Source organism: Desulfovibrio sp. 6_1_46AFAA (genome assembly GCF_000224635.1).
Lineage (GTDB): Bacteria > Desulfobacterota > Desulfovibrionia > Desulfovibrionales > Desulfovibrionaceae > Desulfovibrio > Desulfovibrio fairfieldensis.
On the sequence record NZ_JH114302.1, the window covers coordinates 322,967 to 380,328 of the forward strand.

At 63.8% G+C, this 57,362-nt stretch carries 43 protein-coding genes and 2 pseudogenes (1 of these 45 cut by a window edge); 20 read left to right on the forward strand and 25 right to left on the reverse strand.

Features of this window, described 5'->3' with window-relative positions; all coding sequences use genetic code 11:
• Positions 1-504, forward strand: a pseudogene (locus HMPREF1022_RS08145) (IS5 family transposase); the annotation flags it as partial.
• A 42-nt stretch (positions 505-546) separates the two neighbouring features.
• Here HMPREF1022_RS08145 and HMPREF1022_RS08150 read toward each other — a convergent pair.
• Together HMPREF1022_RS08150 and HMPREF1022_RS08155 are read right to left on the reverse strand one after the other, a co-directional pair.
• A complete protein-coding gene (locus tag HMPREF1022_RS08150; RefSeq protein ID WP_008683390.1) occupies positions 547-1,110 on the reverse strand; it encodes a hypothetical protein in 564 nt (187 codons plus the stop codon).
• A gap of 97 nt (positions 1,111-1,207) precedes the next feature.
• A complete protein-coding gene (locus HMPREF1022_RS08155; RefSeq protein WP_008683391.1) occupies positions 1,208-1,666 on the reverse strand; it encodes a helix-turn-helix domain-containing protein in 459 nt (152 codons plus the stop codon).
• 309 nt (positions 1,667-1,975) lie between these two features.
• Here HMPREF1022_RS08155 and HMPREF1022_RS18900 point away from each other — a divergent pair.
• Both HMPREF1022_RS18900 and HMPREF1022_RS18905 read left to right on the forward strand, forming a co-directional pair.
• Positions 1,976-2,779, forward strand: a pseudogene (locus HMPREF1022_RS18900) (MinD/ParA family protein); the annotation flags it as partial.
• A 96-nt stretch (positions 2,780-2,875) separates the two neighbouring features.
• Positions 2,876-3,643 carry a FliA/WhiG family RNA polymerase sigma factor gene (locus tag HMPREF1022_RS18905; protein WP_232221588.1) on the forward strand — a complete coding sequence of 256 codons (768 nt, stop codon included), beginning with the start codon at positions 2,876-2,878 and terminating at the stop codon, positions 3,641-3,643.
• Between the two features lie 174 nt (positions 3,644-3,817).
• Here the strand turns inward: HMPREF1022_RS18905 and HMPREF1022_RS08165 are convergent, their stop codons facing one another.
• The 3 genes from HMPREF1022_RS08165 to flhB form a co-directional block, all read right to left on the reverse strand.
• Positions 3,818-4,534: a tellurite resistance TerB family protein gene (locus HMPREF1022_RS08165; RefSeq protein ID WP_009302727.1), complete on the reverse strand. Its 717-nt coding sequence runs from the start codon at positions 4,532-4,534 to the stop codon at positions 3,818-3,820.
• A 133-nt stretch (positions 4,535-4,667) separates the two neighbouring features.
• Complete coding sequence (gene flhA / locus HMPREF1022_RS08170; RefSeq protein ID WP_009302728.1) at positions 4,668-6,776, reverse strand: flagellar biosynthesis protein FlhA; 2,109 nt, start codon at positions 6,774-6,776, stop codon at positions 4,668-4,670.
• Between the two features lie 50 nt (positions 6,777-6,826).
• Positions 6,827-7,906, reverse strand: a complete 1,080-nt coding sequence (gene flhB, locus HMPREF1022_RS08175; protein WP_008683395.1) for a flagellar biosynthesis protein FlhB — start codon at positions 7,904-7,906, stop codon at positions 6,827-6,829.
• Positions 7,907-8,052: 146 nt separating this feature from the next.
• On the opposite strand from flhB, the gene HMPREF1022_RS08180 reads away from it, so the two are divergent.
• From HMPREF1022_RS08180 to HMPREF1022_RS08205, 6 genes are all read left to right on the forward strand, one after another.
• A complete protein-coding gene (locus HMPREF1022_RS08180) occupies positions 8,053-9,990 on the forward strand; it encodes a sigma-54-dependent Fis family transcriptional regulator (RefSeq protein WP_009302729.1) in 1,938 nt (645 codons plus the stop codon).
• A 197-nt stretch (positions 9,991-10,187) separates the two neighbouring features.
• The gene (locus HMPREF1022_RS08185; protein WP_008683397.1) at positions 10,188-11,186 is read left to right on the forward strand and encodes a Bug family tripartite tricarboxylate transporter substrate binding protein; all 999 of its coding nucleotides are present in this window, start codon (positions 10,188-10,190) and stop codon (positions 11,184-11,186) included.
• Between the two features lie 102 nt (positions 11,187-11,288).
• Positions 11,289-11,762 carry a tripartite tricarboxylate transporter TctB family protein gene (locus HMPREF1022_RS08190; protein WP_009302730.1) on the forward strand — a complete coding sequence of 158 codons (474 nt, stop codon included), beginning with the start codon at positions 11,289-11,291 and terminating at the stop codon, positions 11,760-11,762.
• Between the two features lie 10 nt (positions 11,763-11,772).
• Positions 11,773-13,257, forward strand: coding sequence for a tripartite tricarboxylate transporter permease (locus HMPREF1022_RS08195; protein ID WP_008683399.1), 1,485 nt, complete (start codon positions 11,773-11,775; stop codon positions 13,255-13,257).
• A gap of 35 nt (positions 13,258-13,292) precedes the next feature.
• Positions 13,293-14,936: an amidohydrolase gene (locus HMPREF1022_RS08200; RefSeq protein WP_009302731.1), complete on the forward strand. Its 1,644-nt coding sequence runs from the start codon at positions 13,293-13,295 to the stop codon at positions 14,934-14,936.
• A 48-nt stretch (positions 14,937-14,984) separates the two neighbouring features.
• The gene (locus HMPREF1022_RS08205; protein ID WP_008683403.1) at positions 14,985-16,232 is read left to right on the forward strand and encodes an MFS transporter; all 1,248 of its coding nucleotides are present in this window, start codon (positions 14,985-14,987) and stop codon (positions 16,230-16,232) included.
• Here HMPREF1022_RS08205 and HMPREF1022_RS08210 read toward each other — a convergent pair.
• Both HMPREF1022_RS08210 and HMPREF1022_RS08215 read right to left on the reverse strand, forming a co-directional pair.
• Positions 16,225-17,676 (reverse strand): sensor domain-containing diguanylate cyclase, encoded by a 1,452-nt coding sequence (locus tag HMPREF1022_RS08210; RefSeq protein ID WP_009302733.1) that lies wholly within the window; start codon positions 17,674-17,676, stop codon positions 16,225-16,227. The two genes, HMPREF1022_RS08205 and HMPREF1022_RS08210, sit on opposite strands and share 8 nt — an antisense overlap.
• Positions 17,677-17,945: 269 nt before the next feature.
• Positions 17,946-18,824: a LysR family transcriptional regulator gene (locus HMPREF1022_RS08215; RefSeq protein ID WP_009302734.1), complete on the reverse strand. Its 879-nt coding sequence runs from the start codon at positions 18,822-18,824 to the stop codon at positions 17,946-17,948.
• A 200-nt stretch (positions 18,825-19,024) separates the two neighbouring features.
• On the opposite strand from HMPREF1022_RS08215, the gene HMPREF1022_RS08220 reads away from it, so the two are divergent.
• Complete coding sequence (locus tag HMPREF1022_RS08220) at positions 19,025-20,011, forward strand: aldo/keto reductase (RefSeq protein ID WP_009302735.1); 987 nt, start codon at positions 19,025-19,027, stop codon at positions 20,009-20,011.
• Positions 20,012-20,128: 117 nt separating this feature from the next.
• Here the strand turns inward: HMPREF1022_RS08220 and HMPREF1022_RS08225 are convergent, their stop codons facing one another.
• Genes HMPREF1022_RS08225 through HMPREF1022_RS08245 form a run of 5 tightly spaced genes read right to left on the reverse strand, consistent with a single transcriptional unit; the run spans position 20,129 to position 25,378 of the window.
• The gene (locus HMPREF1022_RS08225; RefSeq protein WP_009302736.1) at positions 20,129-20,920 is read right to left on the reverse strand and encodes a prephenate dehydrogenase/arogenate dehydrogenase family protein; all 792 of its coding nucleotides are present in this window, start codon (positions 20,918-20,920) and stop codon (positions 20,129-20,131) included.
• Positions 20,917-22,362, reverse strand: a complete 1,446-nt coding sequence (locus HMPREF1022_RS08230) for a 3-phosphoshikimate 1-carboxyvinyltransferase (protein ID WP_009302737.1) — start codon at positions 22,360-22,362, stop codon at positions 20,917-20,919. The genes HMPREF1022_RS08225 and HMPREF1022_RS08230 overlap by 4 nt, the downstream gene beginning before the upstream one ends.
• Before the next feature lie 4 nt (positions 22,363-22,366).
• Complete coding sequence (pheA, locus tag HMPREF1022_RS08235) at positions 22,367-23,587, reverse strand: prephenate dehydratase (protein WP_009302738.1); 1,221 nt, start codon at positions 23,585-23,587, stop codon at positions 22,367-22,369.
• Between the two features lie 4 nt (positions 23,588-23,591).
• Complete coding sequence (locus tag HMPREF1022_RS08240) at positions 23,592-24,575, reverse strand: 3-dehydroquinate synthase II family protein (RefSeq protein WP_008683412.1); 984 nt, start codon at positions 24,573-24,575, stop codon at positions 23,592-23,594.
• A gap of 5 nt (positions 24,576-24,580) precedes the next feature.
• Entirely contained in the window at positions 24,581-25,378 is a 798-nt protein-coding gene (locus HMPREF1022_RS08245) for a 2-amino-3,7-dideoxy-D-threo-hept-6-ulosonate synthase (protein WP_008683413.1), read from the reverse strand.
• 834 nt (positions 25,379-26,212) lie between these two features.
• Here HMPREF1022_RS08245 and HMPREF1022_RS08250 point away from each other — a divergent pair.
• The 3 genes from HMPREF1022_RS08250 to HMPREF1022_RS08260 all read left to right on the forward strand — a co-directional run bounded on the left by HMPREF1022_RS08250 (position 26,213) and on the right by HMPREF1022_RS08260 (position 29,543).
• Complete coding sequence (locus HMPREF1022_RS08250) at positions 26,213-27,220, forward strand: D-cysteine desulfhydrase (protein ID WP_009302740.1); 1,008 nt, start codon at positions 26,213-26,215, stop codon at positions 27,218-27,220.
• A 99-nt stretch (positions 27,221-27,319) separates the two neighbouring features.
• Positions 27,320-28,720, forward strand: a complete 1,401-nt coding sequence (locus tag HMPREF1022_RS08255; protein ID WP_009302741.1) for a Na+/H+ antiporter NhaC family protein — start codon at positions 27,320-27,322, stop codon at positions 28,718-28,720.
• Positions 28,721-28,883: 163 nt separating this feature from the next.
• Positions 28,884-29,543: a GntR family transcriptional regulator gene (locus HMPREF1022_RS08260; protein WP_009302742.1), complete on the forward strand. Its 660-nt coding sequence runs from the start codon at positions 28,884-28,886 to the stop codon at positions 29,541-29,543.
• A 13-nt stretch (positions 29,544-29,556) separates the two neighbouring features.
• Here the strand turns inward: HMPREF1022_RS08260 and HMPREF1022_RS08265 are convergent, their stop codons facing one another.
• The 5 genes from HMPREF1022_RS08265 to HMPREF1022_RS08285 form a co-directional block, all read right to left on the reverse strand.
• Positions 29,557-30,312 (reverse strand): class I SAM-dependent methyltransferase, encoded by a 756-nt coding sequence (locus HMPREF1022_RS08265; RefSeq protein WP_009302743.1) that lies wholly within the window; start codon positions 30,310-30,312, stop codon positions 29,557-29,559.
• A 14-nt stretch (positions 30,313-30,326) separates the two neighbouring features.
• Positions 30,327-31,415 (reverse strand): DHH family phosphoesterase, encoded by a 1,089-nt coding sequence (locus HMPREF1022_RS08270; RefSeq protein ID WP_009302744.1) that lies wholly within the window; start codon positions 31,413-31,415, stop codon positions 30,327-30,329.
• Between the two features lie 288 nt (positions 31,416-31,703).
• Entirely contained in the window at positions 31,704-32,540 is an 837-nt protein-coding gene (cbiR, locus tag HMPREF1022_RS08275; RefSeq protein WP_009302745.1) for a cobamide remodeling phosphodiesterase CbiR, read from the reverse strand.
• Positions 32,537-33,415, reverse strand: a complete 879-nt coding sequence (locus HMPREF1022_RS08280) for a sulfotransferase family protein (RefSeq protein ID WP_009302746.1) — start codon at positions 33,413-33,415, stop codon at positions 32,537-32,539. Before HMPREF1022_RS08280 ends, cbiR begins: the two co-directional genes overlap by 4 nt.
• Before the next feature lie 2 nt (positions 33,416-33,417).
• A complete protein-coding gene (locus HMPREF1022_RS08285) occupies positions 33,418-36,330 on the reverse strand; it encodes an insulinase family protein (RefSeq protein WP_009302747.1) in 2,913 nt (970 codons plus the stop codon).
• A 501-nt stretch (positions 36,331-36,831) separates the two neighbouring features.
• Between HMPREF1022_RS08285 and HMPREF1022_RS08290 the strand changes: the two genes are divergently transcribed.
• From HMPREF1022_RS08290 to HMPREF1022_RS08300, 3 genes are all read left to right on the forward strand, one after another.
• Complete coding sequence (locus HMPREF1022_RS08290) at positions 36,832-37,398, forward strand: (2Fe-2S)-binding protein (RefSeq protein WP_008683426.1); 567 nt, start codon at positions 36,832-36,834, stop codon at positions 37,396-37,398.
• A gap of 9 nt (positions 37,399-37,407) precedes the next feature.
• On the forward strand, positions 37,408-38,715 hold the full coding sequence (locus tag HMPREF1022_RS08295; RefSeq protein WP_009302748.1) for a cytochrome c: 1,308 nt from the start codon (positions 37,408-37,410) through the stop codon (positions 38,713-38,715).
• Positions 38,716-38,810: 95 nt separating this feature from the next.
• Complete coding sequence (locus tag HMPREF1022_RS08300; protein WP_009302749.1) at positions 38,811-41,744, forward strand: xanthine dehydrogenase family protein molybdopterin-binding subunit; 2,934 nt, start codon at positions 38,811-38,813, stop codon at positions 41,742-41,744.
• A gap of 164 nt (positions 41,745-41,908) precedes the next feature.
• Here HMPREF1022_RS08300 and HMPREF1022_RS08305 read toward each other — a convergent pair whose 3' ends face one another.
• The 6 genes from HMPREF1022_RS08305 to HMPREF1022_RS18120 all read right to left on the reverse strand — a co-directional run bounded on the left by HMPREF1022_RS08305 (position 41,909) and on the right by HMPREF1022_RS18120 (position 50,132).
• Positions 41,909-42,961 (reverse strand): tellurite resistance/C4-dicarboxylate transporter family protein, encoded by a 1,053-nt coding sequence (locus HMPREF1022_RS08305; RefSeq protein WP_009302750.1) that lies wholly within the window; start codon positions 42,959-42,961, stop codon positions 41,909-41,911.
• Positions 42,961-43,644, reverse strand: a complete 684-nt coding sequence (gene narI / locus HMPREF1022_RS08310; protein ID WP_009302751.1) for a respiratory nitrate reductase subunit gamma — start codon at positions 43,642-43,644, stop codon at positions 42,961-42,963. The genes HMPREF1022_RS08305 and narI overlap by 1 nt, the downstream gene beginning before the upstream one ends.
• On the reverse strand, positions 43,641-44,225 hold the full coding sequence (gene narJ / locus HMPREF1022_RS08315) for a nitrate reductase molybdenum cofactor assembly chaperone (protein WP_009302752.1): 585 nt from the start codon (positions 44,223-44,225) through the stop codon (positions 43,641-43,643). The genes narI and narJ overlap by 4 nt, the downstream gene beginning before the upstream one ends.
• On the reverse strand, positions 44,222-45,682 hold the full coding sequence (gene narH, locus HMPREF1022_RS08320) for a nitrate reductase subunit beta (RefSeq protein ID WP_009302753.1): 1,461 nt from the start codon (positions 45,680-45,682) through the stop codon (positions 44,222-44,224). The genes narJ and narH overlap by 4 nt, the downstream gene beginning before the upstream one ends.
• Entirely contained in the window at positions 45,672-49,376 is a 3,705-nt protein-coding gene (locus HMPREF1022_RS08325) for a nitrate reductase subunit alpha (RefSeq protein ID WP_009302754.1), read from the reverse strand. The genes narH and HMPREF1022_RS08325 overlap by 11 nt, the downstream gene beginning before the upstream one ends.
• Positions 49,377-49,988: 612 nt before the next feature.
• Positions 49,989-50,132 (reverse strand): hypothetical protein, encoded by a 144-nt coding sequence (locus HMPREF1022_RS18120; RefSeq protein WP_156802906.1) that lies wholly within the window; start codon positions 50,130-50,132, stop codon positions 49,989-49,991.
• A 243-nt stretch (positions 50,133-50,375) separates the two neighbouring features.
• Here HMPREF1022_RS18120 and rpsB point away from each other — a divergent pair, with 243 nt between their 5' ends.
• From rpsB to HMPREF1022_RS08340, 3 genes are all read left to right on the forward strand, one after another.
• Complete coding sequence (gene rpsB, locus HMPREF1022_RS08330) at positions 50,376-51,167, forward strand: 30S ribosomal protein S2 (RefSeq protein WP_008682097.1); 792 nt, start codon at positions 50,376-50,378, stop codon at positions 51,165-51,167.
• 238 nt (positions 51,168-51,405) lie between these two features.
• Positions 51,406-52,263, forward strand: coding sequence for a translation elongation factor Ts (gene tsf, locus HMPREF1022_RS08335; protein WP_008682096.1), 858 nt, complete (start codon positions 51,406-51,408; stop codon positions 52,261-52,263).
• 137 nt (positions 52,264-52,400) lie between these two features.
• On the forward strand, positions 52,401-53,972 hold the full coding sequence (locus HMPREF1022_RS08340) for a TerC family protein (RefSeq protein ID WP_009302755.1): 1,572 nt from the start codon (positions 52,401-52,403) through the stop codon (positions 53,970-53,972).
• Between the two features lie 106 nt (positions 53,973-54,078).
• On the opposite strand, the gene HMPREF1022_RS08345 is transcribed toward HMPREF1022_RS08340, so the two are convergent.
• Positions 54,079-55,299, reverse strand: coding sequence for a bifunctional nucleoside/nucleotide kinase/histidine phosphatase family protein (locus tag HMPREF1022_RS08345; RefSeq protein WP_008682094.1), 1,221 nt, complete (start codon positions 55,297-55,299; stop codon positions 54,079-54,081).
• 59 nt (positions 55,300-55,358) lie between these two features.
• On the opposite strand from HMPREF1022_RS08345, the gene HMPREF1022_RS08350 reads away from it, so the two are divergent.
• The gene (locus tag HMPREF1022_RS08350) at positions 55,359-56,051 is read left to right on the forward strand and encodes an aspartate/glutamate racemase family protein (RefSeq protein WP_008682093.1); all 693 of its coding nucleotides are present in this window, start codon (positions 55,359-55,361) and stop codon (positions 56,049-56,051) included.
• A gap of 27 nt (positions 56,052-56,078) precedes the next feature.
• Here HMPREF1022_RS08350 and HMPREF1022_RS08355 read toward each other — a convergent pair whose 3' ends face one another.
• Positions 56,079-57,362 carry the 3' portion of a hypothetical protein gene (locus HMPREF1022_RS08355; RefSeq protein WP_009302756.1) on the reverse strand. Its footprint extends 486 nt past the window's final position, so only the last 1,284 of its 1,770 coding nucleotides appear in the window; the start codon falls outside the window, past its right edge; its stop codon occupies positions 56,079-56,081.

A 57,362-nucleotide genomic window follows, 5' to 3' on the forward strand; every position in this document is an offset into this window, starting at 1 on the left:
AAATAGAAGCAGTTTCTCTCGACAGTACTATTGTTAAGGTTCATCCCGATGGAACAGGGGCCTTAAAAAACAGGTCCGCAGTCCATCGGAAAGTCCAGAGGCGGCTGGACGACCAAGCTTCATATGGTTGCCGCGAATGCTGAATGCGCGTTGAATTTCAGCCTCACTCCCGGCAACGCCGGCGATGCCCCCGAGGGGCGCAGGCTGCTTGTCCAGTTGGGGCCGATGCCAGCGCCGTGCAGCTTGCTTATGGATGGCGCATATGAGGGTAATGAAACGACTCGCTTGGGACGTGAGTTGGGCTTCACTCCGGTGGTGCCGCCCAATCCCAACCGACTGAAACCGTGGGAGTATGACAAAGAGCTATACAAAAGACGTAATGAGGTAGAACGGCTTTTCAGGAGGCTCAAAGGCTTCCGCCGTGTTTTTACTCGGTTCGATAAGCTCGATGTCATGTTCCTGGCCTTTGTCGTCTTTGCGTTAATTGTTATAGCTCTGAAATAGTGTTAACAGGCCCTAGAGGCCCCGGACCCGCCGGCGTCGTATTCATTCCTTGGCGATCGTCTTTGACGCGTCTGCGGTTGCATGCGGGCGTGGGGCTTCGGCGGCCCAGGGAGTTTTTCCCCAGGGCTTGAAGACCGACAGCGCCAGCACACCGGCGAAGAGCAGGGCGGTACCCAGATTCTGGACCAGGTGCCAGATGTTCGTCCCGATGCTTTCAGGCGCCAGGGGGAACTCCATGGGCAGGGCGCGCGCGGCGGTGACGGCCGACTCCAACGAGGGCACAAACCAGAGCAGGCCGAAAAGGATGAAGCCCACATTGGCGCACCATTTGGCCACGATCCAGTTGTATTTGAAAAAACCCCAGGGCGTGCAGCGGGCGTAAAGAAAACCGGTTATGAAGCAGCCTCCGGCCCCCGGTCCGACAATAAGAAAATCAATATAAAAAAGGATGCTGCTGTATACAAGCAGTTCATGCGCCGTTTGCGGGTGGAAGAGGCAGACGATCAGCACCATGCTTGTGGCTCCGCCTCCCCAGAGAGAGGCGAACAGCAAGTGGGCCAGGCGCAGATATTTTCTCTGCCCGGCACTTAACTGACGAGGCAGCATGGTGCCCTCCTTCCTTTTTTGCCGGAGACCATGCGCGGCATCCGGATGAAGGCGCGCGCAGCTTCGCCCCGCCGGAACCGTGAACGCGCCGGGGCCCTTACGCGGCGGAACAATCCCGCGCAACAGTTTCCGCAGGCTCAGTTTTTTTCTGCTGTTCTTCCAGACGCGCCACGCGCGCGTTCAGGTCGCTGTTTTCTTTCCAGAGATGGCGGTTTTCCGTATTCAGTTCCCGCCGTTCCTCTTCCAGCTTTTCCAGCTTTTCTTCCAGCTTCAGGCAGCGCGCGCAGTACGGCGCGGCCTTTTTCGCTTCCGACGGCGGCCCGGATTCGTGCGGGCAGGGCGCGGCGTCGGCGCGCAGGGGGCCGCGTCCGGAGAGCAGCCATTCGACTGAAAATCCGGTCTGCTGGCAGATTTTCAGAGCCACGTCCGTATTGGGCAGATTTTCATCCCGCTCGTAGCCGCCCAGCGAGCCCTTGCTGACGCCGATCAAGGCCGCGAAAGCCCCCTGCGAGGTTTTGCCGCGCGCCAGGCGGATTCGTGCTCCCAGCGTGTCCATAGAATAAATTTCCGTCGCCCGAAAATTTATCCTATCTAGTCGAAATTCTGGATTAAGTACAGATTTTCTGAATAATAAATAGGGTAAATTCTACTTTCTGATCAATATTTCAGTTGAATTGACTGATTTTTTGTTCTAATCAGAGATTGCGGGCGGTAAGAGGTTCCTGTTTCGCAAGCTGACTTTACCCGCCCCTCAACCGGAAAGCAATGTCCGGTCTGCGATGCGTCACGGGCGGGAAATCCGTGACGCATCGTTCAGGCATAGCCAAAGCCTCCCGGCGTCGCCCGGGCACTGCGGAGCAGACAGATGCGCGGCACATTCCCCCTGGCATTTTCCGTCACTTCCGGCAAGGGCGGCGTCGGCAAGACCAATCTTTCGGTCAACCTGGCGCTCTGCCTGGCCCAGCTCAACAAGCGCGTGGCGCTGATCGACGCGGACCTGGGCCTTGCCAATGTGGACATGCTGCTGGGCCTGAAGCCGGGGAAAAGTCTTTTCCACCTCTTTCACGAAGGCGCGTCGCTACGGGAAATTCTCTTTCCCACGCCTTACGGCTTTTTCATCCTGCCTGCCTCCTCGAGTGTGAGCGAAATGCTCACCCTGTCCACCGGCCAGAAGCTGGAACTGCTGGAAGCCGTGGGCGAGCTGGAGGACGGGCTGGATTATCTTATTGTGGATACCGGCGCGGGCATCAGCGACAATGTGCTCTATTTCAACCTGGCCGCCCAGGAACGACTGGTGGTGCTCACCCCCGAACCCACGTCGCTGACCGACGCCTACGCCCTGATCAAGATGCTCAAGCTGACCCACGGGGTGGAGCATTTCAAGGTCTGCGTCAACATGGCCCCGGCTCTCGGGACCGTCAGGGCTGTCCTGGCGCGCTTGTATCAGGCCTGCGACAGTCTTCCCGGCGGCGTTTCCCTGGATCTGGCGGGAGTGATTCCACAGGATGAGGCTGTGCGGGAGGCCGCCGCGCGACAACTGCCTTTTTATGTCAGGGACCCCCGAAGTCCGGCGTCCAGAGCCGTGTTGCGTTTGGCGGAAAATATTCTGGCCTGGGACGTCCCGGAAAATCCAGACGGCAATATTAAGTTTTTCTGGAAGCCGTTGCTGTGTGGCGCGGGACGGCGAGGAGAGGAAAAACCGACTCCTCGAATGCGCAAAGAAAACACAGGGGCACCGCCCTTGGGCACGGCTGACGTCCGGCGGATGTGGCCGAACGCCCGGAAAGCCTTTGAGAGCGGCTTTACGGCCTGGGAAGATTTTTCCCCGGCCGAGCGGGAGGTGGTGGCGCGGCATTACGCGCCCCGCATCCGTCCGTTGGCGTTGCGGCTCAAGGCCAGGCTACCATTTCATGTGGAACTGGATGAACTGTTGGGCGCTGGGGCGCTGGGGCTTGTGGAGGCTTTGTGCAACTTCCGTCCAGAACGGGGCGTGTGTTTTGAGCGATATGCGGAAAACCGCATCCGCGGGGCCATGCTGGACGAATTGCGCCGCCAGGACTGGCTCCCGCGTTCGCTACGGCGAGCCATGCGCAGGCTGGACGAGGCCAGACGCATGGTGGAGCGCGGGCGGGGCCGCCAGGCCACGGAAGAAGAGTTGCTGAGCATGACCGGGCTGGAGCCGCGCACGTTGCGCTACGCCATGGAGGCGCTTGAGGCCAGGCAGTTTTTTTCGCTGGATGCAATTCAGGACAGCTTGGCCGCCGACGGACCAGGAGGCGCGGATGAGCCCTGTCATACCGCTGTCATGCGGGAGCTCGCGGAACACATGGAACGCTTGCTTGCGCGCCTGACGCCCAGGGAAAAAATGGTGCTCTCGCTCTATTACACGGATGGGCTGACCATGCGCGAAGCAGCGGAAGTCATGAGCATCACCGAATGCCGCGTTTCACAGTTGCACGCGCAGGCTTTGGCCCGTCTGCGCACCTATTTGGGCAGCCTGTATGAAAATGCGACGCCCATTGCGGCGGGATAGCGGCCCGGACCGTCCGCAGACTGCCGCGCGCAAGCCCGCGTTGTTACACGCGGGCTTGCGCGCATTTTTGTCTCCACCATTTAGGAGGGATTACCTTTAAGAATTAATATTCTCAAAGTTGGTGCTGCCCACGCAACCGCCAGAGCAAATTTACTTTGAAAAAGTGAACTTGCTCTAAACGGCGTTTTGAACAGCGGCTTCCGTCTCTTTTTCCAGCCGGGCCTGTTCGTCCGCCCCGATGTTCAGGGCCCGGGCCAGGCCGTCCAGGTAGCTGCGCTCCATGAAATTGTCCACATTCACCACCGCGCGGGAAAGGCGGTAAAGATCGCGCCCTTCCTCGGGGTCGCGCACCCTGGCCGCCAGGGCCGCCGGGTCGATGGGCCTGTTCATGAGCCCGTCCAGCAGCTCGGTCATGCTCTGATCGGGAAAGAGTGAGGCCGCCGTGTCCTGGATGCGGGATTTTTCCTCTTCGTCAATATGGCCGTCAGCCCGCGCCGCAAAGACCATGGCCTCCAGCAGAAGCAGGGCCGTGTTCTCGGCCGGGGGCAGGGCGCCCTGAGTCCGGGGCGCGGGGATTTCCGCCGCCGGAGCCGCGTCCGCGCCGCCGGCCTGGCCAGCCTGGGCCCATTTTTTGTAGAAGTTCCAGGCCAGCGCGCCCGCCGCGGCCGTGCCTCCGACCATAAGCGCGCCCTTGGCGAATTTTTTGGCGCTTTTGCCCGTGAACAGAGCGCCCAGCAGGCCGCCCAGAGCCGCCGAGCCCAGCAGGCCGCCGATGCCGCCCGGGCTGCCCGCGCCGACATTTTGCAACGTGTTTTTGAGCGTGTCGCCCACGTTTCCGAGTCCGGCTTTCAGGCCGCCGTTGCCGTTCAGTGCGTCAAGAATGTTTTTCATAAGGTCCTCGTAAGGGGATTTACCCTAAGATATAGGCAGCGCGGTCGCTTTGACAAGCGGTCGCATGGTGCCGATCGGCAAAGGCCCGCCCGCGTGTGCGGGCGGGCCTTATATCTGTCGCGGCGTCGCGGGTTTATTCTGCGCTGACCGTGCCCACGGCCTGCAGGCGGATGTCCGAGGGAATTTCCGCCTGGGAAATCACGGGCACCGTGGGCAGGAAGCGGGTAATCAATTGGGCCAGGTGCGGCCGGACCATGGGACTTGCCAGAATCACGGGCTGGCCGTCGGTATTCACGGCGTTCTCCACAGCGGAGTTGATGTTCTGCACCAGACGCTGGGCCGCCGCCGGATTGAGCGAAAGAAAGGTGGCCCCGTTGTCGGTCTGGCGGATGCCTTCCTGCACCATGCGTTCGGCGTTGCCGTTGAGGGTCAGCACGGGCAGCACGCCCTGGCTGTCCAGATAGGGCCGCACAATGGAGCGGGAGAGTTTTTCGCGCACGTATTCGGCCAGCATGTCCGGATTTTTGACGCCGCCGCCGAAGTCGCCCAAGGTCTCCACAATGGTCAGCATGTCGCGGATGCTGACGTTTTCCCGCACCAGCAGTTGCAGCACCTTCTGCACGCCGCCCAGGGAAATGGTGCCGGGCACCAGATCCTCCACGGCCTTGGGCGAATGCTTGGCCACGGTGTCCAGCAGGCCCTGGACGGCCTGGCGGTCCAGAAAGTCGGCCAAGTGGCGCTTGAACACTTCCGTCAGATGGGTGGCGATGACCGTGGCCGGGTCCACCACCGTATACCCCGCCAGCATGGCCTCTTCGCGCTGGCTGTCCGGAATCCAGAGGGCGGGCAGGTTGAAAGCGGGCTCGCGGGTTTCGATGCCATTGATCTTGGTGGTCACGTTGCCGGGGTCCATGGCCAGGAAGTGGTCCACCAGGATTTCCGCCGAAGCCACCTGATTGCCCTTGATCAACAGGGCGTACTGGCCGGGCTTCAGTTGCAGATTGTCGCGCAGGTGCAGGGAGGGGATGACCACGCCCATATCCAGAGCGAACTGCCGCCGGATGGAGCGGATGCGCGCCAGCAGGTTGCCGCTCTGTTCCTCGTCCACCAGGGGAATCAGGCCGTAGCCCACTTCCAGCTCCAGGGTGTCCAGGGGCAGCAGGGCCTGCACTTCCTCGGGGGTGTCCGCCGTGGCCGGGGACTTGCCGCCGCTCTTGCCCTTGGCTCCCTTCTTGTCGGCCTTGGCGTCCTCCTCTTCATCCTTGGCAGTCAGGCGCGCCACCATGAAGAGCAGGATGGAGAGCACCAGGAAAGGAATGGTGGGCAGGCCCGGCACCAGGGCGAAGACCAACAGCACGCCGGAAACCATTTTCAGGGCCTGGCTGTTGAAGGTAAGCTGGGCCAGAAATTCCTCGCCCATCTTGGCTTCCGAGGCGGCGCGCGAAACCAGCAGGCCCGTGCCCGTGGAAACGATGATGGACGGGATGGTGGAAACCAGGCCGTCGCCGATGGTCAGCAGGGAGTAGGTGGTCAGGGCCGTGTTCCAGTCCATGTCTTTCTGGACCACGCCGATGATGATGCCGCCGATCAGGTTGACCATGGTGATCATCATGCCCGCGTTCACGTCGCCGGAAACGAATTTGCACGCGCCGTCCATGGCGCCGTAGAAGTCGGCCTCCTTGCGCAGGGCGTGGCGGCGGTTGTTGGCCTCTTCCTCGTCAATGAGCCCGGCGTTGAGGTCGGCCTCGATGGCCATCTGTTTGCCGGGCATGGCGTCCAGGGTGAAGCGCGCGGCCACTTCGGCTATGCGCGTGGTGCCCGCGGTGATGACGCTCTTGTTCAGGATGAACATGATCATAAAGATGACGCCGCCCACCACGTAGCTGCCGCCCACCACGAATTCGCCGAAGGAGCGGATCACGCTGCCCGCGGCTTCGGCGCCCATATCGCCGTTGAGCAGGATCAGGCGGGTGGAGGCCACGTTGAGGGCCAGGCGCAGCAGGGTGGTCACCAGCAGCAGGGAGGGAAAGATGGTGAACTCCAGGGGCGAGGTCATGAACATGGTGGTGACCAGCACCAGCAGCGAGATGGAAATGCTCACGCAGAGCATGATGTCCAGAAAAAAGGTGGGCAGCGGCACCAGCATGACGAACAGGATAATCACCACGCCCGCCGCCAGCATAAGTTCGCCGTGCTTGGAGAAGCGGCTGTAATCAATTTGCGGAAGTCCGGTCGTCGCCATTTTTCTGACACCTCGTCATGTTCTGTGGGCGGGGAGCCCCGCAAATAAATTTAATTCTGCCGCATGGTTGGCTTGAGCTTCCAGATGCTGGCCAGCACAGTGGCCACGGCCTTGTACAGCTCTTCGGGGACCATGTCGCCCACTTCCACAGCCTTATACAAAGCGCGTGCCAAGGGCACGTTTTCGCGGATGGGCACGTTGTGCTCGCGGGCCACGGCTTTGATTTTTTCGGCCAGGTGATCCGCGCCCTTGGCAAGCACCACCGGGGCCGGGGCCTCCTGCGCGTTGTAGCGCAGGGCCACGGCGATATGGGTGGGGTTGGTCACCACCACGTCGGCCTTGGGCACGTCCTGCATCATGCGCTTCATGACCACTTCCATCATCTTGCGGCGCTGCTGCCCCTTGATGACCGGGTCGCCTTCGGCCTGCTTGCGCTCGTCCTTCACTTCGTCCTTGGTCATCTTCATGCCTTCCTTGTAGGCAAAGCGCGACTGCCAGACGTCAAAAGCCGCGATGGCCAGGATGGGCAGCAGGGCATAGTAGGCCAGCTTGAGGCCCATCTGGAGCATGTAGGCGGCCACGCCTTCGGGCGTGGCGTAGTACATGGGCAGGAAGTTCTGGTATTCCTGATAAATGAGATAGCCGGGAATCAGGGCAAGGATGATGGAAAACAGCAGGCTTTTAATGGTGCGCAGGGCGGTCTGGGGCGAAAACATCATCTGTTTCAGACCCTTGATGATGTTGAAGCGCTGCCACTTGAACTTGAAAACTTTGGTGGTCCAGAGCTTGCCCACCTGGAGGCGCTGGGCCAGAAAAGCCAGAAAACCCAGAAAAAGCAGGATCGGCAGGATGATCTTGCACAGCTCCACTGTCAGATCAATGCTCAGGGTGTAGACGTTCTGGGGATTGGGATCGAATTCCCAGGCGTGGCCCAGAAAGCGCCGGAACAGCGTCTTGATCTCCTCGGTCATGGGGCCGAGCCAGAGATGGAGGGCGATGAGGCCGCCCGTAAGGCTCACGGCTTTGCCCAGCTCCTGGGATTTGGGAACATTGCCCTCCTGGCGCTGTTTGTTTCTGCGTTTCGGAGTGGCTTCTTCCGTTCTGCTGGGGTCTTGCTGCTTGCCGAACATATGACGTTCCCGCTGTTGCGTTTTTGGCGATCAGCGGGAAGATAGCAAGAAGCATGCCCCGGCCGGAGACGGTCTGATCATTGCCTGGCGGGCGGGTTGCGACTATTCTGCACGGGAGCGGCACCAATAGCCGAGGGGGCTGGACCATGCCAAGGAGCACGGCGGGCGAAGGGGGCACAGACAAGGGCTTTCACTGCATTCTGATCGCGCCGTATCCGGAAATGGGCGCGGTATTCACGCCCATTGCCCGGCGCATGGGCTGCCGCCTGCGCGTGGTCGTGGGACAGGAGGACGCGGCTGTGGCCGTGGCGCGGGCCACGCCGCCCGACGACTGCGACGTCTTTCTGAGCCGCAGCATCAATGTTGCCTTTTTGAAGCGGCATACGGCCGTGCCCGTGGTAGCCATTGAAATGACGGCCATGGATCTCTTGCGCCTGCTGTTGCCCGATGTTGGAAAGGTTCGGCGGGTGGCCTGGTTCCGTTACGCCGGGCCCCTGCGGGATGTGGATTGCGTGGCCGGGGTTCTGGGCATGGAGATTCGCGAGTGCCTTTTCCGTTCCCGCGCGGAGGCGCGCGATATGGCCGCAGAGCTTGAACCGGGTTCCGTGGACTTGGTGGTGGGCGGCACCTATGTGCGGGATTTTGTGGCTCCCCTGGGCTTTCCCACCCGCCAGTTCAGAGTTGACGAAGAAACCGCCGCGCGCTGTCTGCGCGAGGCCGCCGCCATCGCGGAAGCCCGGCGGCTCGAGCGGCGGCGCGCGGCGCGCATCCACGCCGTCTTCAATGCCGTGAGCGAGGGCCTGCTGGTGCTGGACGAAAAGGGCGCGGTAAGTCATGTGAACACCTCCGCCGCCCGACTGCTCAAGAGAACGCCCGAAGACCTGCTGGATAAGGACATCCGCGCGGCCGTTCCCGGCGGCTTTCTGAGCGGCGAAGGGCTGCCGGACAGGGCCGAGCGGGGGCGGGTCCGGGACATCGGCGGCGTGACCCTGGTCGTCAACCGGGTGCCCGTGGCGGTTCAGGGCAAAAGCGCGGGCCTGGTCTTTTCCTTTTCCGACGCCGGAAGCATCCGGCGGGCGGAAGGCCGTCTGCGCAGCAGCCTCAAGGCGTGCGGTTTTACCGCGCGTTACACCTTTGATGATATCGAAGCCCGCTCGCCCGTCATGCGGCAAGTAAAGGAACTGGCGGCGCTCTATGCCTCCACGGACGCCAATCTGCTGATCTGCGGCGAATCGGGCACGGGCAAGGAAATTTTCGCCCAGAGCATTCACGCGGGCAGCCGTCGCGCGGAAAGCCCCTTTGTGGCGGTCAACTGCGCGGCCATTCCCGAAGGTCTGCTGGAAAGCGAGCTGTTCGGCTATGAGGAGGGCGCGTTCACGGGCGCGCGCCGCCAAGGCAAAGCCGGGATGTTTGAACTGGCCCATACCGGCACGCTTTTTCTGGACGAGGTGGGTGATCTGCCGCTGTTGTTGCAGGGGCGCCTGTTGCGCGTTCTGCAGGAGAGGGAGATCGTCCGGGTGGGGGGCACCCAGGTCATCCCCCTGGACGTGCGGGTGATCTGCGCCACCAACCGGGATCTGGAGGATCTTGTCCGGCGCAGGCTCTTTCGCACGGATCTGTACTACCGTCTCAATGTGCTCAATCTGACCCTGCCTCCGTTGCGGGAACGGCCCGAAGACATTGTGGCCATGGCTGTTTCCCGGTTGCGCAAAGATCTGCGGCCGACGCCTCCGGCGGATGTGCTGGAGCGGGCCCTGGGCCCGCTGCTGACGCGCCGGGCTTGGCCCGGCAATTTGCGCGAGCTGTTCAGCGTGCTGGAGCGCCTAGCGCTGATCGCCAACCATACGGGTGCGGCAGGCGGACGGGATTGGGCGCAGCTTTTGGCGTGCGTCTGGCAGGGCCAGGAGCCTGCTTTGGAGAACCCGCCGGACGAAGCCTGCGCCGCTGACCTGCGGACGCAGATGCGGACTCTGGAACGGAAGATCATTGAAACGGCTCTGGCCGCGACGGGCCAGGATCTGGGCGCGGCGGCGCGCCGCCTGGGCATCAGCCGGATGACGCTCTGGCGCAAGCTGCAGCCTTGAAGCGCGGGCCTGCCGCGCCGCAGACTGTAGCACTTTTGTTACATATTTGCATAAGAACTGTTACAAAAATCGCCGTAAGAACTGTCCTGAACAGCCTTGGTCCCGCCCGCGGCCCGCTGCTGCGCCTTTTTTCACGAACGGCGCATTCCTGGCATGGATCTTGATGAAACTGCTTCAACCTCAACGCTGGAGTAGTTATGAGAAAACTCATCCTTGCCGTCTGTCTCGCGCTCGGCGTCTGCCTGTCGGGCCTTGCGTCCGAGGCCCGCGCCGACTACCCCCAAGACCGGCCCCTGAACATCATCGTGCCCTTCGGTCCCGGCGGCGCGGTGGACATCGCCAGCCGCATCCTGGCGGAGTATTTCCAGAAAGAATTCAAGATCACCATCAATGTGATCAACAAACCCGGCGGTGCGCAGGCCATCGGCCTCAACGACATGCTGCGCGCCCGGCCCGACGGCTATACGCTGTGTTTTCCCGCATTCGGCGGGCTGTGCACCACGCCCAAGCTGACCAATGTGGGCTTTACGGAAAAAGACTTCAAGCCCGTGGCCCAGATCACGGTCATGGAGCTGACTTTTTCCGTCAACAAGGCCTCGGGCCTGAAAGATTTTCCGGCCTTTATCGAGGCCGCGCAAAAGAATCCCGCCGATATAGTCTACGGCAGCACCGGGGCCATCACCACCCAGCGCCTCTACCTGACCAAGCTTCTGCAACGCTTCCACAACGGCCTGAAAGTCCGGCACGCGGCCTACGGCAGCGGACATGAGGTCTCCACGGCCCTGCTCGGCAAACACATCACGGCCGGATTCCAGGTGCCCACCAATGTGCTGCCCTATGTGGAATCGGGCGACTTCGCCACCATTGCCGTCACCCGGAAGACCCGTCATCCGTCGCTGCCGGACACGCCGACCTTCCGCGAGATTTACGCCGACAGGCTGAGTCCGGAAGACGAGCAATGGATCGATATGGGTTCGTGGCACGGCCTGGTGGCCTCCGGAAAGGTGCCGGACGAACGCATCGCCGCTTTGCAGCCCTTGTTGCAAAAGGCCCTGGCCGATCCCGACGTCATCGCCAGGTTCAAGAAGATCGGCCTGTCCGTGGACTATCTGCCGCCCAAGGAATTCGGCGAGGTCATCGCGGCCGGTTCCGCCCTGGTGGACGACGTGCTGGCCGGGCGCAAATCGCTGGACTGATCCTTCGCGCCGGGCGCGCCCCGCGCGAAGAACGGGACGCGGCAAGGAAGACCCGCGTCCCGCCGTTCCCGCCCAGGTATGCCGCCGGATACGGGAGGCCCCATGAAAAACAAAACGGATTTTTTCATCGCCTTGGCTCTTCTGGTGATCTGCGCCGTGGCCTGGCAACAGATCCGCCTTTTGCCGGAATCCGCGTCGGCCGAGTTTTTCAGACCGGCCTCCTTTCCCACGGGCGTCACCGTACTGCTGGCTGTTCTGGCCTGCATCCTGCTGGTCCGCAGTTTTCTGGTCCGGGGCCGGGCCTCGTGGCCGGAGCGCCCGGTGCTGCTGAAAGTGCTGCTGATGATTTTGCTGGTGCTCGGCTATGTGGCGGGCTTTGTCGGGCTTGGCGAATACGCCTATGACGCGCTCTGGCCGGGCGGCACGGGCTTCTGTTCCGCCACCCTGGTTTTTCTGGTGCTGGCCCAGGTGCTCACAGGCTATCGCAGCCCCTGGCGCATCCTGCTGATCGCGGGCCTGATGACCGCTTTTCTGTACTTGGTCTTCGCCCTTTTGTTTAACGTCCCGCTTCCCTGAGGCTGAGCCTATGGATACTTTCCTTTCGGCACTGGCCGCGGCGTGCGGCTTTGAGGCGCTGCTGGCGAATCTTCTGGGCGTGGCGCTGGGCATCGTGTTCGGAGCCCTGCCGGGGCTCACGGCCGTCATGGGCGTGGCCCTGCTCATCCCCCTGACCTTCGGGCTGCCCCCGGTGGTGGCCTTTTCCTCCCTGCTCGGTATGTACTGCGGGGCCATTTACGCCGGTTCCATCACGGCCATTCTGGTCAGCACGCCGGGCACAGCGGCGGCCGCGGCCACCATGCTTGAAGGCCCACGGCTGACCGCCAGGGGGGAATCGCTGCGCGCCCTGGAAATGACCACCGTGGCTTCCTTTATCGGCGGCGTGTTTTCCTGCTTCATCCTGGCCGGGGTGGCCCCGCAGCTCGCGCGCTTCGCCCTGAATTTCAGCGCGCCGGAGTATTTCGCCCTGGGCATTTTCGGCCTGACCATCGTGGCGACCCTGTCCGAGGGCGCGCTGCTCAAGGGCTGCATCGCGGCCTGCCTCGGCCTGCTCATCGCCATGGTGGGCATGGATCCGCTCACCGGCAATCTGCGCCTGACCTTTGATTCCGCCAACCTGATCAACGGCGTGTCGCTGATCCCGGCTCTGGTGGGCTTGTACGCGCTTTCGCAGGTTTTTCTCACCTGCGAGGACGTCTTTCGCGGCAAGCGTCTTTCGGCTGTGAACATTTCCAGAAAGGGCATCTCCCTTGCGGAAATCTGGGCCAACAGAAGCGCGCTGTTGCGCGGCTCGCTGATCGGCACCTTTATCGGCATTGTGCCCGCCACGGGCTCGGGAACGGCCTCGTTCGCGGCCTACAGTGAGGCCAAGCGCAATTCCAGGCATCCGGAAGCCTTCGGCAACGGGGCCATAGAGGGGCTCGCGGCCACGGAGTCGGCCAACAACGCCGTGACCGGCGGGGCGCTCATTCCCCTACTGACCCTGGGCATTCCCGGCGACGTGGTCACCGCCGTCATTCTGGGCGCGCTGATGATCCAGGGCATGACGCCCGGTCCGCTGCTTTTTCAGGAGCAGGGTGCCCTGGTCTACAGCATCTTCATTTCCCTGCTCCTGGCCAATGTCTTCATGCTGGTTCTGGGCATGGCTTCGGTACGGGTGTTTTCAAAAATCGTGAGCATCCCCGGCGGCATCCTCATGCCGCTGGTCACCACGCTCTGTGTGGTGGGCGGCTACGCCCTGAATAATTCCAATTTCGATCTGGGGGTGATGGCGGTCTTCGGCATCCTGGGCTGGATCATGACCAAGGCTTCCATTCCGCTGGCCCCGCTGCTGCTGGCCATGATCCTCTCAGGCATCATTGAAACCAATTTTCGCCGCGCCCTGAGTATTTCCGACAATGACTACACGGTCTTTCTCACCCGGCCGGTGTGCGCCGTTTTTCTGTGCATCAGCCTGTTCATCCTGTTCAATCTGCTGCGCAAGGAATGGAAAAAAGCTGCGGCCCGGAGCTGAGGCCGCCACTACCCTAAAAAACAGAAGGACGCGCTATGCCTGCCGCCACCCATATCTATCATAACGGAACCATCCTGACCATGGACTCGCGCGCTTCCACGGCCTCCTGCCTGGCCGTGCGCGGCGACAGAATCGCGGCGGTGGGCGGACCGGATGACGTGGCTCCCCTGCGCGGCCCGGACACGCGGCTCGTGGACCTCAAGGGACGGACCATGCTGCCCGGCTTTTACGACTGCCACAGCCATTATATGCGCGCGGGCATGTATAACGCCCTGTATCTGGACGCCTTTGCCGCGCCCATCGGCAGTCTGAAGACCCTGGCGGAACTGGCCGGGCGCATCAGGGCCGGAGCCGTGGAAACGCCCAAGGGCGAATGGCTGCTCTGCGCGGGGTACGATGATACGGGCCTGGCTGAAAAGCGCCACTTCAGCCTGGCGGAGCTGGACGCCCTTGTGCCGGAGCATCCGTTGTTTCTGCGGCACATTTCCGGGCATTCGGCCTTGTGCAACAGTCTGGCCCTGGCCGCGGCGGGCATCGGCCCGGACACGCCGGACCCGGCGGGCGGGCTGTTCCGGCGGGGGCCGGACCGGGCCCTGACCGGCCTTGTGGAGGAGCCCGCGGCCATGGACAGGGTGCTGGAGGCGGCTCCGGCCATGACCGGCGAACTGTGGCTGATTTCAGCCCGCCGGGCCTGCGAGGACTACTTGGCCAAGGGCGTGACCACAGCCCATGACGGCGGCGTGACCACGGCCATGTGGCACAATTATTTCAAGGCGCATGCGGCGGGCATCATCAGAAACCGGGTACAGCTTCTGCCCAAGCACGGCCTGTTCGACTTCAGTCTGGCCCCGCGCGACCCGGCGCCGGGCGGTTGGCTGACCGGCGACGGCAAACTCAGCCTGGGCGCGGTCAAGCTCTTTCAGGACGGCAGCATCCAGGGCTACACGGGCTATCTAAGCAATCCCTACCATAAGCTTCTCGACGCCGGGCTTCCCGGCCAGTGGCGCGGCTATGCCATCCATACGCGCGCGGCCCTGGCGGAGCTGATCACGGGCTACCACAAAAAGGGCTGGCAGGTCGCCGTGCATGCCAACGGCGACGCGGCCATCGACGACGTGCTGGAGGCCTATGAGCAGGCCCAGAAAGCCCTGCCCGACGTGAACAGGCGTCATATCATCATTCACTGCCAGACCGCGCGCGAGGACCAGTTGGACCGCATCAGGCGGCTGGGCGTGGTGCCCTCCTTCTTTGTGGTGCATACCTATTACTGGGGGGACAGGCATCACGAGATTTTTCTCGGCCCGGACAGGGCCGGGCGCATCAACCCCCTGCGCAGCGCCCTTGAACGGCGGATTCCCTTTACCAATCACAACGACTCCGCCGTGACGCCCATGGACCCGCTGCTTTCGGTCTGGTCGGCCGTCAACCGGCGCACCGCTTCGGGCCGCGTGCTGGGAGAAGAGCAAACAATTCCGGTTCTGGAGGCCCTGCGCAGCGTGACCACCTGGGGGGCTTGGCAGTTTCACGAGGAGCGGATCAAGGGCAGCCTTGAGCCTGGCAAGCTGGCGGATATGACCATTCTGGCCGAAAACCCGCTGGCCGTGGCCCCCCGGCGTCTGCGCGACATCAGCGTCGTCGGCGTGCTGGTGGGCAATGAGCTCGTGTTCGGGGAATGCTGAAACGGCGCGCGGCGAGCTCGCAACACGGCTGCGGCACGGGGGAGAAGCGTGTTTTACGGATGGAAGATCAGCCTGCTTTCCATGGGCGGTAACTTTATGCTGCAGGGCAGCGTGCTTTACTGCATGAACGCCTTCATGGAACCCTTGTGCGAGGTTCATGGCTGGACACGGGCGGGACTCAATCTCAGTATGGGCTTTGCCGCGCTTATGGGGCAACTGGCCATGCCTCTGGCCGCCGCGGTTTCCGCCCGCTGCTCCCTGCGGCGGCTCATGGCCTTGGGGGCGCTGGCGGGCGGCGCTGCCACGGCGGTCATGGGCCTTACCGGGAACATCCTGCTCTATACCCTGCTGTTCACCATCGCCTGGGTCTGCACCCAGTTCTGCGGCGGGGTGGTGGGCAACGCCCTTATGAACAACTGGTTTCATCATTACCGGGGCCGGGCCTTCGGCCTGGCCAACGCGGGGACGTCCCTTTCCGGTGTGGCGCTGCCGTTTCTGAGCCTGGTGCTGATCCGGCATTTTGACGCGGGCACGGCCTATCTGGTTCTGGGCCTGCTGACCTGCGCTCTGGCTCCTCTGACTTGGTTTCTGGTGCGCGACACGCCCCGGGCCATGCATCTGTATCCCGACGGCAGGCGGCGCGAGCCCCGGCGTCCCAGGCGGCCTCCCGCGGAGGTTTCGTTTTCCGGCATGCTGCACGAGCCGCGAGCATGGTTTCTAGGCCTGGCCTTCGGCATGGCCCTTATGGCCGGTTCGTCGATCATGAGCCAGATGAAGCCGCGTTTCGCGGATCTGGGGCTGGAGGCGTACACGGCCATGCTGCTGGCCTGTGCCGCGGCGCTGTTTGCGGCCCTGGCCAAATACGCCTGGGGCTGGGTCTGCGACCGGTTCACCCCGCTTTTCGCCGCGCGTCTGGTCATGCTATGCAGTGCGGCGAGCCTGGGCCTCTGCTTTCTGCCGCCCGGCATCTGGAGCATGACGGCTTTCAGCCTGAGCTTCGGCGGCTGCATCGGCGGCCTGTGGACCATTCTGCCCGCCGTGGTTTCCTATTTTTTCGGCAACGGCAATTTTCTGCCGTCCTACAAGTTTATTTCCATCTTCATCATTCTGCGCAGCGCGGGATTTCCCGTCATGGGACTTTCCCATGACCTCACCGGCAGCTACGCCGCCTCGGACGTCATTTTTGGCGTGAGCCTGCTGGCCTCGCTGGGCCTGACGCTGCTGCTGCGCGAAAGCGAGGCCGTGGAAAGCGCCGCGCGCAGGCATGCGGCGGCAACGCCGAAAAGGATCAGATAAAGGAGAGACGGTCCCGGCCGTCTTTTTTGGAGCGGTACAGGGCCTCGTCCGCGCGCGAGACCAGACTGTCCATATCGTCCGTCTCCTTAATGCGAGTGACGCCGATGCTCAGGGAGACGCCCCATTTTCTGAGTTCCGGGTGCTCGCGCATGGCGGCCAGCAGCCGCTCCAGCAGGGCGCGGCTTTCCTCCGCGTCGGCATGGAGCAGGCCGAAGAACTCATCGCCGCCCCAGCGCGCCACCATGCCGTCTTCGCCCGCATTTTCGCGGGCCAGCCGGGCCGCCAGCACCAGCACGCGGTCACCGGCCAGGTGCCCGTGCCGGTCGTTGATCTGCTTGAAGAAATCCACATCGAACAGAAAGGCGTGGCAGGTCCGCTTCCAGTCGCGGGCGGCCTCCACCTCCCGGCTGATGATGTCGCCCAGCGCGCCCCGGTTGGGCAGGGAGGTCAGTTTGTCCGTGACCGCGAGTTTTTCCAGCATCTTGCCGTGGCGGTTCATGAGATAGGAAATGAGCAGCAGAACGGCGGCGATCACCAGCAGGGCCGTGACCGCGCTCTGGATCAGCTGCACTCTGAAGGCGCTCCGGAGCGGGGAGGTGTCCTTTTCCACAATCAGGTACCAGCCCAGGGTGTCCACATAACGGGACAGCATGCAGATGTTCCGGGAGCCCAAGCCGGACCAGCGCCCCTCGGTTTCATCCTTGTGCCCGAGCAGTTTGTCCTTAAGTTCGGACAGCGGCGGTGTGGCGAAGAGATTGCGGTTTTCAATCAGCGCGTTGTCCGAGGCAACCTGGATCACGCCCACGTCGTTGACCAGAAAGGCCTTGAGCGCGAAACGCCGTTCATAGGAAGTCAGGATGTCCTGGAGGCGGTGCATCTTCATGCCCACGCCCAGGACGCCCAGCAGCTTGCCGTTGTCGTCGTCGACGCGGCAGTTGATGAAGACCGTGAGCGCATTGTGGTCCGCTTCGTCCCGGTCCACGTCCAGGCCGTAGAGGCGGCCGCTTTTCAAAAAGTCGTAGTACCAGGTGTCGCGGGCGTTGCGCGGGGAGATGGTTTTGCCGGATTTGCCTTCATAGTGAAAATAGGTCCGGCTGGCTTGGGAAACAACAAAGACGGAATTGTATTTGAATTTTTTTTGCAGTCCCGCCAGGTAATTCTGTAATTGCCGAATATGGGCGGCGTCGCCGGGGCGCTTTTGCTCCTCCTCAAGCCAGGCCCGCAGGAAACTGTCGTTGGCCATGGACAGGGAGACGGCCACGGGCATGCTCAAGGCCTTGTCGATTTCATGGTAGATGGTCAGGGAACCGAGTTCCGAGATACTGCGGATGTTGTGGTCGAAAACCTGCTTGTAGGCGCGGTGGCTTTCCAGCGTGACGCAGGCGAAACCCAGGATGATGATGCAGCAGACAATGAGTTTGATGTGGCGCAGAATATATTTCATGAGATCCCAGCAACGGAGCTCGCCGCGCGGGCTGCGAACCGCCGTGCGAAAGGCATTTTTGCGGTTCGGCCGAAGCGGAACCGGATACGCTGTTCTGCCACGAAGCGTGTGACGGCGCAAGGCGGCGGGGAAGAAGGCTTTTCCGCGCGGCGGTCAGGGGCAAGGCCCGCTCAATCCGCTTCGCCGCAATGGAAATACGGGCGGCGCTGAACCTTTGCGCGCTCTCGCATATCTCTTTGTTTTCGTTCCTCCCTGCCGTAGACTGCTCATTACCCGAAGGTTTTTTTCAGACGTTGCAAAAACAGCTCGGCGGGTTTTGAAAACAGTTGGTAGCGTTTCCATACAAAATTCACCTCAACGGTCAGGGCCGGATCAAACGGCCTGAAGCAGAGGTTGCTGTTTCCCGTCGTATTCACGAGCCTGTCAATGCCCAGGGCGTAGCCGATGCCTTTTTCAACCATGATCGTTGCATTAAAAAGCAGATTATACGTGGCGACAATATGCAGCTTTTTCACGTCGCGTCTGATCCATTTTGAGAGTCTGTCATCGACAAGCCGCTGGCTTGCGGGAATGAGCGGCAACTCCCACAAGTCTTCGGGGCGTACGGATTTCTGTTCCGCCAGCGGGCTGTCCCTGCGCATCAGCACGCCCCAGGTATCCGTTGCCGGAAGCAGCAGGGATTCATAGCGACTTGTGTTGGCCGGTTCAATTAACAGGCCGAAGTCAAGCAAGCCCTTGTCAATCCGCTCCGTCACGGCATCGGCGTCGCCGCTGAAGATATGAACGCATATTCGGGGGTATTCTTGCTGCAGTGTCTTTATGACCTCGGCGAGACATCCCATGACATGGGTTTCACCGCCGCCGATATAGATATCCCCGCTGACGCCTTCCGGCGGAGCCTGGAATTCGGCTTCGGTTTTCCGCACAAGCTCCAGAATTTCCTCCGCGCGTTTGCGCAGGCGCATGCCTTCATCCGTCAGGGTGATCCTGCGGCTGCCGCGGATGAACAGCGCCGTGCCGAGCTCATCTTCCAGTTCGCTGAGCTGCCTGGAGAGCGTGGGCTGCGTCAGATGCAGATATTTTGCCGCTCCGGTGACGCTTTCCTCTTTGGCAAGCGCCAGAAAATACCGCAATACTTTTATATCCATGGTAATTTTTTCTCCATCCGCGAAAGCAGCCATAATTTAAAGTATGCTTTTAAAGCATTAATTATGATAAAATATAAGTATTTTACATGTATTATGTTGCTGCTTATTTTCCTTTTGCCGGTGCGGGACGGCTTTGTCTGTTCCACCGGGGGAACGCGTCATGTTCTTAACTATAAAACGCAATACAGGGAGAAAACAACATGCAATACGCGCAGCTTGGACGTTCCGGCCTGAAGGTCAGCCGCCTTTGTCTCGGAACCATGAATTTCGGTTTTGTGACGGACGAAGCCGTGGCTTTCAGAATCATGGACGAGGCCGTGGCATCCGGCATCAATTTTTTTGACACCGCCAACGTCTATGGCGGCCCGCAACGCCCCGATATGGAAAAAGGCTTCGGCATCTCCGAAGAAATTATCGGGCGCTGGCTTGAGAAAAGCGGTCGGCGCGACCGGATCGTGCTGGCCACCAAGGTCTATCAGCCCATGGATCTGGGGCCCAACGACCGGCGTTTGTCCGCCTGCCACATCAGAAAGGCCTGCGAAGACAGCCTGCGAAGACTGAAGACCGATCACATCGACCTGTACCAGATGCACCATATCGACAGGCTGACTCCGTGGGAAGAGATCTGGCAGGCCATGGAGCTTCTGGTCCGGCAGGGCAAGGTCCTGTATATCGGCAGCAGCAACTTCGCCGGATGGGACATCGCCACGGCCCAGGCCGAGGCCCGCTCGCGCCGTTTCATGGGCCTGGTCGCCGAGCAGAGCCTGTACAATCTCGCGGTGCGCAATGTGGAACTGGAAGTGATTCCGGCGTGCCGTTATTACGGTCTGGGCCTGCTTCCGTGGAGCCCGCTGGGCGGCGGGCTGCTGGGCGGAGTCCTGCGGGGGGTGAGGGACGGCCGCCGCGCGGCTCCGGAAATGCGGCAGGCCGTTGAGCGCTGCCGTCCCCGGCTTGAGAAGTACGAAGCCCTGTGCGACGATTTGGGCGAACGCCCGGCCGACGTCGCTCTGGCCTGGCTGCTCCATAACCCGGTTGTGGCCGCGCCGATTGTCGGCCCGCGCACTCTGGAGCAACTGACGTCCGCCCTTTGTTCGCTGGATGTCGCGCTTGACGCCGACACGCTTCGCGCGCTCGACGAAATCTGGCCCGGTCCGGGCGGAGAAGCGCCGCAGGCCTATGCCTGGTAAGCAATGTTTGAAAGGCTCCGGTCCCTCTTGCGGGGGCCGGAGCCTTTCAAACATTGCCTGTCTGTTGTTCGCCTTCGGAACAATTTCAAAGCCCATCTCGTCTAGTGTCAAGAGGCCCTAAGCCGCGCCGTCCCGCCACCACCACTGAGCGCGGCGGCAGAGCAGGTCGATATCTCCGGCCGCGGCCAGATTGAGCATCTGGCGGTACTGGCGCACGGCCTCGTGGCTGTGAGGATTGGCCTCGAACAGACCGGCGAAGAGCTGCGCGTCCTCGGTGAGCATCTTGCGCGCCGCGTTCCGGCGGCGGCGGAAGGACGGGGTGAGAAAGGGCAGCAGGTCCTCCTGCCCGGCCAGCAGGGCGAAATAGGCCAGATTGGTGATGAAGTTCATGTTCTGGATGCGGGCCATGGCCTGGTCGTGCTTTTCCGCCGTGGTCTGGAAGGTTCGGCAGCCCAGGGCCGTGAAAAAGCCCTCGGTCAGGTCCAGATCTTTATCCGTGGCGTTGCGGCCGGGAATCACGGCCACGGGCTGGTCCGCATCCGGCTCGGATTGGGGGCCGAAAAGGGGATGAGTGCCCACCACCGGGCCGGGCCAGAGCCGCTCCATCTGGCGCAGGGGGTGTTCCTTGACCGAGGTAATGTCGGCCAGCACTGTATTTGACGGCAGATGTGGGCGGACGCGCAACAGCACGTCCTCGAACACGGCGGCGGGCACGCAGATCAGGGCCAGGTCCGCCCCGGCGCAGGCCGGGGCCAGAATCTCCGGCGTCAGGGGCTGATCCGCGCCCGCCACAGTCAGTCCGGCGGCCCGGGACCTGGCGCAGAGCATGGCCCCCATGCGTCCGGTCGCCCCGATGATGACGGTTTTGGCGGGGGTAGCCGCGCCGGGGAGGTTTTTGCTCGGGCTCATTGCAGTCGGCTCCAGACGTCCCAGAACTGCGGGAAGGACTTGCGCACCACTGTGGGGTCGTCCAGGCGCTCGCGCACGCGCAGGCCGGGATCGCGCAGGCCCAGCAGGGCCAGGGACATGGCCATGCGGTGGTCGTTATGCGCGGAAAGCGTCGCGCCTTCGGGCAGACGCGGCGCGGCGGGCCTGTTGCGGAGGCGTCCGCCCATGCCCCCCGTTCCCCCTGTCCCGCTGACCAGCATGCCGTCCGAAAGTTCGTCCACGGTCACGCCCGTCTTGGCCAGTTCCGTGGCCGGGGCGTTGATGCGGTCCGACTCCTTGATCCGCAGATGGGCCACGTTGCTGATGCGCGTGGAACCCTTGGCAAAGGCGGCCAGCACGGCCACCGTGGGCACCAGGTCCGGGCAGGAGCCCATGTCCAGGGCCACGCCGTGCAGTTCGGAGGGGTACACCGTGACCGCGTCGGGCTCCACCTCCAGACGCGCGCCCATTTTCTGAAGGATGCCCAGCATGGCGCGGTCGCCCTGCAGAGAGTCGGCACGCAGGCCCCGCACACGCACGGCCCTGCGGCCCAGGGCCCCCGCGGCCAGAAAATAGGACGCGCCGGACCAGTCGCCCTCCACCGTATAGTCGCCGGGCCGATATGCGCCGGGCCGCATAGTGACGCGCAGGCAGCCGGGGCGGGCCTCGGCCAGATCGCGCCAGTCTCCTTCCGGCAGGGTCTGCCAGGGGGCGGCCTCGTTCTTGCGCGTTTCCACGCTGAAGCTGATGCCGAAATCCGTCAGACATTGCAGGGTCAGGCCCACATAGGGCCAGGACACGGCTTTGCGCCCGGCCAGCTCTACGCTGAGCGGCGTGGCGCAGAACGGCGCGGCCAGCAGCAGGCCGGAAAAATACTGGCTGGACATATCCATGCCCAGGTGGATTATGCCGTCGGCCAGGGCGGGGTTCAGCCCGTGGGCCTGAAGCAGCAGGGGCGGGCAGCCGGGTTTGCCCTCAAAGGCCACGCCCGCGCCCAGCCGGGTCAGGGCGTCGGTGAGGTCGCCGATGGGGCGCTCGTGCATGCGTTTTGAACCGTGGACGCGGAACAGACCTTCACCGGCGGCCAGTACGGCCGTGAGCAGGCGGCAGGTGGTGCCGGATTCGCGCACGTCGCAATCCAGGGGGCGCCCCCGGCCGCCGCGCGGCGCGCCGCCCAGTCCCTGAACCCGCCAGCCGCCGCTGTTGTTTCCCGCCCCGTTGCCGGAGGCGTCGAGCGCTTCCATGCGTGCGCCCGCGCCGCAAAGAATAGCTCTGGTGCATTCCAGGTCCGCGCTTTCCAAGGTGTGGCGCACCGTGGATTCGCCCCCGGCCAGGGCCGCGCCGATGAGGTAGCGGTGGGACAGGGATTTGGAGGCCGGGGCCGTGACCGTAACGACTGAAGTCTGATCTGTGTTTTGAAGCATGGTCTTACATACCTTGTTCGTCGGAAGCGTCGTCCCCGCTGAGACTCATGCGGTCCAGCTGCGGGCCGGTGGGATAGCTGCCCAGGATGCGGAAGCTGGTGCAGGCGTTGCGCAGCCGCTCCAGCAGGGCGGCGTGGCGCGGGTCTTCCAGATCGCTCTCCACATCAGCGAAAAAGACGTATTTCCAGCACTGGCCGCGCAGGGGGCGGGATTCCAGCTTGCGCATGTTGATGTCATTTCCGGCCAGCAGGTCCAGCACCGTGGAAAGGGAACCGGCCTTGTCCGGCAGGGTGAAGAGCAGGGAGGTTTTGTCCGCGCCGGTGTGGCCGGGCATGGGCCGGGGCGCCATGCCGCTCTGGCCGGGCTGGGCCGATTTGGGGCCGATGATCACAAAACGCGTCCAGTTGCCGGGCTCGTCCTCAATGCGCCGGGCCAGCACGCCCAGACCGAGCATGTCGGCCAGTTTGCCGTGGCCTATGGCCGCCGCGTCCGGCTGGCCCGCCGCGCGCTGTGCCGCCGCGGCCGTGGATTCCACCGGGATCAGGGCCGCGCCCGGCAGATGCGCGCGCAGCCAGCCGCCGCACTGGGCCAGGGGCTGCGGGTGGGAATAGACCGTGCGCACGGCGGCCAGGGCCGGGGCGTTGCTCAGCAGGCAGTGCGAAATGCGCGAAAAAAGCTCGGCCTGAATGAAAACCTCGTGCTTGAGGAAAAGGTCAAAACTCACGCCCACCGTGCCCTGGAGGGAATTTTCCAGGGGCACCACGCCCAGTTCGCACTGGCCGGAGCTGACCTCCTCGAAAATCTGGGTAATGTCTCCGCAGGGGTGAAAGCTGGCCGCGTGGCCCAGATATTCCACGCCCGCGAAATAGGAAAAGGTGCCTTCCGGCCCCAGATAGGCCACGTTCTGCGGGCGTTGCAGGGCGCGCGAGGAAGAGAAGATCTCCCGCCAGATGGCCCGCAGATGTTCCTCCGGCAGGGGGCCGGGATTTTTGGCCGCCAGGCCGTCGAGCACTTCGCGCTCGCGCAACGGCTTGAAGATTATGCCCGGCTCCGTGGCCTTGATCCGGCCCACTTCCAGGCTCAGGTCCGCGCGGCGGTTGAAAAGCCGGAGCAGCTCCAGATCCACGCTGTCGATTTCCTTGCGGATGGCGGCCAGGCGTTGCGCGCCCTCCATTCCGTTTTCCGTATCCCGGCCCTGGGGCCAATGTGCCTTGGCGTCGTCCATGCCCCTAGACCTCCCGGATTTCTTCGCGCACGCGCATGCCGAAATGACGGCCCGCCTCGTCGATGCGGCAGAGCACCGTATCGCCGGGCTTGAGGCCTACCACGCTCAGCGGCGTGCCGTCCGGGCCCGTGAGCCGGATGGTTTCCGCGTTCTGGAGGAAGATGGCGCCGGTTTTGGTGCCGCCCTCGCATTCCACCCGGGCTTCGATCAGGAGCATGGGCCGCACCTCAATCTTGACCCGGCCCAGGGTCGCCACGCTGGTTTCGCCGTCCGCGCCCACGATGAGCACTTCCTGCCCGGCGCGCAGTTCGCCCAGATAGGTGGTCTTGTCGTGGGGCAGGCGCGTGTAGGCGTGCACGGCTCCTGCATTGACCCGGAAAGGCCGTGCGGCCACGTATTCGTTGTGCTCGGTTTCGGCGTGCACCAGAAAGGTGAAGGCGCTGGAATTGCCCACCAGCATGCCCTGGCCCCGGCGCAGCAGGGAGAGGGTGTCCGCGCAGACCCGGTGTCCCAGGCCCACGGGCTCCACGCGGGTAATCACGCCGGGCAGCAGATGCTCGCGGCCCTGGGAGAGCTTGCACTGGGCCACGATGGCCTTGAGCTCGCCGAGAGCTTCGGGCCGCACCACGATGCCGTCCACGCCGCGCTCCAGGATGCCCGCGGCCAGGCGGGCCTCGTCCAGGCTCCCGGCTTCAGCCAGCACCGCGTCGCTCTGGGCCAGCAGATTCTCGACCGGAATGACCTCCCAGCCGCGCGCCAGCACCACGCGTTCGCCGTTTTTGAGGCGGGCCAGCACGGCCTCCTCGTCAGCCTTGACCGTGAGCGCCGCCACGGCCACGTCCTCGTCGGCCCAGACCGGGCAGCGCGACAGCGCCGCCACACGCTCCACATGGTCGCGCGGCACGATGACGCCGTCCACGCCGGATTCCAGAGCCAGGGTGACCTGCCCTTTGTCAAAGGGCGCGCAACGGAAATAGATGCGGGACATGGAGCCTACTCTCCCACGACCTTGAGGGCCTGATCCACGTCGGCGTCCTCGTGCACGATGGAGCGCAGGGCCTTGACCAGATTCACGCGGTTGGGATGCTGGAAGACGTTGCGGCCCACGGAAATGCCCGCGCCGCCCGCCTTGAGGGAATCATGGACCATTTCCAGAATCTGGCGGGTGGATTCCATGCGTTCGCCGCCCGCGATGACCACGGGCACGCAGCAGGCCGAAACCACGTCGGAGAAGCTCTCGATGTCGCCGGTGTAGGGCACCTTGACGATGTCCGCGCCCAGCTCCACGCCCACGCGGGCGCAGTGGGCCACCACTTCGGGATCGTAGCTGTTCTTCACCTGCGGGCCGCGCGCGTAAACCATGGCCAGCAGGGGCATGTGCCAGTTGTCGCAGGCTTCGGCCACCCGGCCCAGGTCGGTGAGCATCAGGCGCTCGTTGGGGTCGCCCAGGTTGATGTGCACGGAGACGCAATCCGCGCCGTGCTTGATGCCTTCTTCCACGGTGCCCACCAGGGTTTTGGTGTTGCCGCAGGGCGAGAGGGCCGTGGAGGCGGAAAGATGGACGATGAGGCCCACGTCCTTGCCCGCGTTGCGGTGGGAGCAGCGCACCAGGCCCTTGTGCATGAGCACCGCGTCCGCGCCGCCCATGGCCATGTCGTTGACGGCCTCGCGCATGTCGATCAGGCCCTCCACCGCGCCGAGGGTGACGCCGTGGTCCATGGGCACGATGATGGTGCGGCCGTTCTCACGATTGATGATGCGCTCCAGACGGACTTTTTTGCCGAGGTACATGGGAAACTCCTTTCTTGTTGTGTGTCAGCATGTTTTGCGGACAGCCCACCTACGGCCGAAAACAAAAAAGGGCCGCAGGTGGTATGCCTGCGGCCCTTTGAACTTGCGGACAATGAACGTCAGCGAAGTTCCCGACCACAGGCTTCGGTAAAGTACGCAAAAAAATACCAGCTGAAGCCGGCGGCGTACGAGGAAGCGGTGGCGGGAACAAATCGGGACATGACGTAAAACTCCGTGTTGAAATGTGAGTAGCCCCGGGCCCGGCGGATGTCAATAAAAAATTACGGGATATTTTTCACGGGAGGTTGTTTGTGGATGCTGAACCTGGCCGCGAAGGCCCTGGCCCCGTTGTGCCGGGGAAAGCTCCGGCCACCTTCCCGGTCAGGCCGTATTTTTTGAAGGCCCGGCCCGAGAGGCTGAACGTGATGGGAACGTCTGGACGCAGGTCCAGGAGGCTGACGCCGCTGAAAATCTCCTGGGCCGGGTTGAGCGTTCCACCGCAGAAACATCGACGCATCCCGTGCCCTTGGGGGCGAAACGCGTGAATTCCGGCGTGCGCTTCCCCTTTACTGTCATATCAGCGGGAGAGAGCGGCGGTTTTTACTCCAGAACGTTGGGAACCTTGTGGTGGAGCCGGGCCGAAGAGGCATCGCAGGGGATGCGAATTTTTTCCGCGCGGCTGCGGGCAGGGAAAAACGGTGCGGTAGAAAAATCTTGTTGACAGCTATTGGGAATTTTGTCACAGCTGAATTACACAAAATGTCAACATTTAACGTGTGACAAAAAATAACGCGCCGGGCTTCCGCATCCGGCCAAACACGCCAAGGAGTTGCCATGAATCTCGCCCGTTTCCCCCGCCGCGGCTATGTGCGGGAAGCCACGCCGCTGGAATTTCTGCCCGCCTTCAGCAAGGCGCTGGGCAACAAGGCCAATATCTGGATCAAACGGGACGACCTGTTGCCCGGCGCGGGCGGCGGCAACAAGACCCGCAAGCTGGATTTCTCCATTGCCGATGCCCTGGCCCAGGGCGCGGACACCATCATCACCTGCGGGGCCGTGCAGTCCAACCACTGCCGCCTGACCCTCTCCTGGGCGGTCAAGGAAGGCCTGGACTGCCATCTGGTCCTGGAGGAGCGCGTGCCCGGCAGTTATAAGCCCGAGGCGTCGGGCAACAATTTTCTCTATCAGCTCATGGGCGTGAAGAGCATCACCGTGGTGCCCGGCGGCAGCCCCATGCCGGTGGAAATGGAAAAACTGGCCGCCAAATTGCGCGCCGAGGGCCGCAAGCCCTACATCGTGCCCGGTGGGGCCTCCAATCCTGTGGGCGCGCTGGGCTACGTGCAGTGCGCCCAGGAGCTCATGCAGCAGATGTTCGAGCGGGGCCTCAACTTCGATCACATCATCGTGCCCAGCGGCAGCGCGGGCACGCATGCGGGCTTTCTGCTGGGCCTGTTGGGCTGCCACATGAACATTCCGGTCACGGGCATCGGCGTGAACCGCAAAAAGCCCACGCAGGAAGAGGCGGTGTACAAGCTCATGCAAGACACGGCCGCATACATGGGCGTGAGCATGGACATCCCGCGCGATGCCGTGGTGGCCTATGACGATTATGTGGGGCCGGGCTACTCCCTGCCCACCGACGCCATGGTGGAGGCGGTCAAGCTCCTGGCGCGCACCGAAAGCATCCTGCTGGACCCGGTTTATTCGGGCAAGGCCATGTCCGGCCTGATGGACCTGGTGCGCAAAGATTATTTTAAAAAGGGCGCGAACCTGCTTTTCCTGCATACCGGCGGTTCCCCGGCGCTCTTCGCCTACCTGGATTCCTTCCGCAAGGATACGTAAACGGCCCGCCGCGCGCCCGTGCGTTCTGACTGAGCCGGGCGCGCGGCTCTTTCCCGTCAGTTTCCCGGCTCAGCCGGGACAAGCGCAAGGAAAAGGACCATGCAGGAAAAAACACTGCGGATGTACGGCGGCATGCTGGGCGGCCTGGTGCCTCTGACCATTCTTGTCATTGGCCTGGTCTGGCTCTCCGTGGCCGGGCGCGGCGGCACCAAGCCCTTCTGGGCCTGCGCCTGGCTGGCCCTGGCCGTGGGTCTGTTTTTCGCCCGCGACAAAGCGGAATACTGCAAGGCCGCCATGCGCGGCATCGGCGACAAGACGGGCATCGTCATCGTTACGGCCTGGCTGTTCGCCGGGGTTTTCGGCAAACTCATGGCCGCCGGGGGCCTGGTCAACGGTCTGCTTTGGCTGGGCATGACCACCGGGGCGCAGGGCGCAATCTTCACCCTGCTGGTCTTCCTGGCGGCCATGCTTTTCGCGCTGGGCACGGGCACCAGCACGGGCACCTGCATCGCCCTGACGCCCGTGCTGTACCCGGCGGGCTACTTTCTGGGGGCGGACCCGGCCATGCTCGGCCTGGCTATCCTGTCCGGCGCGGCCTTCGGGGACAATCTGGCCCCGGTGTCGGACACGACCATTGTTTCCGCGTATACCCAGGGCGCGAGCATGCGCGAGGTGGTGCGCAGCCGTTTTCCGCTGGCCATGAGCGCGGCCGTCATCTCGGGCATCGTCTTTCTGATGTTCGGCGGCGGCGGAGAGGTGCGCGTGCTGCCCGAAATCAAAGCCACGCTGAATCCGTCGGGCGTGTTCATGCTGCTGGCCCTGGTGGTGGTCGTGGTTGCGGCCCTGCGCGGCAGGCATATCATTGAAGCCCTGATTTACGGCAACGTGACCGCGGCCCTGGTGGGCATTTGCGCGGGCACGCTCAAGCCCGGCGATATTTTCGGCATCCCGGCCAAGGCCGGGGGCTCCACGGGCATCATCCAGTCCGGCATCGACGGCGTGGTGGGGGCCATTATCTTCGCCATCCTGATTCTGGCCGTGACCCAGATTCTTGTGGAATGCGGCATCATGGGCAAGATTCTGGAGTTCGCCCAGAAAAGCGTGGTGGCCACCGTGCGCCAGGCCGAACTCTTCATCGTGGGGGTGACCATTCTGGCGTCCATTCCCATTTCGGCCAATGCACCGGCGGAACTTCTGGTGGGCCCCAGCCTGGTGCGTCCCATGGGCGAAAAATTCCGCCTGGCGGCGGCGCGGCGCGCCAACCTCATGGATTGCGCGGTGTGCACTGTCTTCTTCATCCTGCCCTGGCATATCGCCGTGGCAGCCTGGTACGGCGCTCTCTACAGTGCGGCCGAGAGTTACGGCATCGCGGCGCCGCCCATCAGCGCTGCCCTGTACAATCCCTACTCCTGGGCGTTGCTGGCGGTGCTGCTCTTCTCGGTCCTGACCGGTTGGAACCGCCGTTTCGCCGAGTCCGGCGAAAACGGGGAGGCGGCCTAGCAATGCAAACCATCCTGCCCCGGACAGGCCCGATCAGCGGCTGTCCGGGGCAGGGTGATCGCTCCCGCGGGCACGGGAGGGAAAAGGTTCGCCCGCGTCCGGAAATGTTGACATTACGCCGGCGTAAGTCTACCTCATAGGACAAAAACATGAGGAGCCCCCCTTGCCTCAGGTCAAGACGTACAGCGCCCAGGCCATCGCCTATATCAAGCAGCGCCTGCTGGACGGCACCCTTTCGCCCGGCGATCCCATCCGTGAAACCGAGATCGCCGAACACCTCGGCATCAGCCGGGGGCCGGTGCGCGAAGCCCTGCAAAGCCTGCTGCAACAGGGCCTGGTCACGGGTCTGCCGCAGAAGGCCAAGTTCATTCGGCATCTTACGGCGCGGGAGATTGAAGACAGCTATTGCCTGGGCGGCACTCTGGAAGGGGCTTGCATTGTCCAGTCCCTGGAGCGCTGGGATGACAAGGCCCTAGGCGGGGTGGAAGAAATTCTGGCCGAAATGGGGCGTCAGAGCCGCGCCGCCGCCGGTCTGGCCGCGCTGAGCCAGATTGACGAAGCCTTCCACGACGCCCTGCTGGCCCCTTGCCGCAATCGTCTGATGGCGGGCATCGCGCGCAATTCCTGCGCGCACATCTCCAAATTCCTCTACTACAAGTGCTGGGACACGCTTTTTTCACCGCGTGAATTCTATCAGCGGCACGAAGTCATTTACGACGCCGTGCGCGGGCGCGATCCCCGGCATATCCAGCGGACCCTGCTGGAGCATTATGCGGAATCGGGCCGCCGCCTGGCCCTGGTCTGCGGCCGCCGCGAGGACTGAGTCTCCCGGTCGTTCAGCTTCTGACGGCCAGCAACCGGAGCCGCCGGTAATCGGCGACCCACTGCTCCCCGTCCCAGAGGCGCGGCCGCAGGGCGCATTCCACCTCGCGGAAGATTGTCACTTGTTCCGCTTGTTCAAAACCGGCCAGATCCCCGGCGAAAAACTGTTCCAGCCAGTGGGCCAAGCCGTTTTCCCCGCCGGACAGGGGCGTGGGGCGGTCGTAGTCCTCAATCTGGCGGACCTGAAAGCCCGCTGTTTCCAGTTTCCGGCGGTATGCCGCCGGGGTGGGGAAATAGAAGGGCTCGGACCGGGTCCGGCCGCGAGCCGCCAACGCCGAGGCAAAGGCCGAGCATACGGCCGCCACGTTGCCCTGGGCGCCGAATTCGCAGACCAGCAGGCCGCCCGGCTTCAGAACCGCATGCAGGGCGCGCAGCAGCGCGTCCTGATCCTGAATCCAGTGAAAAACCGCGTTGGAAAAGACCAGGTCGAAACGGGCCGTCCAGCCCTGGACGGCCAGACCGGCCGCGTCCAGAACATGGTATTCCGGACCGGGGTACTTTTCGCGCGCCGCCCGGATCATGGCGGCGGACTGGTCCACGCCGATTACCTGCCCGGCTTTCCGGGCCAGGGCGGCGGTCAGCTCGCCGGTGCCGCAGCCGAAATCCAGAATACATTGGCTGGCGTCTTCCGGGACGCAGGCCAGCAGATTTTTGCCGTATTCGGCCACAAAACCATGGCTTTTCCGGTAAAGCGCGGCGTTCCAGTCCATTTTTTTCAGCGCGATCAGGATTTGGCGACAGGGTGGGCCGGTTCCGGGGCCGGAGGGCCGGGCTGGATCGCGGCTTTGGGGCGCAGCTTGCGGGTCTGCAGACGCTGCTGCACAAAGTCGGCGGCTTTGACGCCCTCGGGTACGGCGGAAAGTGGAAATTCCGCCCGGCCCAGGTTGCGGTGCCCGCCGGCGGTGCCCACGTCGTAAAAACAGGCGTCGGCCAGACGGCCGATGTCCCTCCCGCCGTCGCCGCGAAAGATCACGATCACGGTTTTGTCCACAATGCCGCTGACAGCGATCCACTTCAGGCCGTGCACGCGGGTAAAGAAGTCGGCAATGGCCACCAGCAGGTCCGCGCTCTTGATTTCGCCGAGCGTGGCGTGGGCTCCGCCGCCCCGGCAGTCGGTGAGCGAGCGGAAGGCGCGCGAAAAGAGCGGCAGCCAGGCGCGCAGATATTCGCTGCGGGCGATCCGGCGCAGCAAGTTGTTGTCCGCATGCTGGGAGAGCCACTGGTAGGCGCGCAAATCTTCCTCGCCGCCGGAACGCTCAAAGGCCGCCGTGTCCGTACGGATGCCGTAGAGCAGGGCTGTTGCCAGCAGCGGGCCTGGGCGCATGCGCAGAGCCTGGAGAAGGCGGGTCATCATGGTGCTGGTGGCGCCGATGCCGGGCCGGATGTCGCAAAAGGCCGTGGGCGTGGTGCAGTCCGTGAGATCCGTCAGGGGATGGTGGTCGATGATCAGGTCGTAGGAAATGCCCGCGAAGGCCTGATTGTGCCGGGGCTGGGAGTCCACCATGCCGAAACGGGTGTACTGCCCCGCCTTTTCCGGCTGCCAGGGTTTGGCCGGGATGCGCAGATAACGGATCATGGCCAGATTGTCCGGCCGGGTCACCTCGTTGATGCGCATGATGTCCACGCTGTGCACCTTGTGCAGCATGAGCCGCTTGAGCGCCACGGCCGAAGCCAGGGCGTCCGGATCGGCATTGATCATGATGCACCAGCGGTCGTCCTTGTCCAGATTTTGCCGCCATTGCTTGAAACTGGCGATGTGTTCGGCGTTGACCGGCATGGCCCTCCCCTTGGCCTTCTGGAACAGTTCAGGCATGAAAAGTGTCAACTGCTCCAGGGTAGATTACCTTTGGCACGCTATACGTTTCAAAGGGGTCATTCCGGCAAAAAACGCGGTTATCGCCGGAATCCACGCCGCGTTGCTCTCGATGCCCGTACGCCCTTTGGGCTACAGGCACGGCCCTACGGGCCGCCCGTCGGGTCGGTCTTCGCGGCGCGCCGCACCGTGTTCGGCGTTAGGGCGTTTCAACGTTGAAATGCCCTGATAGGCGTTATAGCAGCGCTGAGAATGATCCTTTCGCCCCTGATAAAGAACAAAAATTTTTCATGAATGCGTATTTTCATATGGCTGTGCGTTCGGGGCCGTTTTTTCCGGCAGGGCTTCGCGGGCCAGCGCCGCCAGCACGGGCAGTGATGCCGCCACGCCCGGCCAGTGAAAAATTTCCGCCAGATGAACAGCCGTATGCGGCAGACGGCCCATGAGAGCTGCCGCCGTGCGGCGTTGCCGCATTGTGAATTTCGTCAGCGGGAGGTGTTGATCCATCCTGCCGGGCGCGCTCCAATGAACCAGGGCCGCTGTTTCCGGCAGCTCGGAATTCAGGAGATGGTCTTGAGCATAGCCCAGGAGATGCCCTACGTCCAGACAGAGGCCCAGCCCGTGGTCCGCCGGAAAGGTTTTTCCCAATTCCAGCACGTCACAGGAATCCACATTCTCCAGTAAAAGGGGGATGCGGCTGCGGGCCTGCCAGCGGGCCGCGAAAGCGCGCAGCAGGCGGCGTTTGTGCGCCGGGGAACCTGCGGGCGGGTGCAGCACGGCCAAGCCCGGATGCAGATAGGCGGCTCCGGCGCAGACCGCCAGGGCCAGATCCGCCGCGGCCGCCGCTTCGGCTTCGGCCGCCGTCCCGTGGCGGGAGGGCCAGGGCAGGTCCACGGGCAAGTGGACGTGGCAGCGCAACGTCCCTGATTCCGAAGGTTCCGCCAAATCCGGCGGCAGATCATTTTCGTCGTACTTCAGGCAGGCCTGGGCTTCAAAAAAGCAGAGGGCCATCTCGTCCACTCTGCCGCTCAGAAAACGCGCGTTTTCCGCCACCGTGCCGGGCAGCACAAAGGAGGGCGCGGCCAGGCGGCCCGCCAGGGGATGGGCCGTGGATTGCCCGCTCATGGCCGGGTCTCCGGAGAGACCGGAAACGCCAGGGCGGCGGATTCACGCCGCAGGCTCGTCACCAGGCGGGCTAGGCGCGGTTCGTCCAGCGCCCGGCGCTCAGGGGAATCAGCGGCCGCCGGGACAAGGGCCTCATACAGGCGGAGGGCCAGGGCCGCCCAGGCTCCGCCGGGGCTTTCCCGGTCGGCGCCGTCGGCCGGGCTGTGGTGGCAGAGTGTTTTGTCCAGAAAATCGTCCGCGAACAGCGTCAGCTCCGCCGGGTCCAAGGGCAGATTCAGAAAATGTCCCAGGCGTTGCAACTGGTGTTCGGGCTTGCGCAGCAGAAGGCCGTAGTCCGCCAGCAGACGCGGCAGGCCGATGCTGCCTTCCAGAGCGTCGAGCATGTATGCGAGCCAGAGGGCGTGGCTGTGTTCCGCGTTCAGGCGGTCCCGCTGCCACAAGGAATGGGCCACGCTTTCCGGGTGGCGCAGGGCGATGCAGCAGTGCGCGCGCAGGCCTGAAGCCGCCAGCACCGGCCGCCAGAAGGGCAGCAGGCGGCTCATGCGCGGGTCTTTGAGGCCTGGAATCGCCTGTCCGGCGCTTTTTTCGCGCAGCAGCCCCAGGGCCGTGACTCCCGGCGGACCGGCGGCCAGCCGCCGCAACGCCGCCGCGTCCGGCGCTTCCGGGCTGCGCCAGGTCAGGCCCAGTTGGGCCAGCAGAGCCTTGTTGAAGGCATAGAACCCGGCATCCTCGAAAAAGCCCTTGGGATTGCAGGGGTGCGCGGGCAGCAGGTTCTTGCCCAACGCGACCCCCAGAACCCGCAGGCCCCTGGCCAGCGTGCTGGTGCCGCTGCGGTGCATGCCCAGCACCAGCACGAGACGGCCGGGGGCGTTCATGATTACAGTAGGTTTTGCGCGGCCCAGCCGTGGGCTTCGGCCGCTTCCTTGGTTTTGGGGCCGCCCAGCACGCAGACCGCGCCTTGGCGCGCGGCTTCGGCCAGCACGTCGGCGAACTCGCTGAAATGCCGCTCCGTGGTGCCCAGAATTTCCTCGCGCATCCGCTGGCGGATCTCGTCCGTATCGCCGGTGAGCCAGCGCGCCAGGGACTGGGCCCCCTTGGCGTCGGGCAGCAGGTAGCTGTCCAGATCGCCCACCGCGCCCACAATGGCCTGGGTCAGCTGGGCCTTGTCCGGCTTGAAGCCGTGCAGAAAGTCGGCCATGCCGTCATAGGCGGCCAGGGTCTGGTCCACATTGGGGTCGCGGTAGGAGGCGCAGACCAGGGTGCCGCCCAGGCGGTCCAGCATGCAGAAGGCCCCGTAGGCTCCGCCGCGCACGCGTACCTGCTCCCACAGGTATCCCATGCGCAGATAGCGCAGAATCACGCTGGCCGAGCCGTGGTAGACATAACCCTGGTCATAGATGTTGGCGGCTTTGCCCACGTAGTTGATCTGGGCCGGGGCCAGGAAGGCCTCGGCCATGGGCAGGTCGCGCATGGGCCCGGCTTCGTGGTCCGTGCGTTCCGGGCCGTTGGAAGGCAGCTCGGCCAGCAGGGCGCGGGCCCTGTCTTGGGCCAGGGCCAGGCCCCCGGCTTCGGCCGTGCAGTCAAAGACCGCGTCGGAAGCGGACATGACCAGGGCCCGCAATTCTTCCAGATCGGCCAGCAGGGCCTCCGGCTGCGTTTCCAGCTGTTCCAGCAGGCCGCGTATTGAAGCCAGATAACTTACGCCGCCGGTGCGTTCGGCCAGCGCGCCCGCGCCGGTGAAATGCGCGCGCAGCCGCGTGCCCACCGCCGTATGCCCGGCGGCCTGCAGGCCGTGCTCCAGGCGGGCCTTGCCTTCCAGCAGCATCTGCCTGAGACGCTCGCGGGCCACGGCGGGATCGCGCAGGGGCTCCAGCAGGATTTCATGGAAGATGCCGAACAGGTCCGGAATCTTGTCGTAGACCGCCTTGCCCGCCAGGCTCAGATAACTGAAGGTGCGGCGTTCGCCCCTTGTGGTGCCCAGCAGGGTGTCGGCCCCGACGCCGCCGGTCTTGGCCGCCATGTATGCGCCGAGCTCCGTGAAGTCGCGCCGTGCCGTGCCCAGTTCGGTGAGGGAACGGGCAAAGAGCGGCAGCAGGGGGACCAGACGCTCGGGCAGGCCTTTCAGAGGCAGTAGCAGATTGGCGTAGGCAATGCCCCTGGTGGGCAACTCGTGGCTGAGGCAGACTTCCGGCAGACGGGATTCGGCGCGGGGAATGGCGGCGTTGCGGCGCGGCAGGTCGTCCAGGCCCAGAGCCGGGATGGTCGCCAGGGCTTCCGGGCTGTCCGGCGCGGTCTGGGCCTCCTGCAGGCGCAGGGTTTCTTCCACCAGCGCCGCGCGCCGCTCCGGCCCCGCTTCGGCCTGGACATCGGCCAGGCGGGCGCTTTCCGCCTCTTCGCGGACTTTGCCCAGGCCGGCGTCCGGCAGCAGGACCACGGTAGCCCGGTGCTCGTTGTTTAAAAACCACTGGCGGATGGCTTCCTCAAAAACTTTCTCGCCCCTGGCCAGGCGCTCCTTGATGGCCGTGAGCGGTCCTTCCCAGGCCAGGGGGGCCAGGGGGTCGCCGTCGTACAGCCAGGTGGACAGGGCCTGGATCATGGCCGCCAGACCGCGTGGGAAGCGGCCGGAATTGTTTTCGCGATAGGCGAATTCCACGCTGTTCACCGCCGCTTCCACAGCCGCCGGGTCAATGCCTTCCTCGGCCAGTCGGGCCAGCGTGTCGAAAATCAGCAGTTCGGCCTGCTGCACGTCGTCGGGAGCCACGCCCTTGAGACCTGTGGAATAGTACATCTGGCGCAGGTCCGTTTCCAGGCCGCAGCCCGTGGTGTCCTCGCCCAGGCCGGAACCGATCAGAGCCTTGCGCAGCGGCGAACCGGGCAGGCCTTCCAGAATGTGTTCCAGCATTTCCATGAGCAGGGCCTGGCCCACGTCGCCGCGCTCGCCCAGCAGCCAGTTGACCGTGAACAGGGCGCGCTGTTCGCCTTCGGCCGCCGCATAGGGCACCTCGATCTGGCGCGGCACGTCCCGGCGCGGCTGCAGGGGCACGGCGGAATCCGCGGGCCGGGCCGTGTAGCCCGCCAGGGCCGCGTCCAGCAGGCGCAGGCGCTCGTCCTCGGGATCGTCGCCCCAGAAGAAGAAGCGGGCGTTGCTCGGATGATAGTAGCGGCTGTGGAAATCGTGAAAGGCCTGGTAGGTCAGGTCCGGAATGCGCTCGGGATCGCCGCCGGAATCCAGGCTGTAAAGCGTGTCCGGGAACAGGGCCTGCTGGCTCTGCTCGGCCAGCACGGAATCCGGCGAGGAATACACGCCCTTCATCTCATTGTAGACCACGCCCTTGTAGGTCCAGGGGCCGTCGGCGCTTTCCGCCTCCACGTGCCAGCCTTCCTGGCGGAAGATATCCTCGCTGATGCGGGGATGAAAGACCGCGTCGATGTAGACGTCGATGAGATTGTAAAAGTCGCGCAGGTTGGCGCTGGCCACCGGATAGCAGGTCTTGTCCGGAAAGGTGAAGGCGTTGAGAAAGGTTTGCAGCGAGCCCTTGAGCAGCTCCACGAAGGGCTCCTTGACCGGATACTTGTCCGAGCCGCAGAGCACCGAATGCTCCAGAATGTGGGCCACGCCCGTGGAATCCGTGGGCGGCGTGCGGAAGCTCACGCCGAAGCATTTGTTTTCGTCCGCATTGACCACGGAGAGCAGTTGCGCGCCCGTAATCTTGTGCTGCCAGAGGCGGGCCGTGCCGCCCACTTCCGCCATGTCCCGTTCCGTGAGCAGGGTGAAGCCGTGTTTGTCCATGTATGGGGTATCCTTGTGCTTGAGTTCGTCGCTGAGGCCGGAAACCGGCAAGCACACTATAGGTAGGGAACACGGCTTTGAAAAGGGGCCGGGGCGTCCCCGCGCGCGGCGGGCTCCGGTTTGGGCGACGGGTAGTGGGCGGCGGCGCGGATCGCGCTGAAAAAGAATATTTCCGAGCCCCCATTTTCTGTACGCCGGGCGGAAGCGCGCCGCCGCCCGACCGGGCCGGTATAGCCATACTGTATAATATTATACATATTATTATGCAACTATTGATGTTGCCAGAGAAAGCTCCTACATTCCAAAGTGAGAATCGTGACCATACCGGCTCCAACCCGCCTGAGTTTTGTTCTTTGCCGCCAATCGATTCAATCGAAAACTGTAAGAGGGAAAGGGTGCGCAACCCTGGATCAACGCGTCTGAAGATGCCGGGTCATCTTCAGGCGCGGCTGATATATTTATGGATTTCCAACCAGATCAAGAAATAAGAAAGGCATGAGCATGAGCAACGAAAATACAGCTCCCAAGATTGAGAAAAAGCCATTGAGCATGATTGTAAACGGCAAAAAGGTCGGCCCTGTCGAGGTGCCGGTGGGGATGCCGATGATCGACTTTTTACATCATTATCTTAACCTGACCGGCACGCATTTCGGCTGCGGGCAAGGCGTCTGCCATGCCTGCACCGTCGTGGAAGTGCAGCCGGACGGCAGCATGGTCGATACCCGGACTTGCATTACCAATGCGCATGCCTTTGACGGCAAGACGATCATCACGATCGAAGGCCAGGCCAAAACGGACGCTGACGGCAACATTACCGAACTGACGCCGATCCAGAGAGCTTTCATTGAAAAATTCGCGTTCCAGTGCGGCTACTGCACGCCCGGCTTTGTCGCGGGCGCGACCGCCTTCATCGACGGTCTGAAGCACAAGCCGATCAGGCGCGCCGAATTGGAGGGCGCAATCGAGGAAGCGCTCAACGAGCATATTTGCCGCTGCACGGGGTATGTGCGGTATTACGAAGCCGTGCGCGATGTGGCGCTTGCCACTCCCGGCTGTGTGATCGGGTAGGGGGCCGCCATGAAAAGCCGTACATTGCGCAATTCGATTCTCGTCATCATCGCTGTTGTCATCGTGGCGGCGCTTGCCGTTTTGTTCGGGCTGTTCCGGACATCGAGCGTAGCCCCGCAGGCGAAACAGGCCCTTTCACCCGAACAGATGAAAGCTCTGATTCCGCGCGGCCGCGAACTGGCCCTGGCCGGTGACTGCTTCGGCTGCCACTCGCTGCCGCAAGGGCCGATGGGCGCCGGAGGCCTGGCCATAGGGACGCCGTTCGGCACGCTGTATTCAACCAACATCACGCCGGACAAACAGTACGGCATCGGCAACTATACGCGCGCCGATTTTCATCGCGTGATGCGCGACGGCATCGCGCCGGGCAATCGCAATCTCTATCCGGCAATGCCCTTTGTCTTCACGCAGCTCACGACGCCTGACGACATTGACGCGCTCTACGCCTATAATATGAGCATTCCGGCCATGCCGGTCGCCAACAAGGCCAATACCGGGGCCTTCGTGCTGCCGGTGCGCCCGTTCATGAACTTCTGGACCCTGTTGAACTTCCCGGACCGCAAGGCGGCCCGGAACGAACAGCGCTCCGCCGAATGGAACCGGGGCGCCTATCTTGTCGAAGGGCTGGCGCATTGCGGCGCCTGCCATTCGCCGCGCAATTTCATGATGGGCCTTGAATTCTCCCGTGCCCTGCAGGGCGGCGAAGTGGACGGCGTGGCGGTTCCCGCGATTACCGCCGCGGCGCTCGCCAAGCACGGCTTCGACGTTCCCACGCTGAGCGCCTATCTCGCCACCGGCGTCGCTCCCCAGGGCACCGCGTTCGACGGGATGTACACCGTCACGCATTTCTCGACCAGCACGATGGAGCCGGAGGACGTCAAGGCGGTAGCCACCTACCTGCTCACGGCCAAGGACGGCAAGCTGGTGCCCCTGTCCGCGCCCCCCGCGCCGCTGCCGCAAGCCGTCGCCCCGGAATCCGGCACGCCCATGGCGGCCGGCCGGTTGGCCTATATGGCGTTCTGCGCGGGCTGCCACGGCATGAACGGCCAGGGCCTCCCCAATGTCGGTCCGGCCATGAAGGGCAATGCGACGCTGGCCATGGACGACCCGCGGACGCTGATCAAAGCCGTTCTCAACGGCATTCCCACCCAGATCTTCAAGAACGGCGAGCGGATGTACGCCATGCCGCCCTTCGCGCACCGCATGAGCGACGCCGAGGTCGCCGAGCTCGTGACCTGGATCAGGGCGGAATGGGGCGGCCAGGCCGTGCCGGTGACCGCCGGTCAGGTGAGTGCCCAGGAAACCGCGGTAAAATGAATACAATAACGGGCGGGCCTGTCGCTGGGCATGTCTGTCTTCTTTTATGCCGCTTGCAGTCTGCGACGCAAGCGGATCCCGAATAGGAAAAAAACATGACTATTGATATTTCGCGACGCAATTTTATCAAACTCGGAACAGTTTTCGGCATTTCCGTCATGATCGGACGCTTGCCGGATGCCTTTGCAGTGGAAATAAATTCGGGCCCCGGCCCCACAGACTGGATGTCGCCGGACGGCAAGGTTCGCTATCGGTGGGATGCCGTGCGCAAGGTGGCCGGGCAAAAGGACTTCGCGCGGGACTTTCGTGCGCGGGATCTGCCCGGCTGGCCCAGGGAGCAGGCCCACGCCTTCTTCATTAAGGCGACGCGGGCCGACCGGACCTTTGAGGGTGTGGACCTGAGCATTCTGGGGCCGGGATTGCAGCCCGACCGCCTTGTCCTGCATGAAAATTTGGTCGGTGACGGCGTGACCATGCCGCAGGCCGAGGGTTTGGCCGCCGACTTCTACGGCAAAAACTTTCTGGTTCCCAAAGGGCAGACCCCGCCGCTGCTCGGCCACCCGGTGGCCCTGCTGATGTATCGTGACTTTGATACGTTCGAGGCGGCGAAGCGCAGACTGCGCTTTGCCGAAAATGTCGTGAAATACGGCGCCGCCACCGGCCCGAACACGCCGCCCAACTACGGCGCGGCACGCTATGTCCGCATCGGCGGCGACAGCCCGACAGCCTCATCCGTGTATTCGCCGATGCAGGACGCCGTCATTTGGGGCGCTTTCGACGGCAATAAGCCGGTCTGGCCGCCGGAAAGCCCGTCCGGACTTTTCGTGCCCGCCTCGGTGATGACGCGGCATCGTGGCGGCGGCGGCGTGCGCGACCCGCTCACGGTGGCGCGCGAAACCTATGAGCCGATGCGGCGCGGCATGAACGCGGCCGCGGACATCGAAAAGGCCATTGAAGCGGCGCGCAAGGATGAAAGCAAACTGGTGCTGGAGCGGCAGGGCTTCTCGCAATCAATCGACTCGTGCGCGCTGGAGGCGGACAACGGCAATGCCTGGTATGATGCCGAAACGCGCACCCTGCACCTGGTCGCGTCGGCACAGTCGCCGTATGAGGTCGCCCGCGTCGCGGCGCTGATGGTCAAGGACAACAAGCGCTTCCCGGTCAAAACGATCAAGCTGCTCACGGGCACCACCGTGGGGTACGGCGCCAAGGACCATTCGATCTTCCCGTTCTATGTCATCGCGGCGTGTTTCTATGGCAACGGCCTGCCGGTACGGCTTGCCAACAACCGCTATGAGCAGTTCCAGCTCGGCATCAAGCGCCACTCCGTCGAAATGGACGTGACCATCGTGGCCGACCGCAAGAGCGGCAAGTTCGAGATCCTCAAGGGCTTCTATAACCTCAATGGCGGCGGCCGCGCCAACTTCTCCTTCTCGGTGGCGCAGGTGGCCGCCACCGCCGCGCAGTCCATCTATTATTTCCCGAAATCCGATCTTGCGGCCATCGCGCTGGCATCGCCCGCGGTGGAGGCGGGGTCCATGCGCGGCTACGGCACCCTTCAGGCCATGAGCATCACGGAGCTGATGGTCGATGAAGTCGCCGCCGAACTGGGCATTGATCAGATCGAACTGCGTCGCCGCAATGCGATGCGGGCCGGTTTCGAAAACACGCAGGGCGCGCAGCCGCTCGGCGAGCCGGGCAATATTGAAATGCTCGACATCGCGGCAAAGCATCCGCTCTGGGTGAACCGGCACAAAGCCAAGGCCGAGTTCGACAAGGCCAACCCCGGCAGACTGTACGGCGTCGGCTTCGCGCAGGCGCAGAAGGATTACGGCACCGGTGCGGATACCACCGCGCTGGCCCTGGAATTCGATGCCGACGGCAAGGTGCGGATGCGCCATTGCGTGCAGGAGATCGGTACCGGCGCGACCACCGCGCAACAGGTCATCGTCCGTGACATGCTGGGCAAGACGCCCGATTCCGTCGAGTTCGGCGTCGCGGAATTCGCCGAACTGCCGATGGTCAGCAACTGGTCGCCCTACACGACGACGCAGAAACAGCAGGACGACTTACAGAAGAATCCCTACTGGGTGCCGTTCATGCTGCCGGCCATGAGCGCCTCCAACAGCGCCTATTTCATCGGCTTCGGCACGCGGCAAGCGGCGAAGTTCCTGTTTGAAAACACGCTGTGGCCGGCGGCGCGCGCCATCTGGAGCGAGGGACCGGCAGGCGGCCAGATATCCAGCGGCTTCATGACCGTGAATGACCTGCGCGTGGTCGAGGGCGGCATCGGCGGCGGCGGCATGGAAATTCTGCCGTTCGAGCGGGTCGCCAAAAAAGCCCACGAGCTGGGGCTGGTGACCGGGGTTGCCCTGCACTGCTTCAGCCGCTGGGAATGGACGACCGCGACATTCGATGTTCCGACCATCGGTTCCATCGAAGTGGCCGCCGACGTTCTCTCCGTGCGTTACGGCGACGGCGCCGCGCCGGAGCTCAAGCGGCGCATGACCAGCGGCGGCTATGACTTCATCAAGAGAAGCAGCGTGAAATTCCCCCCGGTTCAACGCAATAACGCCGGTGTGACGACATACGCGCCCGCGGCCTGCATCGTTGAACTCAACGTCAACACCTTCACCGGCGAGATAGAAATCATGCGCCACCACAGCCTGCTCGGTACCGGCAAAATGATTGTACCGGAACTCGTATCCGGCCAGTTGCAGGGCGGCCTGGCCATGGGCATCGGGCATGCCCTGATGGAGGAATTGCCGCTTTATGAAGACGGGCCGGGCAACGGAACGTGGAACTTCAACCGTTACACGCTGCCGAGGGCCACGGATGTCGCGGTCTGGAATCAGACCGCCGATTATCTTGAGCCGGAATCCGAAACCGCGCCGCCCAAAGGAATCGGGGAAGTGGTGATGGTCCCGGTGGTCGCCGCCATCGGCAATGCCGTCACCCATGCCGTCGGCAAGCGTTTCTACCGGCTGCCCGTGACTTCGGAAAAGATCAAAAAGGCTCTGGGCCTGTAACGACGTGTCGAACCCTTGCGGGTGAAGAGCACGCGGAGCCGTTTGGCCCGCGAGAGGAAGCGGTAATAAAGAAGTCCTGAGCCCGACCGGGCTCAGGACTTCTTTATTACAATGGAATGACGGGAAGCTCCGGAAGCGTCGGCGTATTGTGCGCCTGAACGGCCTTAACCGGCTTTTTCCTGAAGCGAGCGCCACAGAAAGCGCCCCAGGCCCCAGAAGGTGCACAGCCAGCTCAGCACGGACACGTAGATGAACACGCGCGGCACCGCCATAAGCGAGGCCACGCCCAGGGCCTTGCTGCACATGATGGTGCAGGCCGTGAACATGCCCATGGGGAAGACCATGCTCCAGTAGCCGGGCGTGTAGACAAAGGGAAAACGCCGCGCCGCGTGCCGCCACAGCCCGAGGATGAACAGCATGACCACCCACCAGGCCGCGAAGCCCCAGGCCATGAGGGTCATGCCCTTGAGAAAGGGCAGCACGGACTGGAGGAAGGGCGATCCCCCGGCGCGCAGGATGAGCTCGCAGCCCGCCAGGGTGGTGATGGCCACGGCCCCGGCATTGACCCAGAAGGTCGGGTCCAGGGCCTCGGGAGCCAGCGGCTTGTAGCACAACCGGTAGACGATAAGGGTAATGACGACGGCATAGAGCATAAAGCCCGTGCCGAAGAGCGCCGTGAGCAGGAGGAAGGCCGTCTCGTGCTCCCAGCTCGTGTGGTCGATGATCACGCAGCCGAGAATGACCAGGGCCTGGCAGCTCACGGTGTTCAGGAGCCACGCGCCGTTGATGCCCTTTTCAATGGGCGGTTTCCGGTCCGTGGTGAAAAGGGCCAGAAAGTCCGCCCAGATGAAAAAACACCACACGGCCAGGGCCAGCCAGAAGAGGCCGCAGGCCAGGTCATAGCGCCCCAGCAGCAGGGCGCACTGATTTGCCAGCAGGCCCGTGCCCGCCACGATGGTCAGGTAGCCGGGGCCGCGCGCGTGATCGGCCATATCGCCGAAGAAGTCCCGGGGATAAAGGCCCAGGCGCAGGATGTACACCGCCCACAGGCAGCAGAACATGCCGATGTTCACATAAAAGAGCGCCAGCGCCCCGGCCTCCATGCCCAGCAGGTGCAGGGCAATGGACACGATGCCCGTGGCCATGACCATGCCGAAGTTGGCCGGGGCGGCGCTTCTGATCAGCGCGAGGGCCCTTGCCGTGAGTTGGCCGCGCATCACACCCCTCCCCAGCGGCGGCGGTAGATGGTGAAGGGGAAGGTCACATAGCTCAGCGGCACGCTGAAGATGTGCACCAGCCGGGTGAACGGCAGCAGGGCGAAGATGGTCAGACCGCTCAGCACGTGCAGTTGCAGGAAGAGCGGCACGTGGATCATGCGCCCGGGCGCGGGCGCGAGCGTGAGAATGCCGCGCACCCAGGGGCCGATGGTGGTGAAGGCGTCAAAGTGCGCCGCATAGGCCTGATACATGCCCGTGGCCGCGTTGAAGCCGATGAGCAGGAGCACGATGATGTCCGTCCAGCGCGTGGTAAGGCGCACGGGCAGGCTGATTATCCGGCGCAGCAGCAGGATGCCCACGCCCAGCAGCACCATGGGCGCGATGAGCATGCCCGCCAGCCCGGCGATTTGGGCGTGGGCCTGGGCGGAGATGCCCACGGCGCGCAGGGCTTCGGGCGGCAGCACCAGGCCCACGATATGCCCGCCCAGAGAGAGCAGAATGCCGATATGGAAGATGAGACTGCCGCAGCGCAGCATCCGGCTCTCCAGGAACTGGCTGGAACGGGCGTTCCACTCTTCCTGGGCGTAGGTGTAGCGCAGCAGCAGGCCGCCGGTCAGCAGGGTCAGACAGATATAGGGATACACCGCGAAAGCGGCGATGAACAGTTTCATGAGCGGGGTCATATGCATACCTCCCGAGAGGGAATGTCACGCGCCGCCCGGCTGTCGCCCCGAACTGCGGGATGTGCGGAATGGTCGGCGTCGGGAGCGCACTCCCGCATGGCGTCGGCGGCGGCGCGCAGTATGGGCGCCCAGGGGCTGTTTTCCGCCGCGAGATGCGCGGCGATGTTCTGTGCCGCAGGGGTGAATTTTTCGCACAGGCAGGCGGCGGCCCAGGCCGGGGCCATTGCCAGGAATTCCAGAACCAGCGGCAGATAGTCCGGCAGTTCCCCGCCGGAAGGCGTACAGCCGCTGTCGCGGTACAGTTCCGTCAGCGCGGCCAGGGCGCGCCCCTGCAAGGGGGAGTCGCCGTAGACGTGGGTGGTCAGATACAGGCAGGCGGCGCGATTGAGATCAAAGGTCTGCACAAAGGCCGCCTGCAGATCCAGCAGCGGCGCGGCCGCCGCATGGTCCAGAAAAGCCGCGGCCCAGGCGGGCACGGGCTCCCGGCGTGCCTCATGCGTCTCATGCGCCAGGGCCGTCAGTTCCTCGTCCGGGTAGCGCAGAAGCTGCGCTACCCACAGAAAGGTTTCGGCGCGGGTCATGCGTGCACCCCCTTGAACTCCGGAGCCACGGGGTCGCGGTCCGGGTAGCCGCTATGGCCCTTGAGGGCTTCCACATCCTCGCCGGGGGCGTCTTCGCGCCGTACCGTGGGAATGACGAAACGGTCCTCATAGCGGGCCACGGCCAGCAGGCGGTACATGGCGGCGGCGCTTTCCGGGGTCATGCCCGCCGTTTCCAGCGCCTGGGCCGCGTCCGGGCCGCTGAAGGTCTTCTCCCGCATGAAGCGGCGCAGGGCCAGAATCTTGCGCAGGGCGGCCCGCACCGGCTCTTCCCGGCCGACGGTGAAGAGATTTGCCAGATAGCGCACGGGGATGCGCATGGCGTCCAGCTGCGTGTCAATGTCGATGTCCGTCTCATTGGTGAGCGGGCTGGCGGGCGGAATGTACCAGACCATGGGCATGGTGCGGAATTCCGGATGCAGGGGCAGCGCCAGTTTCCAGTCGCTGATCAGCGTGTACACGGGCGAGTTCCGGGCCGCCGTGAGGAACTGATGGGGGATGCCGTCCTTTTCCGCCTGCCGGATGACGGCGGGGTCGCGGGGGTCGAGAAAGACCCGCAACTGCGCCTCATAGAGGGCGGCCGGGTCGGGCGTGGCGGCCAGCTCATGCACGGCGTCGGCATCGTAGAGCATGACGCCGATGTAGCGGATGCGCCCGGTGCAGGACTGCGCGCAGAGTGTGGGCTGACCCGATTCCACGCGGGGATAACAGAAAATGCACTTCTGGGAGTGGTGGTTTTTCCAGTTGAAATACACCTTTTTGTATGGGCAGCCGGACATGCAGAAGCGCCAGGAGCGGCAGCGCGTCTGGTCCGTGAGCACAATGCCGTCCTCGTCCCGCTTATAAATGGCTCCAGAAGGGCAGGAGGCCACGCAGGCCGGGTTCAGGCAGTGCTCGCACAGGCGCGGCAGATGCAGCATGAACACCCGCTGAAATTGCAGCAGGGCCTGGGCGTCCAGGCCCGCGAAATCGGGGTCGTCCAGGCCGGTGACCTGGGTTCCGGCCAGGTCGTCGTCCCAGTTGGGGCCGGCCTGCGGGGTCATGGGGCGGCCCGTGACGCTGGAATAGGCCCGGGCTATGGGCTGATGCTTCTGCTCCGGGGAGGTGGTCAGGTTCTGGTAGTCGTAGTTCCAGGGCTCGTAATACTGATCCATGCCCGGAAGGTTCGGGTTGCCGAAAATCTGCGCGGCCTTGCGCAGCTTGCCTCCGGCCCTGAGGCGGAGTTTGCCGTTCTCCACTTCCCAGCCGCCCTTGTGGATGTCCTGGTTTTCCCACAGGCGGGGATAGCCGATGCCGGGCTTGGTTTCCACATTGTTGAACCACATATATTCGCTGCCCGGATCCGTGGTCCAGGCATTCTTGCAGGGGATGCTGCAGGTGTGGCAACCCAGACACTTGTCCAGGTTGAGCACCATGCTCATCTGCGTTTTAATCTTCATGGAATATCACCTCCCCGGCCTTGCGCACCACGATGTATTCATCGCGCTGGCAACCCGTGGGTCCGTAGTAGTTGAAGGAATAGCTGAGCTGGCCGTAGCCGCCGATCATCTGCGTGGGCTTGATGAAGGGGCGCGTCAGGCTGTTGTGCGTGCCGCCGCGCTGGCCCGAAAGAGGCGAAAGCGGCGTGTCCACGTGACGTTCCTGGGCGTGGTAGATGAAGGCCCGGCCCCTGGGGATGCGGTAGCTCACCAGGGCCCGGCCCATGAACACGCCGTTGGCGTTGAAACATTCCAGCCATTCGTTGTCCGCAATGCCCGCCTGGGCGGCGTCCTCGTCGTTGAGCCAGATTTCGCCGCCGCCGCGCGAGAGCGTGCGCATGATCAGGTTGTCTGAGTAGGTGGAGTGAATGGACCACTTGCTGTGCGGGGTCAGCAGGTTGAGCACCAGATCCGTGTCCTTGCGGGGAACGGCGTCCCCGGTCACCTCGCCCAGGGTCGCCAGGGGCAGGGGCGGGCGGAACACGGGCAGGCTTTCGCCCAGGCCGCGCATCCACTGGTGGTCCAGATAGAAGTGCTGGCGGCCCGACAGGGTGTGGAAGGGCAGCAGCCGCTGCACGTTCTGGGCAAAGCTGGTGTAGGTCACCTGTTCGCCCTTGAGGCCGCTCCAGTTGGGGCTGTTCAGCGCCCGTCCCGGCCGCGCCGTGATGGATTCAAAAGTATGGTCGATGCCCTCGGAGGGCGCGGAGATGTCCTTGAGGGACAGGCCGGTGCGTTTTTCCACGCTGGTCCAGGAGCGCACCGAGACGGTGCCGTTGGATTCCGGCGAGAGGCAGAGAATGGCCTCGCAGGCGGCGCGGTCCGTGTCCAGGCGGGGCATGCCCTTGCTGACGCCTTCCTCCCGTACCGTGCCCAGGCGGGCCTTGAGCAGGTCATGCTCGATGGCGCCGGACCACTTGGCCCCCTTGACGCCCATGCCTTCCGGCCGTCGGATGTTGGGACCGAGGGAGGTGTACATCTTGAGCACGTCGGCATAGCGGCGCTCCACCACATGCAGGCCGGGCATGGTCTTGCCGGGCACGGGTTCCACCTCGCCCGTGCGCCAGTCGCGCACCTGGCCCAGGGGCTGGGCGATTTCGCCGGGGCTGTCGTGCAGCAGGGGCGTGGCTACCAGGTCCTTGCGCGTGCCCAAATGCTTTTCCGCCAGCCGGGAGAAGACCTCGGCCACGGTACGGAACTGCTCCCAGTTGTTGCGGGCTTCCCACGGCGGGTCAGCGGCCGGGGTAAAGGGATGGATGAAGGGATGCATGTCCGTGGAGGACAGATCGTTGATTTCATACCAGTGAGCCGCGGGCAGCACCATGTCGGCATAGACGCAGGACGTGCTCATGCGGAATTCCGACACCACCATGAGGTCCAGCTTGCCCTGTTCCATGGGCGGATCGCACTGAAATTCACTCGGCTGTTGTGGGGATTCCCCGCCGCGCACGGCGTTTTCCGTGCCCAGAAGGTGGCGCAGGAAGTATTCATGCCCCTTGACGTTGGAGCCCAGCGGGTTGGTGCGCCAGAAGCACATGATGCGCGGCACGTTGTCTTCGTGCGAAGGGGCCTCGACGGCCATGCGCAGGTCGCCGGACTTCAGGCGCGCCACGGCATGCCTGATGATTTCCTCGTCGCTGGTCGCGCCGTCGGCTTCGGCCTTGCGGCAGATCTCCAGGGAGTTTTCCTGGAACTGCGGGTAAAACGGCAGCCAGCCCAGGCGCGCGGCCACGGCGTTGCAGTCCGCCGGGTGGTCGGGCAGGACGCCTTCCTGGCCGGGCGGGCACATGCGCCCCATGTTCAGCAGTTCGTAGCGCCAGGCGTCAATGGCGAAATAGTAGAAGGAGGTGCCGTTCTGCAGGCGCGGCGGCCCGGTCCAGTCCCCGGCCATGGTCACCGTGGTCCAGCCCGAGAGCGGGCGCACCTTTTCCTGGCCCACATAGTGGGCCCAGCCGCCGCCGTTGACGCCCTGGCAGCCGCAGAGCGTGGTCAGGGAAAGAATACTGCGGTAGATGACGTCGTTGTTGTACCAGTGGTTGATGCCCGCGCCCATGACGATCATGGAGCGACCGTCGGTGGCGGCGGCATTGTCCGCGAAGCCGCGGGCCACCTGGATGACCTGTTCGCGCGGCACGCCGGTCAGCTCTTCCTGCCAGGCCGGGGTGCAGTTGACCCCGGCGTCGTCGTAATCGCGGGCCACGTCGCCGCCGTGCCCCCGGTCCACGCCCAGGCTTCCGGCCAGCAGTTCAAAGACCGTGGTCGCGCGGCGCGGCCCCTCGGCCGTCCGCAAGGTGACATACGGCACGGGGCGCAGCTTGACGGAGGGCTTTCCGGCGTCGAAAACCGGAAAGGCCGCCATGGTCCACCGGGCTCCGGGGGCTTCCTCCATGCGCAGCAGCGGCGTGAGCTCGGCCTCGTCGGCCTCGTCGCGCATGTGCAGATTCCAGCGGCCGTCCTCGCCGTAGCGCGCGCCCACGCTGCCCATGGGCACGGCCGGGCCGTTGCGCGCGGCGTCGTAGACCACGGTTTTCCATTCCGGATTGTTGCCCTCGCGCCCGATGTCCGAAGCGCGCACAAAACGGCCGGGAGTATGCTGATTGTCCGCGCCGTCCAGCAGGACAAGGCAGGGCAGGTCCGTGAAGCGCCGGGCGTAATCCTCGAAATAGGGAACGCGGCGGTCCAGGAAGTATTCCTTGAACACCACGTGGGTCATGGCCATGCCCAGAGCCGCGTCCGTGCCGGGCTTCACTGTGAGCCAGTGATCCGCGAACTTGGTGAAATCCGCGTAGTCCGGCGACACGGCGGCGATTTTCGTGCCCCGGTAGCGGGCCTCGGTAAAGAAGTGGGCGTCGGGCGTGCGCGTCTGGGGCAGGTTGGAACCCCAGGCGATGATATAGCCCGCGTTGTACCAGTCCGCGCTTTCGGGCACGTCGGTCTGTTCGCCCCAGATCTGCGGCGAGGCCGGGGGCAGGTCGCAGTACCAGTCGTAAAAACTGATCATGCTGCCGCCGATGAGGCTGAAAAAGCGCGCGCCCGAGGCGAAGCTGACCATGGACATGGCGGGCAGGGGCGTGAAGCCGAAGATGCGGTCCGGCCCGTAGCGGCGGATGGTGTGCACCATGGAGGCGGCGAACATCTCGGCGGCCTCGTCCCAGGTCCAGCGCACAAAACCGCCCTTGCCGCGCGCCCGCTGGTAGGCCCCCCGTTTTACGGGGTCGTTGACGATGGAAGCCCAGGCTTCCACCGGATCGCCGTGCTCTTGCAGCGCCGCGCGCCAGAATTCAAGCAGTTTGCCCCGGATGAGCGGGTGGCGCACCCGCAGCGGGCTGTATACGTACCATGAGGCCGAGGTGCCGCGCGGGCAGCCTCGGGGTTCATAATCGGGGAAATCCGGATGCGGCGTGGGATAATCGGTTTTCTGGGCTTCCCAGACGATGATGCCGTCCTTGACGAACACGTCAAAGGAACAGGAGCCGGTGCAGTTGACGCCGTGGGTGGAGCGGGCCACCTTGTCGTACTGCCAGCGGCGGCGGTAATAATCTTCCCAGGAGCGCCCGCCTTGGCGTTCGCTGTATTCGGAACCGGAGAATAATTCGCCTCCCATTTCGCTGAGGCGTTCTTTGAAGTATCGGAGCTTGGGAAATAGCGTAGGACGCATAAATCCTCCTGCGGAGAATTGAGCTGTAGTTGGTGTATATGCGCCACGGCCTGAAAGCGGGCGATCTTACGGAACGGCTGAAACCGGCGGACGCCGGAAAAGACAGGCCCTGGCGACAAAGCTTGCGGCTTGTTTCATCACCGGGTGACCAACTGAATCTCGTTTTGTATAGGAACTATAAAAAAAGAGAGGGGACTAAGGCCGGACGTTGGGACGGAAGGTGGGGGGGAATCCGCAAAACAAGGCTGGCAAGTGTACTTCTTGATTTCATACGATTTTTACATGCGCGCTGTCAATGACAAGCGTGCTCGTACGGCACGGCGGCCCTTGGTCCCGCCCTCCGGCAGGCAATAGGACGAAGGGCTCAATCGCCGACTATCCATTCGATTTCCGGGCCCAGCCCTCATGAGAGCATTTCAACTTTGAGAATGCGCATTCTCAAAGTTTTTAAGACGCTCGCCCTGCTCTCGATGTCCGTACGGCGCGCTTCGCGTGCCTACGGCCATGGCCCTGCGGGCCACCCTTGGGGTCGGTCTCCGGCGCTTAGCTCTGCTGTCGCCATCCGTAAGGCGGCATAGCCGCCGACGGCTGACGCTCGTGGCGGGCGGCTGCTTACACAATCGCCAGAGCAATTTCAAAGTGAAATTGTTCTAAAAACGCCGTTTGCGAAAAGCTGCATTTTTTTCGGGCGGCAAGGCGCAGCGGAAAGGACGTATTTTGTAAAATAACCGCAAAGTTGCAGGGAGCCTGACGCAAGCGTATTTTCCTCTTCCGCTCCGGACACAAAAAATGCTTATCCCGGTCATTCGATCGCTCTGGTCGTCCCGGCCCGTCCCCTTGCCAGTTTTTCGGCTTTGGGCTATAGAAGCCGTTCCATTACACACACTCCGGCGGTTCTCGGGGTGCCCATTCCGCGGACGCGCGTCGCGTCCGGTCCCCGGCGGGTGAAGAGAACAGCACAAGCCGGAGTGGAGGAAACCAACCCATTGGAGGATCACAATGGCTTACGTCAGCATGAAGCAGATGCTGGAAACCGGGGTGCACTTCGGGCACCAGACCCGGCGCTGGAACCCCAAAATGCGCCCCTACATCTTCGGCGCGCGCAACGGCATCCATATCATCGACCTGCAGCAGACCGTGAAGCTTTTCCGCGTGGCCCACGATAAAATCGTGGACACCGTGGCCAAGGGCGGCAAGGTGCTCTTTATCGGCACCAAGCGCCAGGCCCAGGAGGCCGTGGCCGCCGAAGCCGGTCGCGCCAACCAGTTTCATGTGACCAACCGCTGGATGGGCGGCACCCTGACCAACTTCGTGACCATCCAGAAAAGCGTGGACCGCCTCAAGAAGCTGGAAGCCATGTTTGCCGACGGCTCCATCAACCGCTACCAGAAAAAGGAAATCCTGCTTCTGGAGCGCGAGATGAAGAAGCTGGAGGAAACCCTGGGCGGCATCAAGAACATGGACCGCCTGCCGCAGCTGGCCTTCATCATCGACCCCAACCGCGAAGACATCGCGGTGAAGGAATGCCGCAAGCTGGGCATCCCGATCGTGGCCGTCACGGACACCAACTGCGATCCGGACCTCATCGACTACATTATTCCCGGCAATGACGACGCCATCCGCGCCATCAAGCTCTTTGTGGCCGCCTTCTCCGAAGCCTGCCTGGAAGGCGAGGCCATGAGCAAGGACCACAAGGAAGTCAACGCCGAGGAGGCCATGCAGAAGGCCGCCGCTGAAAGCGCTCCGGTCGTCGAGGCCGCTCCCGCGCAGGAAGCCGCTCCCGCCGAATAACGCATTTTTTTGCAGACGCACTTCTGGGGCAGCGCGGCTTTTTTGAGATCCGCGCTGCCCGTTTTGAATAAGGAGCAAAGCCGGTAAGCGGCTTTGCGGAGTCGAAGCCGCGACGCGGCAGCGGCTTCTTCCCCCGCCGAGGCTCGCGCACTTGCGCTCCGGCGGGCGGCTCGGTTCCTCGCCGCCTTATTTTTTGTGAAACTCCGGCGCATCGGCCGGACGTATCTGGAGACGACATATGGCAATCAGCGCTCAAATGGTCAAAGAACTGCGCGAGAAAACCGGCGCGGGCATGATGGACTGCAAGAAAGCCCTGGTGGAAGTGAACGGCGACCTGGAAAAGGCCGTGGACTGGCTGCGCCAGAAGGGCATGGCCAAGGCCGCCAAAAAGTCCGGCCGCGCCACCTGCGAAGGCGTGGTCACCGCCGTGACCAGCCCTGACGGCAAGCACGTGGCCATGGCTTCGCTGATGTGCGAAACCGACTTCGTGGCCCGCGGCGATCAGTTCCAGAACATGGCCGCCCGCGTGGCCCAGGCCGTGCTGGAGCACAATCCGGCTGATCCCACCGCCTTGGACGGCGTGGTGGGCGACGAGGTCAAGCAGCTCATCGCCTCGGTGGGCGAAAACATGCAGCTTGGCAAGTTCGCGCGCCATACCCGCCAGTCCGACAATGAAGTTATCGGACAGTACATCCACGCCAACGGCAAGATCGGCGTGCTGGTCTTCCTGACCTGCGGCAAGGCCGAGAGCGTGAACGCGCCCGAAGTCAAGGCGCTTGCCAAGAACCTGGCCATGCAGGTGGCCGCCGCCAGTCCCATGGCTCTGGACGCCGGAAGCCTGGACCAGGCCGCCGTGGAACGCGAGCGCGAAGTCTATCGCCAGAAGGCCCTGGAAGAAGGCAAGCCAGCCAATATCGTGGATAAGATCGCCGACGGCGCAGTGAAGAAGTTCCAGAAGGAAGTCTGCCTGATGGAACAGCCCTTTATCCGCGACGACAAGAAGAGCGTGAGCGATATCGTGCGCGAAGCCGGCAAGGCCGTGGGCGACACCATCACGGTGACGGGCTTTACCCGCATCCAACTGGCCGCGGAATAATGCCGGACCACGCCGCGTGCCGTACGGCGCGCACGTATAGTAGTCTTTGTTGATTGAACCTGAAGGGGGCTTCGGCCCCCTTTTTTTGTTTTTCCGGGTCCGCGCGCGGCGGGTCCGGCCAAGTGACGGGAACGAGTATGTGGGATTTTTCGTGGGTTACGGAGCTTTCGGCCTGGGCCGGTTTGGGCACGCTGGTGTTGCTGGAAGTGGTGCTGGGCGTGGACAATCTGGTGTTCATCTCCATCCTGGTGGGGCGGCTGCCCGCCGAGCAGAAGCGCCATGCCTTTCTCACCGGCCTGGGGCTGGCCCTGCTTATGCGTCTGGTCCTGCTGGCGGCCATCGCCTGGATCATCGGGCTCACCGCGCCCCTGTTCAGCTTGGGCGGTCGCGCCTTTTCCGCGCGGGATCTGATCCTGGTGGGCGGCGGCCTGTTTCTGCTTCTCAAGGGCACGCTGGAACTGCACGAACGCCTGGAAGGCCATGTGGCCGGTCCCGCGGATGCGGGCCGTCACGCGGGCTTCTGGCGGGTGATCGCGCAGATCATCGCCCTGGACGCCGTTTTTTCCCTGGATTCCATCATCACCTCCGTGGGCATGGTGGACCATGTCTCGGTGATGATGCTGGCCGTGGTCACGGCCATGCTGGTCATGGCTCTGGCCGCCGCGCCGCTGCTCCGCTTTGTGGAGCGCCATCCCTCGGTCATCGTGCTCTGTCTGGGCTTTCTGCTGATGATCGGCCTGGGGCTGCTGACCGACGGCCTGGGCTACCATATCCCCAAGGGCTATCTGTATGCGGCCATCATCTTCGCCGTGCTGGTAGAGGCCTGCAATCAGTGGGCGCTGCGCAACCGGCGCAAGCGCATCAGCATGCGCGACATGCGCGAGTCCACGGCCCGCGTGGTGCTGGGCTTGCTGGGCGGGCGGTCCGGCCACGGCGACGCCCAGCTTGACGCGGCGGCTCTGGCCGGGGAAAGCCGAGGCGCGCTGTTCGCCCCGGAAGAGCGGGACATGGTGGCCCGCGTCATCCGCTTGAGCGGGCGCACGGCCCGCTTTATCATGATTCCGCGTCAGCGCGTGAACTGGCTGGACAGCCGCGCCGACCGCGAGACTGTCTACCGTTTCGCGGCGGCGGCCGCTCTGCCCTGGCTGCCCGTGCTGCGCCGCGAAACGGACGACGTGCTGGGCGTGGTGCGCACGGGTGAACTGCTGCTGCCCGCGCCGGACGTCTCCAGGGATGCGCCCTGGAAACTGAGGGACTACATCCGTTCCGCGCCGACCATTTTCGAGCACACGGCCCTGGCGGACATTCTGGACGACTTCCGCGCGCATCCCGCGCCGCTCTCGTTTGTACGCGACGAATACGGCAGCGTGGTGGGCATGATCACGCCCGCCGAGCTGCTCAGCGTGCTGGCCGGTCAGGTGGGGGACCTGCCCGTCGGGCCCGAATCCTGCCGCCTGCCTGACGGCAGTTGGCGCATGCCGGGGAGGCTTTCCGTGGACGCGGTCACGGCCTGGCTGGGCATCAGCCTGCCGCCGCGTTCCACCAGCGCCACTCTGGCCGGGCTGATTCTGGAGCGCCTGGGGCACATTCCGGTGACGGGCGAGCGTTTGCGTCTGCAGGGCTGGGAGTTGGAGATCACCCGCATGGACCGCCAGCGCATCGACGAGGTACGCGCCGTCAAGCTGCCGGAGGATGGCCGGAAAAAGTAAAGCGGCCGCGTTCGTTACCGGTAGGGCGGGCGCATCTGATTCCGGCTTTTGCTGGCCTCTTATTTGCCGTGATTATCCGTCAAAACCGGCCTTTTCGGCACTGGCTTCAGTCCTGCCCCGTCCGCTCGTAGGGGATGCGCTCGAAGACCTTGCGGTGTGGGGTCAGGGAAATGTGGTAATACTGGTTCTGGGGAATGTAGATATAGGGCACGTCCTCGCTGCGCTGGCGCAGAAAGAGCGAGAGCAGCACCCGGTTGATGGCCTGATGCCCCACGATGAGCAGGGGCGCGTCCCCGGCCAGAAAGAGCGCGCGCCTGAGGCCGCGCTGCACGCGTTCGCGCAGGATGGCGTAGCTTTCGCCGTTGGGATAGGCGTAGCCGTACTTGTCCGCGTTGCGGCCCGCCGTGACGTCGGGCATGCTCCGGCGGATTTCCGAATAGAGCATGCCTTCGCAGTCTCCGGCCCAGATTTCGTCAAATTCCTTGAGAGCCATGGCGTGCGCGCCGGGGCGCTCAACCAGCAGCGGGGCCGCTGTTTCGTGGGAGCGCAGGCGGGTGGAGGTGAATACCCAGTCGATGCGCCGGTCGCGCATGTGCCGGGCCAGGGCTTCGGCCTGGGAGCGGCCCAGGACCGTGAGCGGGGGATCGCCGCCGATGCGGCCCTGCACGTTGAATTCCGTCTGGCCGTGGCGGGCCAGATAGAGGCTGTGCACCCAGACGCTGACCACAATCTCGCGGATGGCCGGGTAATAGGGCGAGCCTTCGCAGGGGCGTTCGTCCAGAATGCGGTTGGCCGTGGAATCCACGCAGAGCCAGAATTTTTCATCCTGAAGCGGGCTGTAGATGGATTCATAATAGCCGATGCGCTTCATGAAGCTGTCCAGGGCGTCGGCCTCGCTGTAGGCCGCGTATTCGGGCAGCGTGGTTTTGCGGCGGATGCAGGCGTTGAGCAGCAGCGGGTCTTCGTTGACGCACTCCACAAAGAGCACGGGGTGGTCGGTGAGGGTCTGTTCGATGAGAATCCGCCGGGCGCGGCTGGCGTTGGTGGCGTCCAGAATGGCCACCTCGCCCTGTTCGGCCAGCCAGGCCCGGGCTCGGGCCATGTTGCGGAGGCAGATCTGCTCGCGGATTTCGCGGCCCGCGCTGTTTTCCGGATTGTAGAAATCCGGCTCCGTGGATTCCGCGCCCACCAGGGCCCGGCGCATGTCGCCGTTGTTGAAGATCTGCGCCCGGATGCCCTCGGCCAGCAGGCCCTGGCGGATGCGCCGCGCCAGCGTGGACTTGCCGCGCGCGGGCAGGCCCACCATCGCCACGTACAGTTTCCGCATATTCCCCTCCGCTGTGGATCATGGTAGGGGAAAAGCCCCGGAAACGGAAGGAGGCGCGCATGAAGACCATCGGCCTGTTGGGCGGCATGAGTTGGGAAAGCACGGTCAGTTATTACCGAATCGTCAACACGGTGGTGAAGGAACGCCTGGGCGGCCTGCATTCGGCCCGCTGCCTGCTCTACAGCGTGGATTTTCAGGAGATTGAGGCCTGCCAGTCCGCCGGAGACTGGGACAGAAGCGCGCTGCTGCTGGGCGCGGCGGCGCAAAACCTGGAAAAGGGCGGCGCGGATTTCATCGTCATCTGCACCAACACCATGCACAAGGTAGCCCACCGGATTCAGGCGGCGGTCTCCATTCCCCTGCTGCACATCGCGGACGTCACGGCCGCGGAAATCCTGGGGCGCGGCCTGCGCTCGGTGGGCCTGCTGGGCACGCGCTACACCATGGAAGAGGATTTTTACTGCGGCAGGCTGCGTCGGCAGGGTCTTGAGGTGCTGATTCCGGACGCGCCGGAACGCGACATGATCAACAAGGTCATTTTCGAGGAGCTCTGCCTGGGCGTGATTCGCGAGGATTCCCGGAAAAAGTTTCAGGCGGCCATGGCCGGACTGGCCGGGCGTGGCGCGCGTGGCGTCATTCTGGGCTGCACGGAAATCGGCCTGCTGCTGCGGCCCGAGGACGCCGAACTGCCTCTTTTCGACACCACTGTGTTGCACGCCACCGCCGCCGCCAATCTGGCCCTGGAAAGCTGAGGCAAACTTTTCCCAAAAGGGGCGGCGCTATTCCGCGTCCGGCCGCGCGGCGTGGCCCCGCAGTCCGGTAAGAATTTGCATGAGCGGCTTCCGGGGGTTGGCTTTGCAGGCCGCTTCCAGGGCTCTGCCCCGATCCGTTACGGCTTCTTGCGGTTCCTCTTGGTATGTCCCGCGTTCCAGCCAGCCGCGCCAGCCGTCCCACCAGCAAGCCAACGCTCTGAAATCTATGCCGTGTTTTTTGTTCAATCTGAGCAGATCCGAGCAGGGCGCGCCCAGATAGGCCTTAGCCTCTTGTCTTTCGTGCATTTTGGCCGTTTTCCAGGCCTCGGTGACGGCCATGCTTGGCGTGCGGCGGCACTGCGAGGCCAGAATAAGAGGCAGTTCCGCGACAAAGTATTTGGTGCGCCACAAGCCCACGGGCGCATAGTCCAGATTCATCTGCGCGCTGACGTAGCCGTCCAGCCAGATTTCGGGCGGCAGGACGGATTTCACGGCAGTCTCCGCCTCCGCCCATTCCCGGCAGGTCAGAGCCGCCATGCCCGTGTACTGCTGCGGCGCGTCCGCGTGGAAGGCCGTATTTTCTGTTATATCCGCATACGCGGCGATCCCGGGCGCGGGAAACGGGTCCGGCGGAGTAGTGCTTGGGGGCAAGGCCGCGAGGGCCTTGCGGGCCGCATCCGAAAACGGCATTCGGGGATGTGCCGCGCAAAAGGCACGGATGGCCGCGCTTCGCGCCACGAACGTTTCAGGCGCGGGCAGACGCGTGGAGGGGTGGCTTTGGTAGCCGTCCCACCACAGCAGCCAGCCCACGGCGTCATGGCCGTAACGGAAAATATCCGCGCAGGAACGCTTGCCGACCTCGGCGGCGCGCCAGATTTCATCGTCGGCATCCCGCCAGGCCCTCGTTATCGGGACTGCGGGATGCCGCGCGCAGTAGGCGTCAATAAACGCGCTGCCGGCTTCCGGTTCCGTGGCATCCGCGTCGGTTTTTTCGCGCTCCGCAGCGGGATTGGGTTCGCGTTCCCGCCATGCGGCGGCCCAGCCGCTCAGCCATCTGCCTGTCATAAAGAAAAAACGGCCGCGGCCCGCCGCGCCGCCGGTGTCCCGGCAGGTCAGGGCAGCCAGCTCCACCGGCCATTCCCGCACAAGGTAAAGGGCCTCTCCCAATGCGAGAATGGGCAGGCGCGCGGACAGGGCTGCGAGTTCACGGGCCATCGGACGGAGTTCAGCCACGTCGGGCGGGCGCCCTCCGCCGTGCTTAAAGGCCCGGTGACCGTCCCCCCAGAGGAGCAGGGCGGCAAACAGGCTTTC

Excerpts from the sequence above, each read along its gene's own strand:
- HMPREF1022_RS08150 (WP_008683390.1), bottom strand. The coding sequence starts at position 1,110 with ATGCTGCCTCGTCAGTTAAGTGCCGGGCAGAGAAAATATCTGCGCCTG.
- HMPREF1022_RS08155 (WP_008683391.1), bottom strand. The coding sequence starts at position 1,666 with ATGGACACGCTGGGAGCACGAATCCGCCTGGCGCGCGGCAAAACCTCG.
- HMPREF1022_RS18905 (WP_232221588.1), top strand. The coding sequence starts at position 2,876 with ATGTGGCCGAACGCCCGGAAAGCCTTTGAGAGCGGCTTTACGGCCTGG.
- HMPREF1022_RS08165 (WP_009302727.1), bottom strand. The coding sequence starts at position 4,534 with ATGAAAAACATTCTTGACGCACTGAACGGCAACGGCGGCCTGAAAGCC.
- flhA (WP_009302728.1), bottom strand. The coding sequence starts at position 6,776 with ATGGCGACGACCGGACTTCCGCAAATTGATTACAGCCGCTTCTCCAAG.
- flhB (WP_008683395.1), bottom strand. The coding sequence starts at position 7,906 with ATGTTCGGCAAGCAGCAAGACCCCAGCAGAACGGAAGAAGCCACTCCG.
- HMPREF1022_RS08180 (WP_009302729.1), top strand. The coding sequence starts at position 8,053 with ATGCCAAGGAGCACGGCGGGCGAAGGGGGCACAGACAAGGGCTTTCAC.
- HMPREF1022_RS08185 (WP_008683397.1), top strand. The coding sequence starts at position 10,188 with ATGAGAAAACTCATCCTTGCCGTCTGTCTCGCGCTCGGCGTCTGCCTG.
- HMPREF1022_RS08190 (WP_009302730.1), top strand. The coding sequence starts at position 11,289 with ATGAAAAACAAAACGGATTTTTTCATCGCCTTGGCTCTTCTGGTGATC.
- HMPREF1022_RS08195 (WP_008683399.1), top strand. The coding sequence starts at position 11,773 with ATGGATACTTTCCTTTCGGCACTGGCCGCGGCGTGCGGCTTTGAGGCG.
- HMPREF1022_RS08200 (WP_009302731.1), top strand. The coding sequence starts at position 13,293 with ATGCCTGCCGCCACCCATATCTATCATAACGGAACCATCCTGACCATG.
- HMPREF1022_RS08210 (WP_009302733.1), bottom strand. The coding sequence starts at position 17,676 with ATGAAATATATTCTGCGCCACATCAAACTCATTGTCTGCTGCATCATC.
- HMPREF1022_RS08215 (WP_009302734.1), bottom strand. The coding sequence starts at position 18,824 with ATGGATATAAAAGTATTGCGGTATTTTCTGGCGCTTGCCAAAGAGGAA.
- HMPREF1022_RS08220 (WP_009302735.1), top strand. The coding sequence starts at position 19,025 with ATGCAATACGCGCAGCTTGGACGTTCCGGCCTGAAGGTCAGCCGCCTT.
- HMPREF1022_RS08225 (WP_009302736.1), bottom strand. The coding sequence starts at position 20,920 with ATGAGCCCGAGCAAAAACCTCCCCGGCGCGGCTACCCCCGCCAAAACC.
- HMPREF1022_RS08230 (WP_009302737.1), bottom strand. The coding sequence starts at position 22,362 with ATGCTTCAAAACACAGATCAGACTTCAGTCGTTACGGTCACGGCCCCG.
- pheA (WP_009302738.1), bottom strand. The coding sequence starts at position 23,587 with ATGGACGACGCCAAGGCACATTGGCCCCAGGGCCGGGATACGGAAAAC.
- HMPREF1022_RS08240 (WP_008683412.1), bottom strand. The coding sequence starts at position 24,575 with ATGTCCCGCATCTATTTCCGTTGCGCGCCCTTTGACAAAGGGCAGGTC.
- HMPREF1022_RS08245 (WP_008683413.1), bottom strand. The coding sequence starts at position 25,378 with ATGTACCTCGGCAAAAAAGTCCGTCTGGAGCGCATCATCAATCGTGAG.
- HMPREF1022_RS08250 (WP_009302740.1), top strand. The coding sequence starts at position 26,213 with ATGAATCTCGCCCGTTTCCCCCGCCGCGGCTATGTGCGGGAAGCCACG.
- HMPREF1022_RS08255 (WP_009302741.1), top strand. The coding sequence starts at position 27,320 with ATGCAGGAAAAAACACTGCGGATGTACGGCGGCATGCTGGGCGGCCTG.
- HMPREF1022_RS08265 (WP_009302743.1), bottom strand. The coding sequence starts at position 30,312 with ATGGACTGGAACGCCGCGCTTTACCGGAAAAGCCATGGTTTTGTGGCC.
- HMPREF1022_RS08270 (WP_009302744.1), bottom strand. The coding sequence starts at position 31,415 with ATGCCTGAACTGTTCCAGAAGGCCAAGGGGAGGGCCATGCCGGTCAAC.
- cbiR (WP_009302745.1), bottom strand. The coding sequence starts at position 32,540 with ATGAGCGGGCAATCCACGGCCCATCCCCTGGCGGGCCGCCTGGCCGCG.
- HMPREF1022_RS08280 (WP_009302746.1), bottom strand. The coding sequence starts at position 33,415 with ATGAACGCCCCCGGCCGTCTCGTGCTGGTGCTGGGCATGCACCGCAGC.
- HMPREF1022_RS08285 (WP_009302747.1), bottom strand. The coding sequence starts at position 36,330 with ATGGACAAACACGGCTTCACCCTGCTCACGGAACGGGACATGGCGGAA.
- HMPREF1022_RS08290 (WP_008683426.1), top strand. The coding sequence starts at position 36,832 with ATGAGCAACGAAAATACAGCTCCCAAGATTGAGAAAAAGCCATTGAGC.
- HMPREF1022_RS08295 (WP_009302748.1), top strand. The coding sequence starts at position 37,408 with ATGAAAAGCCGTACATTGCGCAATTCGATTCTCGTCATCATCGCTGTT.
- HMPREF1022_RS08300 (WP_009302749.1), top strand. The coding sequence starts at position 38,811 with ATGACTATTGATATTTCGCGACGCAATTTTATCAAACTCGGAACAGTT.
- HMPREF1022_RS08305 (WP_009302750.1), bottom strand. The coding sequence starts at position 42,961 with ATGCGCGGCCAACTCACGGCAAGGGCCCTCGCGCTGATCAGAAGCGCC.
- narI (WP_009302751.1), bottom strand. The coding sequence starts at position 43,644 with ATGACCCCGCTCATGAAACTGTTCATCGCCGCTTTCGCGGTGTATCCC.
- narJ (WP_009302752.1), bottom strand. The coding sequence starts at position 44,225 with ATGACCCGCGCCGAAACCTTTCTGTGGGTAGCGCAGCTTCTGCGCTAC.
- narH (WP_009302753.1), bottom strand. The coding sequence starts at position 45,682 with ATGAAGATTAAAACGCAGATGAGCATGGTGCTCAACCTGGACAAGTGT.
- HMPREF1022_RS08325 (WP_009302754.1), bottom strand. The coding sequence starts at position 49,376 with ATGCGTCCTACGCTATTTCCCAAGCTCCGATACTTCAAAGAACGCCTC.
- rpsB (WP_008682097.1), top strand. The coding sequence starts at position 50,376 with ATGGCTTACGTCAGCATGAAGCAGATGCTGGAAACCGGGGTGCACTTC.
- tsf (WP_008682096.1), top strand. The coding sequence starts at position 51,406 with ATGGCAATCAGCGCTCAAATGGTCAAAGAACTGCGCGAGAAAACCGGC.
- HMPREF1022_RS08340 (WP_009302755.1), top strand. The coding sequence starts at position 52,401 with ATGTGGGATTTTTCGTGGGTTACGGAGCTTTCGGCCTGGGCCGGTTTG.
- HMPREF1022_RS08345 (WP_008682094.1), bottom strand. The coding sequence starts at position 55,299 with ATGCGGAAACTGTACGTGGCGATGGTGGGCCTGCCCGCGCGCGGCAAG.
- HMPREF1022_RS08350 (WP_008682093.1), top strand. The coding sequence starts at position 55,359 with ATGAAGACCATCGGCCTGTTGGGCGGCATGAGTTGGGAAAGCACGGTC.